This window comes from Runella zeae DSM 19591 (assembly GCF_000423565.1).
In the GTDB taxonomy this organism is placed as follows: domain Bacteria; phylum Bacteroidota; class Bacteroidia; order Cytophagales; family Spirosomataceae; genus Runella; species Runella zeae.
On sequence record NZ_AUIF01000035.1, the window covers coordinates 1 to 57,671 of the forward strand.

At 43.2% G+C, this 57,671-nt stretch carries 42 protein-coding genes and 1 tRNA gene (1 of these 43 running past the window's edge); 31 read left to right on the plus strand and 12 right to left on the minus strand.

The window, feature by feature from the left end; translation table 11 throughout:
* The 5 genes from G563_RS0110050 to G563_RS0110070 form a co-directional block, all read right to left on the minus strand.
* A partial coding sequence (locus G563_RS0110050; RefSeq protein ID WP_028665205.1) for a choice-of-anchor Q domain-containing protein occupies window positions 1-1,181 on the minus strand: 1,181 nt, incomplete at its 3' end.
* Window positions 1,182-1,218: 37 nt separating this feature from the next.
* Window positions 1,219-1,776, minus strand: a complete 558-nt coding sequence (locus G563_RS0110055; RefSeq protein WP_037326410.1) for a nuclear transport factor 2-like protein — start codon at window positions 1,774-1,776, stop codon at window positions 1,219-1,221.
* 158 nt (window positions 1,777-1,934) lie between these two features.
* Window positions 1,935-3,812 carry a helix-turn-helix domain-containing protein gene (locus G563_RS0110060; RefSeq protein WP_028665207.1) on the minus strand — a complete coding sequence of 626 codons (1,878 nt, stop codon included), beginning with the start codon at window positions 3,810-3,812 and terminating at the stop codon, window positions 1,935-1,937.
* Between the two features lie 87 nt (window positions 3,813-3,899).
* Window positions 3,900-5,405 (minus strand): porin family protein, encoded by a 1,506-nt coding sequence (locus G563_RS0110065; protein WP_028665208.1) that lies wholly within the window; start codon window positions 5,403-5,405, stop codon window positions 3,900-3,902.
* Window positions 5,380-5,961 carry an RNA polymerase sigma factor gene (locus G563_RS0110070; protein WP_028665209.1) on the minus strand — a complete coding sequence of 194 codons (582 nt, stop codon included), beginning with the start codon at window positions 5,959-5,961 and terminating at the stop codon, window positions 5,380-5,382. The genes G563_RS0110065 and G563_RS0110070 overlap by 26 nt, the downstream gene beginning before the upstream one ends.
* Window positions 5,962-6,142: 181 nt before the next feature.
* Here G563_RS0110070 and G563_RS0110075 point away from each other — a divergent pair, with 181 nt between their 5' ends.
* From G563_RS0110075 to G563_RS0110125, 10 genes are all read left to right on the plus strand, one after another.
* Window positions 6,143-7,201: a cellulase family glycosylhydrolase gene (locus G563_RS0110075; protein ID WP_028665210.1), complete on the plus strand. Its 1,059-nt coding sequence runs from the start codon at window positions 6,143-6,145 to the stop codon at window positions 7,199-7,201.
* A 32-nt stretch (window positions 7,202-7,233) separates the two neighbouring features.
* Window positions 7,234-9,726, plus strand: coding sequence for a glutaminase family protein (locus tag G563_RS0110080; protein ID WP_211235264.1), 2,493 nt, complete (start codon window positions 7,234-7,236; stop codon window positions 9,724-9,726).
* 30 nt (window positions 9,727-9,756) lie between these two features.
* Entirely contained in the window at window positions 9,757-10,470 is a 714-nt protein-coding gene (locus G563_RS0110085) for an SGNH/GDSL hydrolase family protein (protein WP_028665212.1), read from the plus strand.
* A gap of 553 nt (window positions 10,471-11,023) precedes the next feature.
* On the plus strand, window positions 11,024-14,092 hold the full coding sequence (locus G563_RS0110095; protein ID WP_028665214.1) for a SusC/RagA family TonB-linked outer membrane protein: 3,069 nt from the start codon (window positions 11,024-11,026) through the stop codon (window positions 14,090-14,092).
* Window positions 14,093-14,105: 13 nt separating this feature from the next.
* Window positions 14,106-15,605, plus strand: a complete 1,500-nt coding sequence (locus tag G563_RS0110100; RefSeq protein WP_028665215.1) for a RagB/SusD family nutrient uptake outer membrane protein — start codon at window positions 14,106-14,108, stop codon at window positions 15,603-15,605.
* Window positions 15,606-15,766: 161 nt separating this feature from the next.
* On the plus strand, window positions 15,767-18,124 hold the full coding sequence (locus G563_RS0110105) for a DUF1549 domain-containing protein (RefSeq protein ID WP_028665216.1): 2,358 nt from the start codon (window positions 15,767-15,769) through the stop codon (window positions 18,122-18,124).
* Between the two features lie 19 nt (window positions 18,125-18,143).
* Window positions 18,144-19,574: a DUF1501 domain-containing protein gene (locus G563_RS0110110; protein WP_028665217.1), complete on the plus strand. Its 1,431-nt coding sequence runs from the start codon at window positions 18,144-18,146 to the stop codon at window positions 19,572-19,574.
* 60 nt (window positions 19,575-19,634) lie between these two features.
* Window positions 19,635-21,962, plus strand: coding sequence for a PSD1 and planctomycete cytochrome C domain-containing protein (locus G563_RS0110115; protein WP_028665218.1), 2,328 nt, complete (start codon window positions 19,635-19,637; stop codon window positions 21,960-21,962).
* 81 nt (window positions 21,963-22,043) lie between these two features.
* Window positions 22,044-23,498 (plus strand): DUF1501 domain-containing protein, encoded by a 1,455-nt coding sequence (locus G563_RS0110120; RefSeq protein ID WP_028665219.1) that lies wholly within the window; start codon window positions 22,044-22,046, stop codon window positions 23,496-23,498.
* 47 nt (window positions 23,499-23,545) lie between these two features.
* The gene (locus G563_RS0110125) at window positions 23,546-25,714 is read left to right on the plus strand and encodes a c-type cytochrome domain-containing protein (protein WP_028665220.1); all 2,169 of its coding nucleotides are present in this window, start codon (window positions 23,546-23,548) and stop codon (window positions 25,712-25,714) included.
* A gap of 63 nt (window positions 25,715-25,777) precedes the next feature.
* On the opposite strand, the gene G563_RS0110130 is transcribed toward G563_RS0110125, so the two are convergent.
* From G563_RS0110130 to rsmI, 4 genes are read right to left on the minus strand one after another with little or no spacing between them, the layout of a single operon-like run.
* Complete coding sequence (locus G563_RS0110130; protein WP_028665221.1) at window positions 25,778-26,626, minus strand: inositol monophosphatase family protein; 849 nt, start codon at window positions 26,624-26,626, stop codon at window positions 25,778-25,780.
* Entirely contained in the window at window positions 26,623-26,883 is a 261-nt protein-coding gene (locus tag G563_RS34275) for a hypothetical protein (protein WP_051210882.1), read from the minus strand. The genes G563_RS0110130 and G563_RS34275 overlap by 4 nt, the downstream gene beginning before the upstream one ends.
* 2 nt (window positions 26,884-26,885) lie before the next feature.
* Complete coding sequence (locus G563_RS34280) at window positions 26,886-28,091, minus strand: lipoprotein N-acyltransferase Lnb domain-containing protein (RefSeq protein WP_157585219.1); 1,206 nt, start codon at window positions 28,089-28,091, stop codon at window positions 26,886-26,888.
* A gap of 43 nt (window positions 28,092-28,134) precedes the next feature.
* Window positions 28,135-28,806: a 16S rRNA (cytidine(1402)-2'-O)-methyltransferase gene (gene rsmI, locus G563_RS0110145; RefSeq protein ID WP_028665222.1), complete on the minus strand. Its 672-nt coding sequence runs from the start codon at window positions 28,804-28,806 to the stop codon at window positions 28,135-28,137.
* A 364-nt stretch (window positions 28,807-29,170) separates the two neighbouring features.
* Here rsmI and G563_RS0110150 point away from each other — a divergent pair, with 364 nt between their 5' ends.
* From G563_RS0110150 to G563_RS0110250, 17 genes are all read left to right on the plus strand, one after another.
* On the plus strand, window positions 29,171-32,491 hold the full coding sequence (locus tag G563_RS0110150; protein ID WP_037326442.1) for a TonB-dependent receptor: 3,321 nt from the start codon (window positions 29,171-29,173) through the stop codon (window positions 32,489-32,491).
* Between the two features lie 204 nt (window positions 32,492-32,695).
* Window positions 32,696-33,073, plus strand: a complete 378-nt coding sequence (locus G563_RS0110160) for a response regulator (protein WP_037326414.1) — start codon at window positions 32,696-32,698, stop codon at window positions 33,071-33,073.
* 79 nt (window positions 33,074-33,152) lie between these two features.
* Window positions 33,153-33,914, plus strand: a complete 762-nt coding sequence (locus G563_RS0110165; RefSeq protein ID WP_028665225.1) for an MBL fold metallo-hydrolase — start codon at window positions 33,153-33,155, stop codon at window positions 33,912-33,914.
* A gap of 383 nt (window positions 33,915-34,297) precedes the next feature.
* Window positions 34,298-34,371: transfer RNA gene (locus G563_RS0110180), tRNA-Arg, on the plus strand.
* 310 nt (window positions 34,372-34,681) lie between these two features.
* Complete coding sequence (locus G563_RS0110190) at window positions 34,682-35,833, plus strand: Fic family protein (RefSeq protein WP_028665227.1); 1,152 nt, start codon at window positions 34,682-34,684, stop codon at window positions 35,831-35,833.
* 261 nt (window positions 35,834-36,094) lie between these two features.
* Complete coding sequence (locus tag G563_RS0110195; protein WP_028665228.1) at window positions 36,095-38,581, plus strand: type I restriction-modification system subunit M; 2,487 nt, start codon at window positions 36,095-36,097, stop codon at window positions 38,579-38,581.
* A gap of 1 nt (window position 38,582) precedes the next feature.
* Window positions 38,583-39,593: a PDDEXK nuclease domain-containing protein gene (locus tag G563_RS0110200; protein ID WP_028665229.1), complete on the plus strand. Its 1,011-nt coding sequence runs from the start codon at window positions 38,583-38,585 to the stop codon at window positions 39,591-39,593.
* A 262-nt stretch (window positions 39,594-39,855) separates the two neighbouring features.
* Window positions 39,856-41,049 (plus strand): restriction endonuclease subunit S, encoded by a 1,194-nt coding sequence (locus G563_RS38420; RefSeq protein ID WP_051210884.1) that lies wholly within the window; start codon window positions 39,856-39,858, stop codon window positions 41,047-41,049.
* Window positions 41,050-41,274: 225 nt separating this feature from the next.
* Complete coding sequence (locus G563_RS0110210; RefSeq protein ID WP_028665230.1) at window positions 41,275-41,571, plus strand: type II toxin-antitoxin system HigB family toxin; 297 nt, start codon at window positions 41,275-41,277, stop codon at window positions 41,569-41,571.
* A 10-nt stretch (window positions 41,572-41,581) separates the two neighbouring features.
* On the plus strand, window positions 41,582-41,959 hold the full coding sequence (locus G563_RS0110215) for a helix-turn-helix domain-containing protein (RefSeq protein ID WP_063828401.1): 378 nt from the start codon (window positions 41,582-41,584) through the stop codon (window positions 41,957-41,959).
* 26 nt (window positions 41,960-41,985) lie between these two features.
* Window positions 41,986-42,159 carry a restriction endonuclease subunit S domain-containing protein gene (locus tag G563_RS37985; RefSeq protein ID WP_051210885.1) on the plus strand — a complete coding sequence of 58 codons (174 nt, stop codon included), beginning with the start codon at window positions 41,986-41,988 and terminating at the stop codon, window positions 42,157-42,159.
* A 48-nt stretch (window positions 42,160-42,207) separates the two neighbouring features.
* Window positions 42,208-42,411 carry a hypothetical protein gene (locus G563_RS0110225; protein WP_028665233.1) on the plus strand — a complete coding sequence of 68 codons (204 nt, stop codon included), beginning with the start codon at window positions 42,208-42,210 and terminating at the stop codon, window positions 42,409-42,411.
* Between the two features lie 82 nt (window positions 42,412-42,493).
* Window positions 42,494-42,742 (plus strand): type II toxin-antitoxin system RelE/ParE family toxin, encoded by a 249-nt coding sequence (locus G563_RS0110230; RefSeq protein ID WP_229598477.1) that lies wholly within the window; start codon window positions 42,494-42,496, stop codon window positions 42,740-42,742.
* Window positions 42,743-42,903: 161 nt separating this feature from the next.
* Window positions 42,904-43,905 carry a hypothetical protein gene (locus tag G563_RS0110235; RefSeq protein WP_028665235.1) on the plus strand — a complete coding sequence of 334 codons (1,002 nt, stop codon included), beginning with the start codon at window positions 42,904-42,906 and terminating at the stop codon, window positions 43,903-43,905.
* Window positions 43,886-44,176: a hypothetical protein gene (locus G563_RS0110240; protein WP_037326418.1), complete on the plus strand. Its 291-nt coding sequence runs from the start codon at window positions 43,886-43,888 to the stop codon at window positions 44,174-44,176. Before G563_RS0110235 ends, G563_RS0110240 begins: the two co-directional genes overlap by 20 nt.
* Window positions 44,177-44,230: 54 nt before the next feature.
* The gene (locus tag G563_RS0110245) at window positions 44,231-47,326 is read left to right on the plus strand and encodes a type I restriction endonuclease subunit R (RefSeq protein ID WP_028665237.1); all 3,096 of its coding nucleotides are present in this window, start codon (window positions 44,231-44,233) and stop codon (window positions 47,324-47,326) included.
* 31 nt (window positions 47,327-47,357) lie between these two features.
* A complete protein-coding gene (locus G563_RS0110250; protein WP_028665238.1) occupies window positions 47,358-48,089 on the plus strand; it encodes a M48 family metallopeptidase in 732 nt (243 codons plus the stop codon).
* A 28-nt stretch (window positions 48,090-48,117) separates the two neighbouring features.
* Here the strand turns inward: G563_RS0110250 and G563_RS0110255 are convergent, their stop codons facing one another.
* A complete protein-coding gene (locus G563_RS0110255; protein ID WP_037326421.1) occupies window positions 48,118-48,873 on the minus strand; it encodes a LytR/AlgR family response regulator transcription factor in 756 nt (251 codons plus the stop codon).
* Between the two features lie 7 nt (window positions 48,874-48,880).
* Window positions 48,881-50,857: a histidine kinase gene (locus tag G563_RS0110260; protein ID WP_051210886.1), complete on the minus strand. Its 1,977-nt coding sequence runs from the start codon at window positions 50,855-50,857 to the stop codon at window positions 48,881-48,883.
* A gap of 270 nt (window positions 50,858-51,127) precedes the next feature.
* Here G563_RS0110260 and G563_RS0110265 point away from each other — a divergent pair, with 270 nt between their 5' ends.
* The 4 genes from G563_RS0110265 (at window position 51,128) to G563_RS0110280 (ending at window position 54,847) form a co-directional block, all read left to right on the plus strand.
* Entirely contained in the window at window positions 51,128-52,501 is a 1,374-nt protein-coding gene (locus G563_RS0110265; RefSeq protein ID WP_028665241.1) for an OmpA family protein, read from the plus strand.
* A 26-nt stretch (window positions 52,502-52,527) separates the two neighbouring features.
* Window positions 52,528-53,274: a hypothetical protein gene (locus G563_RS0110270; RefSeq protein WP_028665242.1), complete on the plus strand. Its 747-nt coding sequence runs from the start codon at window positions 52,528-52,530 to the stop codon at window positions 53,272-53,274.
* Window positions 53,275-53,348: 74 nt separating this feature from the next.
* Window positions 53,349-54,041: a TapB family protein gene (locus tag G563_RS0110275; RefSeq protein ID WP_028665243.1), complete on the plus strand. Its 693-nt coding sequence runs from the start codon at window positions 53,349-53,351 to the stop codon at window positions 54,039-54,041.
* 389 nt (window positions 54,042-54,430) lie between these two features.
* Window positions 54,431-54,847, plus strand: a complete 417-nt coding sequence (locus G563_RS0110280; RefSeq protein WP_028665244.1) for a hypothetical protein — start codon at window positions 54,431-54,433, stop codon at window positions 54,845-54,847.
* Window positions 54,848-54,919: 72 nt separating this feature from the next.
* Here G563_RS0110280 and G563_RS0110285 read toward each other — a convergent pair whose 3' ends face one another.
* Window positions 54,920-57,671, minus strand: the 3' portion of a protein-coding gene (locus G563_RS0110285; RefSeq protein ID WP_028665245.1) for a PAS domain S-box protein. The gene runs 1,604 nt beyond the window's last position; 2,752 of the gene's 4,356 nt are visible here — the last part of the coding sequence; the start codon falls outside the window, past its right edge; the stop codon is at window positions 54,920-54,922.

Genomic DNA, 57,671 nt, shown 5'->3' on the forward strand with positions numbered 1-57,671 from the left:
TTGTCTTTTTTGAGTTGGTAATTGACGCCCGATTGTGAGCCGCTGAGGGTGATTTCTACTCCTGTCCCGCCTTGACACAAACTACCTCCGCCGCTGACGGTGTAGGCCGTGGGAATTTCTACCGTTGATTGATATTCATAAGCCCCCATATCAATGACTCCTACTTTGCGTGAATTTTTTTCTAAGTCAACGGTAGTGCTATTGGCGGCGTCTTCTCCCGCATTGACAGCCGGGGAGCATTTTTGTAAGCGGAAATTACCATTGGCAGCATCTACAAACAGAGGGTCTGCATTGATATTACCAGTGCCAGTGTAGGCAACTTGTATAAGAGAGTAAGTAGCGGTGGTAGTACCCCCTTGATTATTATAAATGATGCTATTATCCGAAGAAGTATTTCCCCAAACGATGCAATTTTTTAAAATGGTATTTGATTTTAAACGATTATTTCCCACTGCTCCGCCATACAATCCCGCTTTATTTCCCCAAAAAACACAATTAATAAAGGTAGGAGCACTTGGATTGTCAGCAACATCAATTTCACATCTACTACCCCCTCCAAAATAACCTACCTCATTTACAATAAACAAACAATGTGTATAAGTGGTAGTAGATGAAAAATCCAGCACTCCACCACCACTTTGTCCCACGTAATTGTTACGAAAAATACAGTTTGAAACAGTAGGAGAACTATATTCATTGCGCATACCTCCTCCTCCCGTACCATTAAAGGTGCTTGTGTTGTAGGCGTCACTGATCGTAAAACCATCGAGGATAGCTGTGCTATTAACGTTACTGTTAAAAATAATTCGGTTGCTATTGTCAGTCCGGTCGCCAACGGTACCGATGTCACCGCTTAGGATGCTTACATTGGTGCTCCAGTTGCGGTCATCGAAGGTGGGATTGCCCGTATTGGGAAAGCCGCCATAAATAGCAACCCCGTTTTTAAGAGAAAAACTGATGCCTCGGTCAGTGCCGGCGGTGGGTTTGTAAGTGCCCGCCGCTACCCATATTTGGGTACCAGTCGACGCATTGGTAATGGCAGTTTGTAAGCTTGTATAGGCATCTGTCCAAGAAGTACCATTGTTGGCACCGCTTGCGTTTTGCTTTACATAGATAATGCTCACCGGAGGGTAGGCATAGCTTTGAAAACAAAAGGCAATAAATCCTAACAGCAAAGTCAATTTTTTAAAATGATTTTTGGAAGAAGAGTAGAGTTTTTCATGCGTGTACAGAGAGTGGTAAGGTTTGATATTTGAAATGAGTGGGGATAAAAGCCATCGAAGCATCATTGTAATCATAAATTCGATCGATTCGTTTTTCAGGATTGAAATGACACCAAAGGCTGATGGTTTGTTCTAAAATTTGACCTGAAAGGAAGGTGATTTTCCGGGTAAACATAGCAAGTACATATACTCCCCCTAAGTCGCCAAAGGGCAGAGGTTCGGGGGTGTTGAGTGGTACAAAATGAAAATTGGTGAGCTGTATAGATTTAATATGGGCTTGGGGGCGTTGGTTTTTCCAATGAAATAATAGTTGTTTTTTGCCAGTGACTTTGGTCTGGGTTTGGCGATAAGGGAAAGTGTATTCAACATTAGGAGCTAACATTTCGCCCCATGCTTCAATGTCAAAATCGGCTTGATAGGAAAGAGCTTTTTGGGTAAGGGCGACATAGTCGGAAAAGGTATCAGAATCAACATGATGATGATTTTGTTCGGTAGGGTTGCACGAAGATACTCCTATCCAATAGGCGATAACCGATAGACAATACTGAAACATAAGCCGCCTCATTTGATGCTTTTTGAATCCTAATGATAAGCACAAATCTAGGGGGCAGAAGACCGAAAAGCCTTTGCTTATTGCGTCAAAAACTTAGAAATTTTGCTTAAAAACTTAGAAATTTTAAGAAAATAGGTAGAAAGTAGTGTGAAAATGTACTAAATCGGAAGATTCAACCCCAATTTTTCGAGCAAAGCCTGAAAGCGGGCATCGGAGTGTAGAAATTTAAAAAGCGGCGATACTTTCAGATAAATAGGGACCATTCCCTCTTCTACGCCTTTCTCTAAATACTTCAGACAATTGTCTTTGTCGCCAAGACCTGCGTAAATGACTGCAAGTTCAACATAATTTTTGGCTACCGGCGAAACGGTTTTGAGATGCTTCTTTACGATGTCCGTATTGCCAAGTTTGGCTTGACAATAAAGCAGGTTGTACTTAACTGATTTTACATTAGGGCTGATGGAATCACATTTTATAAATTCTTTTAAAGCACTTCTGTAATCAGATAAATTGATGTAATAATAGGCCTTTACAAAATAATAAGGATAAAAACCGTCGAGGGTTAGTTGGTAGTTGTCTAGCACTTGTTTGGCCTCTTTCATTTTACCTGCGTGTGAAAAATTGCCCGCATGACCCACAATAATGACAGGATAAAGTGGGTCAAGCGAAAGAGCTTTTGTACTGTACTCAATGGCTTCTTCCATTTTGCCTAAAGAGCGTAATGTAATGCTGTACCAATACAGGATTTGGGCGTCGTTAGGGCTGTATTTGAGTGCAATTTGGTAGGTAGTAACAGCTTGTTCCCATTTATTTTGTTGACGATAGCCATTGGCGAGGGTAGCATAGGCTAAGGCATTTTGGCCGTCGAGTCGAATTGCCGTTAGTGCATTTTGCTCGGACAATTTAAGCCCTTTTTTGAAATCTATAAAATCATCGCTGCTGAGTATGAAATAAGCAGAAGCCTTATGAGCGTACGCATCGGCAAAGGCGGGATCTAACTCAATCGCCTTGTCGAAGCGCTGAATACTTGCTTCTAGTTTTTCTTTGACCCTACTCAACATCAGCTGCTTACCTTGTAAAAATTCCCGATAGGCTTCTTCATTTTGGGTAGGGATACGATTCAGGTTTTTGGTTTGCGTATCGCTCAATTGCTGGTGCAATTCGAGCGTGATTTTTTTTGCAACCTCATTCATTGAACTTAGAGATTCTTGCAGATTACTCTCAAACGTTTTTGCCCAAAGCGATCTATTTTCTGATGCTTTGATAAGTTCAATGTTGATTCTAAATCGTTGGCCTTGTTTCTGTACCGACCCCACCACAATATAATTGACTGCTAGTTCGGTGGCAATCTGAGGAATGCTTTTGGCCGAAGTTCGAAACAGAGAAGAAGAGGTCTTAGAAATCACTTTGAGGTTTTCTAAAGACGCTAATGAAGCGTGCATTTGTCCCATGAGCCCTTCGGCCAATAAAACCTGACTCGTATCTTGTTGCGAAACTTTGAAAGGTAAAATGGCAATAGAAGGTTCGGCAGAGGTAGCATCTAGTGTTTTCCAAAAATAAAAAATACCTGCGATGATGACCAAACTGAGAATGCCTAATACCCCATAAAGTTTCATTTTACTACGACGAGGTACTTCTGTCGGAGAGGGTATAGGTGGCAAGTTAGGATCTGAAACATCCGTGCTAGCTTCGGCCTCTTGGCTAGAAAGGGTCTTGCGGTATTCGGAGGGACTAATGCCAAACTCTTGGGTAAAATATTTAGTGAAAGTTTGGGGGCTATCCACCCCAATTTTCTCAGAAATTTCTACTATTCTGAGGTCTGTGAGTCTTAATAATTCCTGCGCTTTTTGCAGGCGTCGCTGACGAATATAGATAGAAATAGAGGTATTTGCTTCTTCTTTCAGGGTTCTATTTAACTGCGAACGACTTAGACCAATTTCTTGACAGAGATAATCAATTGAAAAATGTGGATCTTCGAGATATTGGTCAATAAGGGTATCAAGCGTATTAAGATACTTTTTTGAGGTATTCTCCATAGGGCTTTTCTTCACGCATCGAGTAACTGCACCACAAATATCTCAAAAGTACGGAGATTCACCAACCTTAGAATTTCCTTTGTTTTTTCAAAACTTACCCAAGCGATAGCGCACCGACATGAGCAGCCCTGCCGAACGTAAGCGTATTTTGCCAAAACCTACATCGGCCATGGGAGTTTTGAGATAAGGCTCGGCTTGGAGGGTAAAATGCTTGCCTATCTGCCGCTCAAAACCAACTGAAATATTGAGTACGCCCAGCCAATAATTGCCTGTAGTGCCGTTCCATTTATACCATTTGATGTTGGTAGCACCAGGAGCATAATTGTAATCATACTTCTCGTTGAGCATCATATAGCTCGATAAACCCGACGACACAAACCACCGACTTTTGGTACCCTGCATAAAATCGTACCGAAGATTGAGGGGGATATCAAGTACTTTGCAATTGGCGTCAACGCTTGTTGGACGTACTTTTTGGCTGTTCCAATTGGATGGCCATTGATATTGCTTGCCAGTGGCTCCATAGAGCTTGACCGAGCGCATGGCTCCTACCTGGATACTGAGCCGCTTGTTGAAGCGATATTCGACCATTGCACCTACTACCGTGCCAGGATTGGTAAATTGATTGAAATCAATAAAACTAAAATCAGGGGCTAAGACTACTTTGGCGCTTAGTCCACGCTTAAATAAAGGGGTGGCTTCTTGCGGTAAAGACTTAACAGGACTAGAAGGAGCCTGATAGGAGATAGTCACCGGGGCGGTTTGGGAGGGAAGCCATTGCCAAGGTTTGGATTCTAGAGGTTCTATTTGTAAAGAAGAGGTTGTTGTCAAATTTGAGCCTCCTTCTACTGCTTCCAAAAGGGTAGGAGTGGATGGGGTTGAATCCTTCTCTTTGTTATTCAAAATAATTTTATCTTCAAAAAGAGGTTCCGAAGAAGATAAAGAAGTTTTACGGTTCTTCCTTTCATTAGATTTTTCTTGAATATTTGACGAAGGAAGTTGATTTCTATTAAAAGCCACTTCCTGAAGGCGATTCTTTAAAAGACGCTCCGATGGCGAAATCCGTTTTTTAACAATCTCACGCTTGGTAGTGGTTGGTTTTATAAAATTTGAAGAATTAGAAAGACGATTTTTTTGAGAACTCTCTTCTAAAATAGTTCTCGGATTGTTTTGTGGGGTTTGTGCAATATCAGCGGTGATTTCAGAAGTGCTAGTGGTTTTTTCTTCTCTATTAGCTTTAGGGGAAATGGTGGAGAGCGTTGAGGAGGTATTTTTTTCCTTAATACTTTTATCAACTGTTGAAGTTTTAGCTCCACTATTGGAGGAAGGATGCGCTGTGGAGGGGAGATTGGGGCGATTTACATTTTTGACAAAAGACCAGTTGGATAGATACCCACCTACCACAATGGATGCAAAAAACAATAACGCCAGTATCCAAGGCCACACGAGTGGTCGTTTGACAATATTTTCGGTATTGTCTAATTTTGTTCGCATGGCATCCCATGCTTGTGGCTCAAAGTTGGGTTCAAACTCCTCAGCAGACTTTCTGAAGAGTTTGTCCAGTTCGTCATCTGGTAACTCTTGCGTACTCATCTCTTCCTTTTTTTTGTAACATTGCTCTTAAATTTTCGCGAGCACGTGCCAAATTGGATTTGGATGTGCCCTCACTAATGCCCAATTTTTGGGCAATTTCTTCGTGTGAATAACCGTCAATGACGTATAAATTGAAAACCAACCGATAAGCTGGTGTTAGTTGCTGAATGAGTTCAATGAGATCTTCTTGTAGAAGGTTTTGATAACCGCTAGTAGCCTCAGAACTAGCCACGGTGTTTTCGACGACACTAAGATCTTCTTGATGTTGGTATTTTACATTCTGACGATAGTGGTCGAGAGCAGTGTTGATCATCACACGCCGAAGCCATATTTTAAAAGAGCGCTCGGCATCGTACATCTCTACTTTTTGGAAAATCTTTAAGAATCCATCATTGACTACTTCTAGTGCTTCTTCTCGGTTAGGAACATAACGCATACACACCCCCATGGCATACCCATAAAACTGCTTATAGAGCAATTCCTGACATTTGCGGTCTTTTTTTAGACAGCCTTCGAGTAGTTCCGGTAAGGTTTTCAACGCACGTGAAAATAACATTCGGCTATCAAGTACGGGAGTTTGTTGTGGGAGGTTGCGTCAAATTCTGAGAAAATATAACTTTTTTTTACCAATCCTCAAAAATGAAGGATGCCCCTATTTGGGGTATCTACGATTAGAAGTTTCGTTTAACTAGCTTTGATTAGTCGTAACCAACTATTTACTCTCACTTAATTAGTGTATGAAAAAATCAATATTTCTAGCAGCCGTTCTATTAGCTATGGTTTCTACCTTACAGGCACAGCCCCGATGGTCGGCTCAACAAGCCAACGATTGGTATAAAAAACAAGGCTGGATTAGAGGGTGCAACTTTCAACCAAGTACTGCTATCAATCAATTGGAGATGTTTCAGGCGGCTACTTTCGACCCTCAGACCATCGACCGCGAGCTAGGCTGGGCTGAAGGGCTAGGTATGAATGCCATGCGCGTATATCTACATCACGTAGCGTGGACGTCTGACCAAGCGGGTTTTAAAAAACGCTTAGACCAATACCTCCAAATTGCTAATAAACACGGTATCAAAACCATTTTGGTCTTCTTTGATGATTGTTGGAACGACGAATACCACGCCGGAAAGCAACCTGCGCCCAAACCAGGCATTCACAATAGCGGATGGGTACGCGACCCCGGTACCATGCTCCTAAATCACCCCGATAGCCTTGGGATGCTTGAGCGCTATGTAAAAGATGTAATGACTAATTTCAAAAATGATAATAGAATTTTGTTGTGGGATCTTTACAACGAACCTGGTAATAGTCAGTATTTTAACAAAAGTTTACCTCTGGTGAAAGCTGTTTTTAGCTGGGCCAAAGCCGTCAATCCTTCGCAGCCGCTTAGTGTAGGTGTATGGAGCTGGGGGGAGAAGTTTGATGAATTGAATAAGTTTCAGCTCGAAAATTCGGATGTTATTACCTATCATCATTATGGCTACATCGACAAGCACCAAGAGTTGATTCAAGAATATCGCAAATACAATCGCCCTTTGATATGTACCGAATACATGGCGCGCCGCAATGGAAGCTTGTTTCAGACGATTATGCCTATGCTCAAACAAGAAAACGTAGGTGCTATCAATTGGGGATTTGTCGCGGGCAAAACCAACACCATTTTTGCGTGGAGTTCGCCCGTACCTGATGGCAAAGAGCCTGAGCTGTGGTTTCATGATATTTATCGCAAAGATGGAACCCCTTTTAGCGAAAATGAAGTCAAAACGATCAAGTCGTTGACAGGAAAGAAATAAATAGCTAAACTTTCGTAAGTGTGAAGACTATCATGAAAAAAACACTTTCTTCTATTTTTTTTGGCATAGCCACGGTTTTGGGAATGGGTATTGTTCAAGCCCAAAATCTACGTCCGCCGGCGTACCCGCTTATCACTCACGACCCTTACTTTAGTATCTGGACCAATACCGACAAGCTTACCGACAGCCCCACGCGGCACTGGACAGGCAGGACACAGTCACTAGAAGGTATAGTGAGGGTGGACGGAAAAGTCTATCAGTTTTTAGGAGCGGTTCCGACGGCTTATGAGGCTCTCTTGCCAACCGGAGAAACAAAACCCTACTCGGCGCTCTATACCCTCGTCAAACCAGAAGCTGGCTGGGAACAACCCGACTACAAACCGCAAAATTGGAAATCAGGCTCAGGGCCTTTTGGGGATATTCCGGTGGCTCGTACCCCTTTTACCAACGCTCGCACAGATAAGGACGGGATTTTTATTCGTCGTGAGTTTAATTATGACGGAAAAATCGACCCTTCTAAGCTGCTTTTAGTAGTAAGTCATGACGACGATGTAGTGATTTATCTCAACGGCACAAAAATACTCAGCAAGACTTGTTGTGCGGGTGAGTATATTCATCTTCCTCTTTCGTCAGAAGGCCAAAAAGCCCTTCGCAAAGGCCGCAATGTATTGGCGGTGCATTGCATCAGCCAAGTAGGAGAGTCTTTGATTGATGTGGGTTTGGTAAGCCCTATTCCTCCATCCAACATCACTACGGCACTTCAGCAGAGCGTGGAGGTCACGGCCACGCAGACTACCTATGATTTTACGGCGGGGCCTGTGGCGTTGAAAGTGAATTTCTTATCGCCTTTGTTGCTCGACGATCTCGAAATCGTGGCACGTCCCGTAAGTTATGTGACCTTTGAGGCGCGCTCCACCGACGGAAAATCCCACGCCGTGCAAGTATATTTTGGCGAAGCAGGAACCGTAGCTGCTAATACTCCTGGACAAGAGGTAGAAACCAAAGTAGAAAAGCAAGGAGGGCTGAGTTTGGCATCAGTCGGAACAAAAGTTCAATCAATACTTGCTAAAAAAGGCGACAATGTACGCATTGACTGGGGCTATGCTTATTTGGCCGTTCCTGAATCGGCCACTAGACAAATGGCCGCAGGCACACCTGAAAGCTTGAAGAAAGTATTTTTTGCCAAAGGAGAATTACCCCAGAATGCTCAAAATTCGACAAGTTTGGCGGGAGAAGTGGCTATTGCGACGGCTCTTAATTTAGGCAACGTGGCATCAACCGCCGTGGCGCGTCATGTGTTGCTAGGCTATGATGATGTATATTCAGTGCAATATTTTGGTCAAAACTTACGCGGATGGTGGCGCCGCGACCCCAACATGACCATGCTCAAAACCCTCCAAATAGCCGAAACGGATTATGTACGTATTCGAGAAAAAAGTAGTCGTTTTGACAAAGAACTCTACGCCGAAGCCCAAAAAGTGGGAGGAAAAGCTTATGCCGATTTGTGTCAGTTAGCTTATCGACAGGCCATTGCCGCTCATAAAATAGTCCAAGGCCCCAAAGGAGAGGTATTTTTCTTTTCAAAAGAAAACTTCTCCAATGGCTCCATCGGTACGGTAGATGTGACATATCCATCAGCCCCTATGTTTTTGATGTACAACAACGAACTGGCGAAAGGGCTATTAAGGTTTATTTTTGATTATAGCGAATCGGGACGGTGGAAAAAAGACTTCCCTGCCCATGATGTTGGAACCTACCCACTAGCCAATGGCCAAACTTACGGGGAAGATATGCCCGTAGAGGAAGCCGGAAATATGGTGATTTTGACCGCAGCTGCCGTCAAAATGGACGGAAAGCCTGATTTTGCACGGGAACATTGGCCGATGCTGACCAAATGGGTTGGATTTTTGAAAAGAGACGGTTTTGACCCGGGCAATCAACTCTGTACCGACGATTTTGCGGGACACTTGGCGCGCAACACCAACTTATCGGCCAAGGCTATCATGGGCATTGCGTGTTATGGGCAAATGGCGGCTCAACTAGGCCACCAACAAGTAGCCGACGAACACCTCAAGCTGGCCCGTGAACTGGCCCAAAAGTGGGCTGCAATGGCTGCCGAGGGGGATCATTATGCGCTTACTTTCGACAAACCTACAGGAAGCTGGAGTCAGAAATACAATATCGTTTGGGATCAATTGCTCGACTTGAATGTGTTTCCTAAAGAAATCATCAAAAAAGAAATGGCTTTTTATTTGAAGACCCAAAGACCTTATGGCTTGCCGCTCGACAACCGCAAAACCTACACTAAATCAGATTGGATCATATGGACAGCTACTATGGCCGACTCAGAGCAGGATTTTAGGGCGTTGGTAGAGCCGATTTGGAAATTTGCCAACGAAACACCTAGCCGAGTGCCCTTGTCGGATTGGCACGAAACTACCAATGCCCGACAAGTAGGTTTTCAGGCGCGTTCGGTAGTAGGAGGGTATTTTATTAAAATGCTAGCGGAACGTTTGAAAAAATAATCATCATATCTTTCAAATCTCAGTTGAACTATGTCGCAACTAATTTTAATTATTACATGGCTGGTGATAGACCCCTTCTCTTACATGGTGAGAGGAGAAGGAGCCTCTCCCGCTTCTTACCTCAATGAAGTAAAAGAAGAACTAAAAAAAGAATGGCCCAAAAATCGTACGATCAATTTGGTATTTCATGGGCATTCGGTGCCAGCCGGATATTTTAAGACTCCCGTAGTCAATACCCTAGAGGCTTATCCTTACCAAGTTCTTAAACAATTGAAAGCCGAATACCCTCATGCGGTCGTAAATATTATTAATACTTCTATTGGTGGAGAGGATTCTAAAAAGGGAGCAGCTAGGTTTGAAACAGAAGTGTTGGTGCATCGACCAGATGTTCTCTTTATTGATTATGCCCTCAACGACCGACGCATTGGACTGGCAGAAGCCGAAAAATCTTGGCGAGAAATGATTGGAAAAGCTTTACAAAAATCCGTTAAAATTATTTTACTTACCCCTTCTCCCGACCAACGGGTCAATTTGGAAGATTCTAAGAATGAGCTTGAAGCTCATAGCCTTCAGATTAGACGACTTGCCGAGGAATTTGGAGTTGGATTAGTGGATAGTTATGCTGTTTTTTTGGAAAAACATAAAACGGGCGAAAAAATTTCAACGTATATGTCACAAGTGAATCATCCCAATGAAAAAGGGCATCAACTTATCGCTAATGAAATTATGAAGTATTTGCGTTAGGTTTGATCAAAAGAGGATTGAAAGATAGTGATAAGGTAAAAAGGGAGAAAACTTTTCAAGTTTCTCCCTTTTTTATTGGAGTTTTTTGTTGTTAAATGTCTGATTTTTAGGTATTTGATTTTGTTTGCGAAAGCTTGTTTGCAATAGGTGTAATAGAAGGAGGTAGATATATTAAATAATATTAAAATATCAAAAAGTGCAAAAAAATAACCATTTTGAGTAAAAGCATTCCTTTGCTTGTGGGTTAGATTTGTAAAATATAAACTTGGTATATTTATATAATCAAGCATGACTTCTTCTTTATCCACATTTAGTTACTTCTATGATAAACACTTATTGCATCGGTTTGGGCCGCAGACAAGAAAGCAGGTTAGTACAGGATAATTCCAAGTTTCTTTTTTGTGAAAATTAGATTCGAGAATAAGTAGTTCATAATGACATAACTATATAATAATTTCATTTTGTTTCTATTTAGGCTCTTCTTTATTCTGGTTTTAAACAGTGTAAACGGACGTATCACTAAAATACCTTTAACCTTTAATCAACTCATTCTATGAAACAAATTCGACTGTTTATGATTTGTATGTTACTAGCCTTGAAAGGGTTTGCACAAGGCGTGCAAGTTCAGGGGAAAGTAACCTCTGCAAATGGTGCCGCTGTTCCAGGGGCAACTATCCTCGAACAAGGAACTACCAATGGTGCTACTACCAATGCCGACGGTGTTTACCGAATTACTACTACCAAAGCCAATGCCTCTTTGGTATATTCGTATGTGGGCCTCATTAGTCAGACCATCAGTGTTCAAGGGCGTACTGTAATTGATGTGACGCTAGAAGAAGATTTGAAAGCTTTACAAGAAGTAGTCGTAGTAGGATATGGCTCGCAACGTAAACAAGACATTACGTCGGCGGTATCGGTGATAAATATGAAAGACATTGGTGAGCAACCCGCCAACAACATGAATCAACTCATCCAAGGACGAGCCGCAGGGGTAGTAGTCAAACAGAAAAGCGGTACACCTGGCGGAGCCTTTGAGGTACGTGTACGGGGGATAGGTTCATTGGGCGCAGGTAGTGATCCTTTGTATGTAATCGACGGGTTTGCGGTAGGTACCACCGTTGGTCAAAACCTCAACCCTAATGATATTGAGAGTATTTCTATTTTGAAAGATGCGGCTTCTACGGCTATCTATGGAGCACGGGGCTCTAATGGGGTAGTGCTTATTACCACCAAAAATGCTAAGGAAGGCAAAGTTGGAGTCAACTTATCGGTAGATTATGGTATTCAAAATGTGCCTTCTTCACGCCGCGTAAAAATGCTAAATGGCGTAGAGTTTGCTCAATTCAAAAAAGAGGTATTTGAGGATGGTATACGCTACTTCCAAAATAGAGAACCGACACTAGAGGAAGTACCCATTGGTTTTCGCTATCCTGAGCAAACCAAATACTCGACCGACTGGTTTGCCGAAATCATGAACAACAATGCCGCTTATACCGATGTAAACCTCACTATTTCGTCAGGTAAGGGGCCGTTGCGATCGCTTTTGTCAGTAGGTTATTTTAAAGAAGAAGGTTCTATCATCAAAACTGACTACGACCGTATATCTATTCGTAGCAATTTGGGCGGACAAGTCAATAAGTTTTTGAATGTAGGTCTTAACATCAATGGTAGCTATACCAAACAAAACCTTGCCAATACCGACGGTCGTAGTGCCTTGGTGGGAGGGGCTCTCTTAATGGATCCTCGTGAGCCTGTTTACAATCCTGACGGAACGCTCCGCCCTTACATTGGAGGATTAGATGGGGTTTTTGGTTTTCCAAATCCAGTGTATGTACTAAATAATGTGCTTCGTAGAAGAAACATCGCCGACATCCTTACCAATGGTTTTGTGGAAATCTCTTTCCTTAAAAATTTGAAGTTTAGATCTTCGGTCAATGCAAAACTGAATTATAATAGTTACAAGGACTATGTTCCTTCTACGATTGGGTTGTCGGTGGCGTCTGGTACGGCAGGTGCGCCTCCCCGTATTGCTACTTCTCAGGAGATTGTGGAGCAACTCCAAAACTATTCTTTTGATCAATTGCTCACCTATACGCCACAGATTGGAGCTCAGCATAGCCTTGATATGTTGGCTGGTTTTACTTCCCAAAAAGAAATCCTTAGAGGAGTATCTGGTAGTGCCAATACTTTCCCCGACGACTTGGTGCCGTACTTGGGCGCAGGGTCTATCAGAGCCTCAAACTCTTACGAAAATGGCTGGACTTTGTTGGCCTATTTAGCACGGGTCAACTATGCTTTCAAAGACAAATACTTGTTGTCGGCGTCGTATCGTCGTGAAGGAAGTTCGAGATTTGGTACGCAAAACAAATACGGAGATTTCCCAGCGGCCTCAGTAGGTTGGAGAGTAACAGAAGAGTCTTTTATGCCCAAGATGCCTTGGCTGACCGATTTGAAACTCCGTGCAAGTTGGGGGGTAACGGGTAACAACAACATCGGTAACTATCCAAGTTTGGCATTTGTAGGAGCCAACAATTATATACTTGGAAATGCTTTTGCTCCGGGTAAAGTGATTAGCTCTTTTGCCAACTCGGCGCTTAAATGGGAAAAATCAAACCAATTAGACATCGGTATCGACTTGGCTACTTTCAACAACAAATTGGTATTTACGTTTGAGTATTATAACAAACTCACCAACGATATGTTGTTGCCAGTGTCGATTCCAGCAGTATCAGGCTTTACCACGAGCTTAGACAATATCGGTAAAGTAAGAAACCGTGGGGTTGAAATTGGGGTAGATTACAAAACCAATATCGGGGCGGTCAATTTCAGAACCAACGGAAACTTGACTATTAATCGTAGTAAAATTCTGGCTATCAAAGGCGTCAACGATGCCTTATGGTATGGAAGTTTCTATGGTGGCTACAATGTACAAAAAGTGGGTCGCCCTATTGGGATGATTTATGGGTACAAGAAAATGGGTATTTTCAATACCCAAGCCGAAATCGATGCATGGCCTAAGCAAGATGGGGTGATTCCGGGCGGTATGAAGTTTGCGGATACCAACGGTGATGGTGTGGTCACTTACGATACCCAAGACATGGTGGAAATCGGAAACCCAAATCCAGCTTTTACGTGGGCATGGACGGGTGCGGCCGATTATCGCAGCTTCGACTTAAATATCTTATTTGTAGGAGCGCATGATTTTGATATCTACCGTAATATCGAAGCTTCTACGATGAACATGGACGGGGTATTCAACGTCCTCGACAAAGCCAAGGACCGCTGGAGATCACCTTCCAATCCAGGTTCTGACCCTAACGCTAAAAATTCTCAAGGTGGAACAAACTACTTCAAATGGTCACGCGAGAGTAGCGAAAGATATGTATATGACGGTAGCTACATATGGCTCAAAAGTGTAACTCTAGGATATACGTTGCCTAAATTTAAGTCGGTGTTGAGTGATGCACGCATATTTGTGACGGCCAACAATCTCTTCTTATTCACCAAATATCCGGGTAACAACCCCGATGCAGGGGTAAGAGGCGGTACTGAGCTCAACAACGACGATGAGTCTTATCCAGTACCAAGAACGTTTGCGGTAGGTGCTAAGTTTAACTTCTAATTTTTTGACAGAAATGAAAAAAATAACAGGCTTTTATATATTACTACTTTGTCTGGTGCAGTTTTCGTGCAAAGACGATTTTTTGACCACCACCGACCCTACGCGTCTTGGTACGGATGTGTTTTACAAAACCCAAGCACAGTTTGAGCAAGCGCTCAATGGAGTCTATGGTCAGCTTCAAGGCATCACCAACACGGCTTATCTAGGGCAAGAGTTTATGTCTGACAATACTACGCTTGATTTTAACCCACTCGACCGTGGGGGCGCGGCTGGTTGGGAAGCGTTTGAGTTTTCGACCGTAAACCCAGGCAATGGTGAAGTGAGTGCTCTTTGGAACAACCACTATTCGGCCTTATATAATATCAACTACACCCTCGAAAAACTAGAACCTTCCACCATCAATGACGCAGCTAAGAAAGAGATTGAAGGACAGTTGAAATTTATTCGGGCTTTTCATTTCTTCAATTTGGTACGGTATTTTGGTGATGTGGTTTTAACCACCAAAACCCTCTCTACTCCCAACGAAGCTTTTGATTTGGTACGCTCACCTCAGGCCGATGTTTACAAGCAAATTGAGGCAGATTTGAAAGATGCAAGTACTTTACTCCCTGCTACTTATCCCACTGCTGGAAGAGGCCGTGTAACAAAAGGTGCTGCGTTGAGCTTGCTTGGTAAAGTATATTTGACCTTGAAAAGGTATCCTGAAGCAGTGACTACCCTAAAACAAGTACTTCCGTTGGGGTATTCATTGAATGCCAACTACAAAGATAATTTTGACCCCGCCAAGAAAAATGGCCCTGAGTCGGTGTTTGAAGTACAGTACCAAGGAGGTAATGACTTGGGAGAGCAGAGCAATTTTGTGTATGTATTTGCTCCGCGTTTGTCGCAAGGGGCTGTAACGGGTTTTGCCAATACAGCGCCTAGTGGCCGTAATATTCCTACCAACGACATGATTGCTGCGTATGAGGCAGGTGACTTGCGCAAAGATATTTCGTTGCAAACAGGCTATACCCTCAATGGTACCTTTGTGGCCATTCCTTTTATTAACAAATACCGTTATCCTCATACTATTTCGGGGCGTTCGGACAACAATTGGCCCGTGCTGCGTTATTCGGATGTATTGTTGATGTTGGCCGAATCAATCAACGAAGCTACGGGGCCTGATGCCGAGGCATTGGGCTATCTCAACCAAGTACGCAAACGTGCGGGCTTGGCCGAATTGAGCGGTCTTACCAAAGATACTTTCCGCACGGCGGTAATGAAAGAAAGGCGCGTAGAGTTAGCTTTCGAAAATCACCGTTGGTTTGATTTGCAGCGCACCAAAACGCCTGCCGAATTGGCGGCCTTTATGAATGCATATGCGGCCAAAGAAAAAGCCTCTCCTACGGTATCAAGAGGGGGAATAGCCTTTAATGCTCTCGACTATGTATATAGCGATTTTGAGTACTTTTTGCCGATTCCTGCCCCTCAAATTCTGATTAATAGCAAACTGACCCAGAATCCGGGCTATTAGGAGAATTGAATAGAAGAATTGGTTAGATTTTATTGGCTAACTGTCTTTATAAATAGTACTTATAAAAGCACCTATCGTATTATGCCAGAGCTATCTCGTCATTATCGATAGGTGCTTTCTAAACTAATTTTTCCCACTCCTTTAACTACATTTTTAAAATCGTGCAAGAAACCACAGAAACCTTCTGGCTTTGGCAATTATTAGGGCGATTGCACCCGCTAATCGTCCACTTTCCTATCGGACTCCTTTGTGTTGCGTTGTTGTTAGAAATCGTGGATTGGCGGCGCAAGTCCACCGAACTTAGAGCAGGTATCAAGGCATTGGTATGGATTGGAGCAGGTAGCTCCGTACTTGCTGCTGTTTTGGGCTTGATTTTGGCCAATCAAGAAGAATATGGCGGAGATACGGTAGTGGTTCACCAATGGTCTGGAATTGCTACGATGGCTTTGGCGGGGGGAGCAGTGTGGGCTTTGCGTACAGAGCGCCAATCACTTTTTAGGAGTTTATTGTTTATGACCGTAGGCGGAGTGACGGTGGCAGGCCACTACGGGGCTTTGCTAACCCACGGCGAAGATTATATCAGTGGCGTTTTACCTTTCAATAAATCTTCCGAAGCTGAGCCTTCGGGCGGTACAAATTTTACGTTTGCTAGTACCAACCAACCCCTTACAGAAAAGCAAATTGAAGATTTGAATATCGAAGTACGGTCTATTTTTGCTCACAATTGTTATAGTTGTCATAGCGCTACCAAAACCAAAGGAGAGCTTCGGCTCGACCAAAAAGACCTCATTTTCAAAGGCGGAGAGCACGGCCCTATCATCGTGGCGGGCAATCCTGACAAAAGCGAATTGATTCGGCGCATTACTTTGCCTGTAGGTCATAAAGAAGCAATGCCCACCAAAGGCAAGCGACTTTCCGAAAAAGAAGTGGCTATTTTAGAATATTGGATTAAACAGGGCGCTCCTTGGCCCAGTGGAGCAGAAAAAAGCATTTATCGGGTGGCGGCATTGGAGCCTCGTATGCCAGAACTACCTGCTGCTACTGCCGAACTTACGCAGCCTATCGATCGTCTTACGAATGCGTATTTTCAGAAAAATAAAATCACTTGGAAAAAGCTAGTCGATGACCGTACCTACATTCGTCGGGTGTACTTGGATGTGATAGGACTCCTGCCTAAACCCGAAGAAATTCAGGCTTTTGAAGCCGACAATCGCCCCGACAAACGGGAGATTTTGGTGAGAAGTTTGCTCAATCGCAACGAAGATTATGCTCAGCATTGGCTTACTTTTTGGAATGATGCCCTCCGCAATGACTATTCCGGTACGGGCTACATCACCAAAGGGCGTTATGATATTACCAAATGGCTTTACACTTCTCTCAAAACCAACAAGCCTTATAATCTTTTTGTAAAAGAACTCATCAGTCCCACCAAAGAATCAGAAGGGTTTATCAAGGGAATCAAATGGCGTGGTACCATCAACGCTAGCCAGCGTACTGAGATGCAAGCGGCCCAAAATGTGGCGCAGGTATTTTTGGGCCTTAATCTTAAATGTGCTTCTTGTCATGATAGTTTTATCAGCGACTGGAAATTGGAAGATGCCTATGCTTTCGCTAATATTTTTGCCGACACTACCCTCGAAATTCACCGTTGCGACAAACCTACGGGCAAGCTGGCGGGGCGTAGAGTGCTTTTCAAGGAGCTAGGCGAAATCAAAGAAACCCCCGTTACGGAAGAGCGTTTGAAAGAGTTAGCGGAGTTTTTAGTACAACCCAAAGACGGGCGTCTGTATCGTACTTTGGTCAATCGAGTATGGGCGCAGCTAATGGGGCGTGGTATCGTAGAGCCGGTAGATATGATGGACAACGAACCTTGGAGCCAAGATTTGCTTGATTGGTTGGCGTCGGATTTTGCGGCCAATGGCTATGATATCAAAAAGCTGATGTATGTAATTTTGACTTCTAAGACCTATCAATTGCCCTCGATTGGTGTCAAAGACGCCGCTTTGCTTACTTCCTCAAACTTTGTTTTTGAAGGGATGGTAAGACGACGCCTTACGGCAGAGCAGTTTGCGGATGCGGTCAGTGTGGCCTTCAATCCTGTATATGGTGATTCGGCCTTGGAATTCAAAAGATTACCCGAAAATATCCAAAAAGAAGTACCTTTTTCAAGAGCATCATTGGTCAAAAACGACCCCTTCTTGACGGCCTTGGGGCGTCCTAACCGAGAGACGGTTACGACGAGTCGAAATTCTCAAGCTAATCTTCTTCAAGCCCTTGAACTTACCAACGGAACCAAGTTTAATGAGGCAATCAAAAAAGGTGCGAAAATATGGCAAGCCAAATATCCTTCTTCTGAACTGCTGGTGAAGGAGCTTTATAAAAAATCGTTGGGACGAGAGCCTTTGCCGAAGGAGTTGAATGTAGCTCAGAAAATGGTAGGACCTAAACCTACCGTAGAAGGTATCGAAGATTTGGTTTGGGCTATATCAATTCACCCAGAATTTCAGTTAATATATTGATAATAAAGCGATTTTGATAATGAAAAATAGATGGAATAGAAGAGAGTTTCTCCAGAAAACAAGCGCGGCTACTTTGGCCGCAATGGCGGCGAGTGCCCCTATCCCTAGCTTGCTTTCGGGCTGTACTAAAAAAATAGGTCAAACCAACGGTACCGCCGACACGGTCATTTTGCTTTGGATGGCGGGTGGTATGGCACATACCGAGACCTTTGACCCCAAAAGATATACGCCTTTCGAAACAGGAATGGAAGGCAATCGCGTATTGAGTACTTTCAAATCTGTACCGACGGTTTTAGACGGAATTCATTTTTCGGAAGGACTAGAGTCGATTGGTAAAGTAATGGACAAAGGAACGCTCATTCGCTCTTATGTAGCTGCCGACTTGGGGCATATCTTGCACTCTCGGCACCAATACCATTGGCATACCTGCTACGAACCGCCCCAAACGGTCGCAGCTCCACACATTGGGGCGTGGATTGCCAAAGAACTAGGTCCTAAAAATCCCGTGATTCCGGCTTTTATTGACATTGGGCAGCGGTTTACCGTAGGCGAGGCCGAAGAGCTGAAAGCATTTCATACGGCAGGTTTTTTGGGAAATGAATATGGACCTTTCTTCATTCCTGACCCCAGTCAAGGATTGGAAAGTGTGCGCCCGCCGGTAGGAATGGATGCCAAACGTTTTGAACGCCGCAACCAGCTATACAACGAACTTATCAGCAACGGCCCCATGGGTGAGTTTGGGAGCGATTACCAAAAAGAATCCCTCAAACGCTCGATGGAGCAAGCCTATATGTTGCTCAATTCACCCGAAGCTAAGGCTTTTAACCTCACTACTGAGCCAAAAGAAAGCTACGATATTTATAATACAGGACGCTTTGGGTTGGGGTGTCTGTTGGCCAAAAGGTTGACCCAACAAGGCGCACGTTTCATCAGTGTAACCACCGAATATGAACCATTTTTTGGTTGGGATACCCACGAAAACGGTCACACGCGCTTGGAAGGCATGAAAAAAATGATTGATGGGCCAGTGGCACAGTTGATTAAAGACTTAGACCAATCGGGTCACCTCGACCGCACGCTTATTATCTTAGCGAGTGAGTTTAGCCGCGATATGATGGTCGAAGGCCGACCCGACGCCAAGGTACAAGAGCAGGTAAATCAGCCCGAGATTTTGTCGGATATGAAATTTTATGGAATGCACCGCCACTTTACCGACGGCTGCTCTATCTTGATGTTTGGAGGGGGAATCAAACGGGGATTTGTGTATGGCAAAACCGCCGATGAGCGCCCATGTAAGACTATCGAAAATCCCGTAAAAATCGACGGAATTCACCAAACTATTTATCACGCATTAGGGATTGCACCTGATACACAGTATGAAATCGAAAAGCGACCTTTTTATACTACCCCCGATGGTAAGGGAAAAGCCGTAATGGATTTGTTGGCTTAGAATATAGCCAACAGCAGTGACATACCGCAATTCAAAGATGCTTTAGCACTTAATAATGTAATGACGAAAAATGCTTTTTATATATCGGTAATGGTCGTGGCACTTATCGGGTATTTGCAATCTTGCGGAAGTAGCTCAAGCACTTCTCAAGAAGAAATACCTGATAAAGTAAGTTACAATTTTGACATCCGTCCTATCCTTTCGGATAAGTGCTTGGCGTGTCATGGACCTGATGCCAACAAAAGAGAAGCGGGACTTCGGCTCGACGACCCCGAAAGTGCCTTCAAAGCACTGAAAGATAATCCCTCGGCGCACGCTATCATCGCGGGAGAGCCACAGCGGTCGGAGGTATTTTTGAGGATTTCGACCAAGGATACCAATAAGCTCATGCCGCCGCCTTCCTCTAATCTTAAACTTTCAGCCAGAGAGATAGGGCTGATTGAGAAGTGGATTAAACAAGGTGCCAAATATGAAAAGCATTGGGCCTTTGTGGCTCCTCAAAAACCAGCAGTGCCTGAAGTAAAAAATGAGGATTGGCCTAAAAATGAAATAGACTTTTTTGTTTTACAAAAACAAGAACAAAAAGGCTTTAGTCCCAACGAAGAAGCAGACAAAGAGCGACTACTCAAACGAGTAAGTCTCGACCTCGTAGGCTTGCCTCCTACGCTCAAAATGATGGATAGTTTTTTGGCCGATAAAAGCCCCAATGCTTACGAAAAAGTAGTGGACGAACTCCTCAAAAATCCAGCTTATGGTGAAAAAATGGCGGTTTATTGGCTTGATTTGGCACGTTATGCCGATTCGCATGGGTACCAAGATGATGGCTATCGTACACAGTGGCCGTGGCGTGATTGGGTGATACATGCCCTCAACAAAAACATGCCTTACGATAAGTTTGTGACATGGCAGTTGGCGGGAGATTTACTACCCAACCGCGATAAAAGCCCTACTTACAAAGAACAACTTTTGGCAACAGGCTTTAATCGAAACCATAAGATTACGGAAGAAGGCGGTGTGATACCCGAAGAGTATCGCATCAGCTACGTGACCGACCGCAACGATTTGTTTGGCAAGGCTTTTCTGGGGGTAACTCTCGAATGTGCTCATTGCCACGACCATAAGTATGACCCTTTTTCTCAAAAGGAATATTATCAACTCTTTGCATTTTTCAATAGCGTCAATGAAGTGGGGATTGAGTCGGTGATTGGGGGGCCTGAAACCTACGCCAAAAAACCGCTCATGGAAATCAGTAATGAGGATGTAAAAAATATCTTGACCTTTATCAACAAACCTGATACCAACCGCCTCATTGTGTCGGTAATGACCGACCTTGATACCATGCGCAAAACGCACATCTTGCGCAGAGGAGTATATGATGCGCCTGGTGAAGAAGTACAGCCCAATACTCCTTCCTTTATTTTGCCTTTTGATAAAAAATACCCCAAAAACCGCCTTGGATTGGCTAAGTGGCTTTTTGACCGCAAAAATCCTCTTACGGCACGGGTATTTGTCAACCAAATGTGGCAAGAGTTTTTTGGGAAAGGCATTGTCAAGACATCGGGCGATTTTGGGATGCAAGGAGAGCTTCCTTCCCACCCAGAGCTATTAGATTGGTTGGCGGTCGATTTTATGGAGCATGGCTGGAATCTTAAGCGATTAGTAAAACAGTTTGTAATGTCGGCTACGTATCGGCAGTCGGCAGTAGTAACACCCGAAAAACTCGCCACTGACCCCGACAATATTTACCTAGCACGGGCGCCGCGCTATCATATCAATGCGGAGTTTGTAAGAGATCTAGTGCTCTCAAGTAGTGGATTGCTGGTGCCCACTATTGGGGGGCCAAGCGTCAAACCTTATCAGCCACCGGGGCTTTGGGAAGGAGCTACTTCGGGTCGTGGGCTGCTCTCTATGTATGTGCAAGACCACGGTGCAAGCCTGTATCGTAGGGGAATGTATACGCTCATTAAGCGCACGGTGCCGCCGCCTTCTATGAGTATTTTTGATGCAAGCAATCGTGATTTGTGTGAAGTAAAACGCCTCAAAACCAATACGCCTTTACAAGCTTTAGTGATGTTAAATGACCCCACGGTGCTAGAAGCTTCACGGGTATTAGCGGCAAAATTGCTGCAAGAAAACAGTGGCGTTTCCGACAAAATTCAGAAAGCATTTCGCTTAGTGGTATGTCGCAAGCCTACTGATAAGGAGATGACTATTTTGAGTAATTTTTATGAAAAAGAACTCAAAAAACTCAATAAAACAAGTGCAGAAAAATTACTAGCAGTGGGGGAGTATCCTGTTCCTACCCAAATAGACAAAGTGTCGTTGGCGGCTTTGATGAAAGTGGTCAATACCATTTACAATCTAGAAGAAACTATTACAAAAACATAGAAGTACGGGCTTTATTGGAATCCTCGGGAGTTTAGGAGAAAGCGTTTGAAAAAGAGGTAGTTATCGCAATTTTTGATACCAATGGAAAAAGAAATATTAGAACATGGACTGAGTTTTAACCGTCGTCGGTTTTTATCGACGATGAGCCTGGGCTTAGGAAGCGTAGCATTGGGGTCGTTGATGATTCCCAATCTGCTCAATGGAGGCGATATGGACGAAGCCGGTTTTACGCCGGGTATCCCTCACTTTGCCCCCAAAGCCAAACGAGTCATTTATTTGTTTCAGAATGGAGCCCCTTCGCAGATGGAACTCTTTGATTATAAGCCCAAATTGCGCGAAATGATGGGGCAGGAAATCCCACCTTCTGTACGTGGCAACCAACGCCTCACGGGAATGACCGCCAATCAAGCTTCATTTCCTTTGGCGGGGTCATTTGTGGATTTCAAACAATACGGACAGGCGGGGGCTTGGGTGAGCGATTTGATGCCTTATACTGCCAAAATCGTGGATGACCTCTGTATCATCAAATCAATGTACACCGAGGCTATCAATCACGACCCTGCTCTTACCTTTTTACAAACAGGTTCGCAGCAAGGCAACCGCCCCAGTATGGGGGCGTGGCTTAGCTATGGTTTGGGTAATGAAAACAAAAACTTGCCTGATTTTACGGTGCTTCTATCGCGCGGAATCGGCAATGGGCAGGGGGTATATTCCAAACTTTGGTCCAATGGCTTTTTGGATTCTATTCATCAAGGAGTACAATTTAGCAAGGGAGAAGACCCTGTGCTGTATATACGAGACCCTGAGGGGATGAACCGTAAAGAGCGCCGTGAGATGTTGGATAATTTAGCCGAACTCAACCAGCTTTCGTATGAGCAGTTTGGCGACCCTGAGATTGCGGCTAAAATCAAACAGTACGAAATGGCCTATCGGATGCAGACTGCCGTGCCTGAAGTGATGGATTTGTCGAAAGAATCGGACGATATCGTAAAGCTTTATGGCCCTGATTGTTTGGTGCCGGGTACTTATGCGGCCAATTGCCTTTTGGCGCGTAAACTTTCCGAAAACGGAGTAAGATTTGTGCAATTATACCATCAAGGGTGGGATCAGCACGGCAACTTGCCTTTTGAGATACAAAGCCAAGCCAAAGACGTAGATCAAGCCTCCGCAGCATTGGTGACTGATTTGAAACAACGTGGACTTTTGGACGAAACATTGGTGATTTGGGGGGGAGAATTTGGTCGTACAAGTTATAGCCAAGGCAAACTTACTAAAGATAACTACGGTCGCGACCACCACCCGCGTTGCTTTACGATTTGGATGGCGGGCGGCGGCATCAAGCCGGGGCTAGTCTATGGCGATACCGACGAAGTGGGGTACAACATAGCCCGTAATCCTGTGCATGTGCATGATTTTCAGGCGACTGTGCTACACCTACTGGGGCTTAATCACGAAAAACTTATTTTCAAACATCTTGGTCGCCGTTATCGTCTTACAGATGTGTCGGGCAAGGTGGTGAGAGATATTATGAGTTAATCTTTTTTGTAACATAGGGAACAAAACCTAAAGTCCAATTTTCTCAAATGAGTAGAAAGGTTATTGATTATTTAGAGCAGTTATTGTTGGTTTTTGGAATATTTATTGCCTTTCTGTTATTGTTTGAGAGCAAATTGGTAGTACCCCTTTGGCTCCAACCTTTGGGACGGATGCACCCTTTGCTATTGCACTTCCCTATTGTGATGCTGCTTATTGCCTTTGGAATGGAGTTTTTTCGTTTCAATCCTCCTAATTCTTCCCATTCTTTTTACCTATTATTTCTGCGAAATCTGTGGCTTATTGGAGCCGTTTTGACCGGGACGACGGTGGTCATGGGGCTTTTCTTGGCTAAAGAGCAAGGATATGACGGTCAAACCTTACCTTGGCACAAATGGACAGGCGTAGTGGTTTTTTATGTAGCACTAGCGGGCTATTGGGTGCGTCAGCAAGCTTGGTATCAGGCTGCTATCGCCAAAGGATTTGTGTCGATTGCGGCCTTGATTTTGGTAATTACGGGACATTTTGGCGCGGTTTTGACGCATGGTGACAATTTTATTTCTGGTCCTTTGCAAACCCCTGAGTCAGTTCCTTTCGACGAAGCCGTTGTTTTTGACCATGTTATTCAACCTATTTTTGAACAAAAATGTGTTAGTTGTCACAATCCCGATAAGATAAAAGGTGAGCTGATGCTGACCGATCAGCAGTCGATTTTGAAGGGTGGCAAAACAGGCAAGTTGTTTGTGCCCGGACAGCCCCAAGTGAGTTTGCTTTTGCAGCGTATTCACTTACCGCTCGACGACAAAAAGCACATGCCTCCTGTGGGGAAAGTACAGCTCAATCCACAAGAAATTATGCTACTATCGCTGTGGATAAAAGCCAATGCTGATTTTAAGAAAAAAGTGGCAGACTTGCCTGTCAATGACTCATTGAGGCTGATTGCGGCTACTTTGTTGGCCCCTGTCAGTGCCCCACAAGAAACGTTTGATTTTGCGGCTGCTGACGAAGAAACCATCAAAAAACTAACGACTGAGTTTCGGAGTATTGTGCCATTGGCGCATGAATCGCCTGCTTTGTCGGTCAATTTTTTCAATAAAAACTTGTACAACCCCGAAAAAATCAAAGAGTTAGCAGAGATTAAGAAGCAGGTGGTATTTTTGAATCTTGCCAAAATGCCCGTCAAAGATGCTGATTTGGGGCAAGTGGTCGCTTTTGAAAATTTGCAAAAATTGAATCTGAATTTTACGGATATTACTGGCAAAGGGCTGAAAGAGCTTACTTCTTTGAAAAAACTCAAAAATCTCTCTTTGGCAGGAACACAAATATCTATCAAGGATCTTCAAGCCGTAATACCCAGTTTTCAGAATCTCAATACAGTGGCTATTTGGAACACGGGCCTAACGCCTTCGGAGATGCAGCAACTCAAAAAAGAGTTTAAGAATATTAATTTTATTGAAGGTTTCAAAGACGATGGTTCAAACCCTATCAAACTCAATCCGCCGCAAGTTAAAAACAGTGCAATGGTTTTTGAAAACTCATTGGCGGTATTGTTGAGCCACCCCGTCAAAGGTGTTCAAATTCGATATACCACCGACGGCACTGAGCCAGATAGTATTCATTCGCCGTTGTTTACTAATCAAACGGTCATTAATAATAGCACTCATATTCGGGCCAAGGCCTACAAAGATGGTTGGTATGGAAGTGATGTAATAAATTTTGACTTTTTGAAAAGAACCTACAAGCCTGATAGTGTGCGGCTTTTGCTTCCTCTCAACCGCGTGCATCAGGCCGAAGGAGAAAAATCGTTTTTTGATACAAAACTCGGTACCTTCAATGCCAATAGCCCTGCGTGGGCCAACAATTGGATTGGCGTCCGAAACAATGATATGGCGTTGATATCAGAATTTAAGAAACCTGCGCTTGTATCGTCGGTGGAGTTGCGTATCATGGAAGAAGTAGAAACGGGTATATTTCCTCCCGAAAAAATTGAAGTGTGGGGCGGTACAAACCCTAATCAATTGAGGCTGATTGCGACCTTCAAGCCTTCAATTCCGACCCAACAACGCCCGCATTTACTAACTATAGTAGGAGGGAAGTTCAAGCCTCAATCGGTGACTTTCTTGAAAATTGTCGCCAAACCTCTTCAGAAAATTCCCGACTGGCACAGCGCGAAGGGGAGGACTGCGTTGTTGCTAGTAGATGAGTTACTCATCAATTGAATTGTAGTGTGCCACAATCCACTTCTTTCAGGCTTGTAGCACACTACACAATAGATTTTTGGTTTAGGACCAGTGTTCTTGAATTACTTCTAGCAATTCTGATTGAGCAGCACAGCCAGCAATCACATCACCGCCAAAGAGCCAATCTTGTCCACCCGAAAAGTCGGTGATTTGTCCGCCTGCCTCCAAAATGAGAAGTGTACCCGCGGCCATATCCCAAGAGTTGAGGTTGTATTCGTAAAATGCCTCAAAACGCCCTGCCGCTACGTAGGCTAAATCGATGGCGGCGGCTCCCATGCGGCGGAGGCCGTGGCAGCGTTGCATGAGGGTTTCGAGGATTTTGAGGTATTTGTCTTGTTTTTCAAATTTATAATAAGGGAAGCCCGTTGCTAGTAAGCTATCGCCTATGGTGGTGGCCGTCGATACTTTGAGACGAGTCGCATTTTCGAGCAAAGAAACATCTAGCGGAAGCCCTCCCAGTGTGTACCTTAGACTGACACTCCACGCGCCGCCACCCTGCCATCCATAAAATAGCTCTTCGGTACCCAAATGGTAAATGACCCCTGCAATGGGGATTTTGTTTTTGACCAAACCTACGCTTACGCAATAAATGGGCAAAGCATGAATAAAATTGGCAGTTCCGTCAAGTGGGTCAATAATCCAGTACAACTCATCGGGGTTCGATTCTTCGCCCGCAGTACCCTCTTCAGTGATAAAACCCGCCTCGGGCAAGAGTTGGCGCAGACCTGTTACAAGAAGCTTTTCGGTTTCTTTGTCAACGTAAGATACTAAATTGTTGGCGGCTTTGTATTCGGTTTGAGTGCGGTCAAATTTCGCCGCTTCTTGTTTGATAAATGCCCCCGCTTGGCGAACAATTTCTATGGTCTGTAAGGTGAGATTTTCGAGATTCATTCTTCGATGTTTTTTAAATAAGATAAGTCTTGCATTGAAATGACATTGTACTTTCTTCGTTCAATAGGCGTACGAGATTTAAGTATTCTGCTTCCATTGTCTAGGGGTGGGTTATTGGGGTTTGCTTTGTAAATCGCCTTGGCATATAAACTAAGTTTCAACGCAGCCTCCAAACGTTGCTGGGGAGTTTTGCTGTGCCATAGCTCTTTATTATATTTAGGAATATCCTCAGGGTTTTGGGATTTAATGATAGCCATGATTAGAGTGCTTTTTTACGGAGAAAAAATAATCGATAAAAAAGACAAAAAATGAGCAGCCAAGCTTCCAAAGGCATTCCTACAAATACACCTTTGACCACACTCCCTATCGCGACCGATAGCACATAGACACCCATCAAGCTAAGGCTGATTAATACAAACTTTTGTACCCAAGTTTGTTGCTTAATTCGGCTTAGAAAAAACGCCAAAGGTAGATACAGCGGAATCGCCCAGAGTAGATGCAAGTTCCACTCCGTCACGCCGTGGTTGGTGGCAGTGGCTAGTCCCAACAAAATCCATCCTGCTAAACCGACAATGGTAAAAAATATTTTATCAAACAAAAACGAGATTTTCAATTGTTTCTGTTGGCGTTGCGTATACCAAATCACAAACACTACCAATACCCCAAACAGTACCATAGGACTTAACCACCAAGGTTGCGAAGGCTGCTCTCTGTGTGAAAAATTAGTAGTGACCAAGGGTTGTGTCCTACTTACGAGGGATTTGCCGCCTATGGTAGCCTTTTCAAAATGGTGCATCAAATTGTAAGGCAGGTACATTTCTTGCTGAGGCGTTGCAATTTCATCCGAAGGAAGCCCAAGTGCCAGATTCATCAGAAACTTTTCCCAAGGCTTATATTCCAAATATTGATTCATCCACTGCCTAAAACTTTTGGCTTCGCCGTCAATAGGTTTGTTGTAATAAACCAGACTATCGCCACAAGCTACTTGCAGGGCATCGCGAATACGGCTAGAACAGTTGTCAAAAAAGAAACGATACTGATATTCACGGTTTTGGGGAAGGGCATTGTTTTCCAGAAAATCAAACAGTTTTTGCTTTTGTGCTTGGGACAGATTCAAAATCTGCTCAGTCAAGTCGCGCCGCTCGGCCTCGTAATGTGGCACTACGTACTCCATGGGTACTACCGAAAGCGTGTAAGGTAGCGTACCTTGCACAAATTTTAGCAAGAAATTGCCCGTTTGAAAAGTAAAAGTACCATAGTTGTAGTTTCTGCTAATGCCGTTGAGCGGGTCATATACCCAGAGAGAGCTGTGCCCAAAACCACTCCCTTCAAATACACTATTGCCTGGCGCAATGGTAATCAGACTCACTTTGGCTTCATTGCTGAGGGTTTGAGCCATGAGCGACGAACTCAGCATAAGGCTATAAGCAATAAGCTGTAGGCTGTAAGCAATACGTCTAACCATACTCTCTTGGCCTTTGTTTTTTTGTGGCTCTACCTTTTTTTTACTATTTACCTGATACAACAATAACGATTTCACCCTTGATAGTTTTTTCGGCAAAATAAGCAATAATTTCGGTTAAAGTCCCACGAATAGTTTCTTCATAAACTTTTGTTAATTCGCGAGACACAGAAGCTTGTCGGTCGGCGCCAAAGTACTCCACAAATTGCTCTAGCGACTTCATGAGGCGATGCGGAGATTCATAAAAAATCATCGTTCTTTCTTCTTCTTTGAGTTCAGTAAGGCGAGTTTGGCGGCCTTTTTTGTGGGGCAAAAACCCCTCAAATGTAAAACGGTCGCTAGGAAGGCCAGAGTTTACCAAGGCAGGTACAAAAGCCGTAGGGCCGGGCAAACATTCCACTTCTATGTTGTTTTTGAGGCATTCTCTCACCAGCAAAAATCCCGGATCAGAGATAGCAGGTGTACCTGCGTCAGAGACCAAGGCCATGTTTTCGCCTTTGAGGAGACGAGCGATGAGTTTCTGTACAGTCTGATGCTCATTGTGGATATGGTAGCTCTGCAAGGGCTTCGTAATACCCAAATGCTTGAGTAAATGACCAGAGGTTCGGGTGTCTTCGGCCAAGATGACATCAGCGTTTTTGAGGGTATTGATAGCACGCAGGGTAATATCTTCTAGGTTGCCGATAGGAGTAGGAACTAAATAAAGTTTGGGAATCACAGTATATGTTTATTTAAAGGTCACAATTTCATTAAAAAGGGCAATTTGTACGATTTTAAGGAAATAGGCAATATGTTTAATTGGATTAATCTCATTTTTGGTTTAAAAGCATTTTCAAACAAATAAGCAAGAAGGGGAGTTTGATAAGCAAAACAATGTTAACAATTTTTTAAAATGTATATATTGAAAAATTGCGATAAAAAAATGTATTATTTTAATAATGCGGTCATTTACAGGTATTAAGGTATTGTTTTCTTTGGGAATAGCTTTTGTTTGTCCCATAAATTTCTTGTTTCTTTGTGCCGATTTTGACATCAACCAACTGTTTAAAACCAATTACAATTCTAACCAAAATTTTCAAATTATGAATCTTAAAGATTTACGAAAAATGCGGCTCATAATTGCACTTTTCGCAGTCGTTGCTGCTATTTGTGTGACTTTGCCCGAAGTGAAAGCGCAGGTTACTACTTCTACTTTGAGTGGTACTGTGAAGGATGACAAAAACTCAGAGCTACCCGGTGCTACCGTCCTAGCTGTACACGTCCCTTCTGGTACTCAATATGGAACTGTTACAAATGTAAGTGGTAACTACAGCATCCCTAACATGCGGATTGGTGGTCCTTACAAAGTTACGGTAAGTTTTGTGGGATTTGGAGCCAAAACATACGATGATATTTATCTGAAATTAGGAGAGCCTTATACCCTTAATTCACAGCTTTCGACTGGCGATGTGCAGCTTGCGGAAGTAGTGGTAATAAGTGCTCAAAACAAACTCCTTAGCAGCGAACGGTTGGGGGCAGTAACCAATATCGGTAGCGGTCAGATTCAAGCTTTGCCTTCTATCAGCCGCAGTATCAATGACTTGACTCGTCTTACTCCTCAAGCCAACGGAACCTCTGTGGGTGGAGGAAACTACCGCCAAAACAATATCACTATTGATGGTGCTGACTTTAACAACAACTTTGGGATTGGTACTAACCTCCCAGGTGGCAATGCTACTCCTATTTCATTGGATGCTATCGAAGAGATTTCAGTAAATGTAACTCCTTACGATATTCGCCAATCGGGTTTTATTGGTAGTGCTATTAATGCCGTTACACGTTCGGGAAATAATAACTTCTCTGGGTCAGCTTATACTTATTTCAGAAATCAAAATCAACAAGGAAATAAAGTAGGCGACAATACGTTTGCTCGTCAAAATTTGGATTACAAACAGTACGGTTTCCGTTTGGGTGGACCTCTTATTAAAAACAAACTTTTCTTCTTTGTAAATGCCGAGACAGAAAAGCAAATAACTCCCGGGCCTTCTCAAATTGCGGCAACGGCTCAGTTGCCTTTCTCACAAAACAACCCTCAAGTATCGCGCCCTACAGTAGACGAAATGAATACAATCAGCGCTTATTTGAGAGATACATACGGTTATGAAACGGGCCCTTACCAAGGGTATTCTTCAAATAGCTTCAGTACTAAGTTTTTGGTACGCTTAGATTGGAACATCAACAAAAATCACCGTATCAACGTCCGTTATAACCAACTCAAGAGCGAGTCTTCACGGATTCAACCAAGTACATCTGTTTCGCCGTTTACAAATATTTACCCCCAAAACCGTCAAAGCACTCAAGCTTTGCAGTACGAAAACTCCGGGTATTTTCAAGCAGCTAACTTTACTTCTTTTGCGGCCGAGCTTAACTCTACTTTCGGTGGTAAATTTGCCAATACATTGCGTGCTACTTACACACACCAAAACGACCCCCGTACAACCAAAGGCGGGCAGTTTCCTTTTGTTGATATCTTGAAAGATGGTAACCCACTTACCTCTTTTGGAACAGAATTGTTTTCGTACGGAAACTTGCGCGACGTAGAAATGCTCTCTTTTGTAGATAACCTAACTTGGACTTCGGGTAAGCATAACTGGACTGTAGGGGCGCAAGCCGACTTCAACACTACCAAAAATGGTTTCCAACGCTTTGGTACAGGTTTTTATGTATTCCAATCTTGGGATGACTTTACATCGGGCAAATTGCCAAGCCATTATGGTTTGACTTACTCGTTGGCTCCTAATTTTGAACAAGTATTCCCTAGTTTTAAATTTTCACAATATTCGGTGTATGGGCAAGACGAAATCAACGTCAACAGCAAGCTCAAAATTACGGCTGGATTGCGTATCGATTTGCCAACTTATCCCGAACCTTTGAAAGAGCATCCATTGATTTCACAGTTGACTTTTGCTAATGGACAAAAAGTAAATACGGGCGCTCTTCCTAAGTCTAGTTTGTTGTGGTCGCCACGTGTAGGATTTAACTATGATGTAAAGGGTGACCGTTCGCTTCAAGTTCGTGGTGGTAGTGGTATTTTCTCGGGACGTGTGCCGTTTGTATGGATTGTGTCACAAGCCGGTGATGCAGGTATGCTACAAGTAACTCAAACTTGGACAGGCGCCAATGTCCCTGGTCCTTTCAGATTGGAGCCTTACTATCCAACTACTGTCCCTGTAGCGGGTACATCTATCCCTACAGGTGGAACGACTGCTATCTCGCCTGATTTCAGAATGCCACAAACTTGGAAAAGTAGCTTGGCTATGGATATGCAATTGCCTTGGGGTATCGTAGGTACGGTAGAAGGGATTTACAACAAAGACATTAATACTGCTTATTTCAGTAATATCAACCTTGTTCAACCTGCGGCACTTGGCGTGTCGGGGTATCCAGACAATCGTTTGATGTATCCCACCACAAACACCCAAAGATACATCAACCCTCTTACGTCTGCGGGTCAGTATAGCCCTACCGGAACGACTGCCTACAACGTAACAATGCTAGGAAATGCTTCACAAGGTTACTACTGGTCTGTGACTGCTAAATTAGAAAAACAATTTAGCAAAGGAATTTCGGCTTCATTGGCATATGTACGTAGTGGTGCCAAAAACTTGTTTGACGGTGGAGGAGACCAGCCGGCTTCGGCTTTCCAAGGAACAGCTACTGTCAATGGCTCAAACTTTGCGACCCTTAGCTATGCCAACTATGTAGTTCCGACGCGTTTAGTTGGGTCATTTTCTTACCGTAAAGAGTATGCTAAATTCTTGGCGACAAGTATTTCATTGGTATATCAAGGTTCAGCCGATGGTCGATTCTCTTATATCTATTCTACTGATTTCAACCGGGATGGTGCCAACGCTGACTTGATTTATATTCCTAAAGATCCTTCTGAAATTACGTTTGTATCACAAACAGTAGGTTCAGGAGCTAATGCCGTTACTTATACTCCACAACAGCAGAGTGATGCATTTTTCCAATATATCGAACAAGATGCTTATTTGAGCAAGCGCAAAGGTCAATATGCTGAGCGTAACGGCGCTGCATTGCCTTGGAGAAACCAATTTGATTTCCGTATCCTTCAAGATTTCTTTGTCAATGTTCAGGGCAAACGTAATACTATTCAGTTGAGTGTTGATATTTTCAATCTTGGCAACCTTCTTAATAGCAGCTGGGGCTTGACTAAGCTTATTAACAACAACGCTATTTTGATACCTGCCAACAACTCTTCGGTAGTATCCGGAGGAACAGTGAAACCTACTTATCGTTTAGGCTTGGATCGTGGAGGACTTATCAAAGATACTTTCCGCGACAACGTAGGGTTTTCATCTACCTACTACATGCAATTTGGGGTTCGTTATATCTTCAACTAAGCATTGTTTTATTGCTTTTCAAAAAATCCCGGGCGCAGGCACGGGATTTTTTGATGGTATCTGGGCTACCTTAAAAGGAGTTAAGAATGATTTTTGGGTTTTTCTTGAAAAGAGTTTTTTAGTTTATAATTTTTCTGTTTCTTAATATCGCTTTTCTTTGTTCTTTTGCAATAGAAAGCATTAAACCACCAAAATTCATATATCATGTCGCAAAAGCGCGTTCTCATTGCCGAAGATAGTTCCGTGATTCAAAATCTAGCCCGCAAGATTTTGGAGTTTCAGAATTATGAAATCACCGCCGTCAAAAACGGAGAACAGGTGATGCAAATCGTGGACAAAGAAGATTTTGACATTGTTTTGCTCGATATCAACATGCCTATTATGGATGGTATGGAGTGTGTAAAAGCTATTCGAGCCCTCAACGATAAGAAAAAATCTAATTTGCCAGTGGTGGCTATCACTGGTAATGCCAAAAATTATTCTGAAGAAGAGTTCAAATCAGCGGGCTTTAATGATGTGCTCGTAAAACCCCTCAATTTCGACCGCCTTGTAGAAATCGTAAATGAATTGACGGAAGAATAAAATAATACTTTTGGTGCGTGTATTGGAAACTAGATTTAGCTGAAAACTTCTTCCACTACACGCATCTTCCTTATCCACAATGGTTGTTACTCTTCTTGGTACTGGAACCTCATCCGGTGTGCCGCTCATTGGCTGCTCCTGCGAAGTCTGTCGCTCGCTCGACTATCGCGATAAGCGGTTGCGTGTATCAGTACACATTTTGATAGAAGAAAAAAGCTTTGTGATTGATACCGGTCCCGATTTTCGTCAGCACATGTTACGAGAGGGAATCAATCAGCTCGATGCGGTCTTGTTTACCCATCAACACAAAGATCATACGGCGGGTTTGGATGACGTAAGAGCCTTCAATTTTCTTCAACAACGCGACATGCCTGTATACGGGCGAGCGCAAGTCCTGGAGCAATTACAGCGCGAATTTGAGTATGCTTTTGCAGAGTTTCGCTATCCTGGCATTCCCCGACTGCGACTTCACGAAATCCACAATGAGCCTTTTAGCATCGAAGGTGTCGAATTTGTCCCTATTGATGTGCTCCATCACAAACTCCCCGTTTTTGGGTTTAGAGTAGGGGATTTTGCCTACCTAACCGATGTCAACCACATTCCCGAAAGTGAATACGCTAAACTTCAAAATCTGGATACTTTGGTATTGGGAGCATTGCAGCATGAGCCACATATCTCGCATTTTAACTTGCGCGAAGCCCTAGAAGTGGTCGAGCTTCTAAAACCACAGCGTGCGTATTTTACGCACATCAGCCACAAAATGGGGCGTCATTCCCTTGTCGAGCCTACCTTACCAAGCCACGTAAAATTGGGCTACGACGGCCTAAAGCTTTATATTTAGTATACCAATTGCAAAATGCAAATGCTTGATAATGAATCGAAAGATATTTTTTTTGAATATTTGTGTTAAAAATTTTTGCATAAAAAAAACAAACTGCTACCTTTGCAGTCCCAAAACAATGGGGAAACAAATAACGGTTTCGTAGCTCACGGTGCGACGCCTCGCTTGGATAGAGTATCTAAGTCGAACGCTACTCCGATACGAATCAAAAGTTTTGGGATTGAATCCCTAGAAGTAAAGAGTAATTTATACGGTTTCGTAGCTCACGGTGCGACGCCTCGCTTGGATAGAGCATCTGAGTTGAACGCGATCCGGTCGAACGCGACTCCGGTCGAATCAAAAGTTTTGGGATTGAATCCCTAGAAGTAAAGAGTAATTTATACGGTTTCGTAGCTCAATTGGATAGAGCATCTGACTACGGATCAGAAGGTTTGGGGTTCGAATCCCTACGAGACCACAAAAAGCCCCTCAAGCAATTGTTTGAGGGGCTTTTTTATGCTTTACTGCTATCGTCAGTTTTGCGTTTTGTAAAAAAACGTTGGGTAAGTGTTGGTGAAAAACCTTGAAGGTAATCAAGAATTATCCTATGCTAAACTTATCCATCCCCCTTTATTAAACAAAGAATATTATTGTAAATGAAGAATTTTAAAGAAAAAGCTGACCTGATTTAGAGACAGGCAGATTTATAATTGCAGAAGTGCAAATAAGAAAATTTATATTTGCAGAAAACGCATTAAGTGCAAATAAGGAAATTTATATTTGCACTTATGAAAGCTACCGATGTCAAGAACTTTAAAGCAGGTACTTGGATACCACAGTACCAATACAAGAGTTTTTTACCCGAAAGAATAAACCTTCCTTGGATAGTGACCAACTCGGCCATTATCAGTAAATTAGGAGAAGCAGACCGCTATTTGGGTAAATTAGATGCCTTCTCGGAATTGATTCCTGATATTGACTTCTTTATCAAAATGCACGTAACCAAAGAAGCTACTGTCAGTAGTAAGATTGAAGGTACTCAAACTTCTTTTGAAGAAGCACTTATCAAAGAAGAAGACATCAACCCCGAAAAAAGAGACGACTGGAAAGAAGTCCACAACTACATAGACGCATTGAATCAGGCGATTGATGAAATGGAAACACTTCCTATTTCAAGTCGCTTAATCAAGCAAACCCACAGAACACTTTTAAGAGGGGTAAGAGGTAAAGAAAAGCTACCCGGCGAATACAGAGCAAGTCAAAACTGGATAGGAAGTAGCTTAAAAGATGCGGTGTTTGTACCTCCTGCTCATCACGAAATCCCAAACTTGATGCAGGACTTAGAGAATTTTATTCATTCGGAATTGGCAGCGCAACCGATTCAAGTTCCTCACCTGATCAAGATTGCTATCATTCATTATCAGTTTGAAACCATCCACCCTTTTTTAGACGGGAATGGTCGTATTGGACGGCTAATGATTACTCTTTACCTTTTGGATAAGAAGCTTTTACAAAAACCTATTTTGTATCTATCAGATTTTTTTGAACGTAATCGCAGAGATTATTACGACAATCTAACCTTAGTACGCAAACGCAATGATTTGGAGAATTGGCTACTTTTCTTCTTGACAGGAGTCATAGAAACTGCACAGAAAAGCATAGAGACCTTCCAACAAATCATTAAACTGAGAGATGATATTGAGCTTAATCAATTAATCAGTTTAGGAAAAAAGCAAACAGATGCAAAGAGGCTTATCAATGAACTCTATAAACAACCCATCATGGATGGTTTACAGATAGCTGAGGTGTTGGACATTCATCCTTCTACTGCTAACCGTCTTATTGCAGATTTTCAAAAATTAGGAATTTTAGAAGAACTGACAGGATACAAGAGAAATCGAATCTACGCATTTGCGAAGTATATAAAACTATTTAGATAATGCAGGAATCTGAACTTCAAGATAAGCCTCTAATCCAGTTTTTTGGTCATCCTATTGATGGTTAGAAGGTTGGGGGTTTGACTTTCGCCGAGACCACAAAAAACCCTCAAAACAGCCTGTTTTGAGGGTTTTTTCTTTAAGACGTAACTGTAAAACGTAACCGCTTACAAAAATCCGTAACTTCTTATTTGATTGCCTTCTCCCATATAATCCCGATATTTACCGCCTCGAAAATCATCCATTTAGGCGTATCATAAATCAATGGCCATTAAAAAATCAGAATTGTATAGCTCCCTTTGGGCAAGTTGCGACGAGCTGCGGGGAGGAATGGACGCAAGCCAATACAAAGACTATGTATTGGTTTTGTTGTTTGTAAAATATGTGTCCGACAAATACGCCGACGACCCCAATGCCCTCATTACCATTCCCGAAGGAGGGAGTTTTCAGGACATGGTTGCTCTCAAAGGTGATAAAGAAATAGGCGATAAAATGAATACCATAATCGGGGCATTGGCCATCGAAAACGACCTCAAAGGAGTGATTGATGTGGCCGATTTCAACGACGACGACAAGCTCGGTAAAGGCAAAGAAATGGTGGACAAACTCTCCAACCTCATCACAATCTTTGAAAACCCCGCGCTCGATTTCAGTAAAAACCGCGCCGAAGGCGATGATATTTTGGGCGATGCCTACGAATACCTCATGCGGCACTTTGCCACCGAAAGCGGCAAAAGCAAGGGACAATTTTATACGCCTGGCGAGGTAAGCCGCGTGATGGCCAAAGTACTCAACATCAAACAAGCTTCCAACCAAACCACCTTCTATGACCCTACCTGCGGATCGGGGTCGCTGCTGCTCAAAGCCGTGGATGAAGCCGACGGCAAAGGCAGTGTCTATGGACAAGAAAAAGACGTGACTACCGCCGCTTTGGCGCGGATGAACATGATTTTGCATGGCCAAGCGGCCATCGAAATTCACCGTGGACAAAGCACACTGTCGGATCCTTTCTTTAGAGATGCAAGCACGGGCTATCTCAAAACATTTGATTTTATCGTGGCCAATCCGCCCTTTTCGCTCAAAAACTGGACGAGTGGTTTTAATCCCCAAGATGACCTCTATGGGCGCTTTGATGGGTTTGGCGTACCGCCCGACAAAAACGGCGACTACGCTTTTTTGCTGCACATCATTAAGTCGCTCAAAAGTACGGGCAAGGCGGCCTGTATCCTCCCGCATGGCGTGCTTTTTAGGGGAAATGCCGAGGCCGAAATTCGCAAAAACCTCCTTCAACACGGCTACATCAAGGGCATCATTGGCTTGCCTGCCAACTTGTTTTACGGCACGGGTATTCCTGCCTGTATCATCGTCATCGACAAAGAAACCGCCGACGCACGCAAAGCCATTTTTATGGTGGATGCCAGCAAGGGTTTTATCAAAGACGGCAACAAAAATCGCCTCCGCGAGCAAGACATTCACAAAATAGTGGATGTGTTTAACAAACAAATCGAGCTGCCCCATTACAGTCGCCTCGTGCCGATGGAGGAAATTGCCGACCCCAAAAACGAGTATAACCTCAACATCCCGCGCTACATCGACAGCCAAGAAACGGAAGATATTCAGGACATTATGGGGCATTTGGTGGGTGATATCCCCCGTGCCGACCTCGATGCCCTCAACGACTATTGGGCGGTGTATCCTACGCTCAAAACCACCCTCTTCGACAGCAGCCCCCGTGCGGGCTACTATCGCCCCAAAGTGACCAAAGACAACCTCAAAACCAGCATCTTTCATCATCCTGAGTTTGTGACTTTTAGCGCCGAAATGGACGCCGTTTTTACCCAATGGAAAACCCGCACCACCGCCTACCTCAAAGCCCTCAATACTGAATCCAAGCCCAAGCACATCATTACTACCATCGCCGAAGACATCCTGAGTAGCTATGCCGACAAGGCCCTGCTCGACAAGTACGATGTGTATCAGCACCTGATGAACTACTGGAACGAAACCATGCAAGACGACTGCTACCTCATTGCCGCCGACGGCTGGAAGGCTGAGCCCGTGATTCAGAAAAAAACCAAAACCGCTACCCTGTGGGAGTGCGATTTGGTCCCCAAAGCACTGGTGGTGGAGCGTTATTTTGCCCACGAAAAAAATACCCTCGTCGCCCTCGAAGCTCAAAAAGAAGCCCTCTTTGCCCAGCTGCAAGAACTGGAAGAGGAACACAGCGGCGAAGACGGTTTTTTTGCCGATTATGACAAGGTAAACAAAGGCAGCGTCCAAAAACGCCTCAAAGAAATCGCGCCCAAAAAAGAAAATACGAAGGAACTTGCCTTGGATTTTGGCCTAGTGGCCGAGCCGCAAGTGGCGTACCTCAAAACCAACGAAGAAGCCCAAGAACGCGCCCTGTTGACGCTTTATTTGCAGCTCATCGACGACCAAGCCAAACTTACCACCCAACTCAAAGAAGCCGCCGCCGACTTGGACCAAAAGACCCTCCAACGCTACCAAACGCTGACTGAGGACGAAATCAAACAGCTCGTGGTGGACGACAAATGGATGGCCGCGCTCGAACGCAACGTAAAAACCGAAATGGAGCGTATCAGCCAACGCCTCACGCAGCGCCTCAAAGAACTCACCGAGCGCTACGAAACCCCACTCCCCGCCCTGACCAAAGAAATGGAAGCACTGGAGCAAAAAGTGAACGAACATTTAAAAGCAATGGGGTTTGTAATAAATATTAGTAACTTGTAAAATGGACATAGAGCAATCAAAATATAACGATTTAATCAATCAAATTGGTGGATTATTACAGAAAGGTCGAGAGCAGGCTGCCCAAACCGTGAACACTATTTTAGTGAAAACCTATTGGCTGATCGGCAGATACATTGTAGAATACGAACAAGGCGGTAAAGAAAAAGCTGAATATGGAAGCTTTCTTTTTGAGCAACTTTCAAAAGACTTGACAAGACGCTATGGAAAAGGTTTTAGTAGAGCTAATTTGCTGTATATGAGGAAACTTTACCTCGCTTTTCCAAAAAGTGAGACACTGTCTAACGTTTTGAGTTGGAGCCATTATTTTGAGATTTTACGCTCTGACAACGAACTTGAAATTAGCTTTTACGCCAGACAAACCGAGAAAGAAAATTGGAGTGTTCGAGAACTGAAACGACAAATGAAGAGTATGCTGTTTCACCGTTTGGCACTAAGCAAAGACAAAAAAGGTGTCTTAGAACTTTCTCAACAGGGACAAGAAATTCAGAAAGCTGAAGATATTTTGAAAGACCCTTACGTTTTAGAGTTTTTGAACATTCCCGAAACCCACCAATACCTTGAAAGTGAACTAGAGCAGAAACTCATTTCAAATCTACAGAACTTTTTGCTGGAATTAGGTAAAGGCTTTACATTTGAAAAACGCCAGTACAGAATTTCAATAAGCGGAAAACACTTTTATGTTGACTTAGTTTTTTATCATCGAATTTTGAAATGTTTTGTACTAATTGACCTTAAACGTGGCGAAGTAACACACCAAGACGTGGGACAAATGAATTTGTACCTAAATTATTTTAAAAAAGAGATAAGCACAGAAGGAGACAACGAACCTATAGGAATAGTTTTGGGAGCAGACAAAGATAATATTTTAATAGAATATGCAACCGAAAGTATCAGCAATCAACTTTTCGTAAGTAAATATCAGCTTTATCTACCAGACAAAAAACAACTCGCAAACGAGCTGAATAAGCTACTGAACAACGAAGATTATTGACCATTGGCGGAAAGAAGTAGTGTTTTAGTGGCGCACAATGACCAAATCATAGAAGTATTTCCTGATAGTAAAAATAATCAGCATCCGATGAGCTTACTAGAACAAACTCCGAGACTATTTTAGATGTTTGTTTGCAAGTTTCTTTGCAGAAAATAAAACCCCAATCACACCTTTGCAAACAAAATAACATTGATAATCAGGAAGTTATACTATTTTCATTTGCAAGTTTGTTTGCAAAAAATTGACACTTTAGTAAAAAAACATGAACACTACCCCCCAAAATACCCCCTTCAAACAAACCGAAATCGGCCCCATTCCCCAAGATTGGGAAGTGAAAAAGTTGGGTGAAACAGTAGATTTTCTTGATGGTAAAAGAAAACCAATTAAAGATAGTGAACGAGCAAAAATGAGAGGACAATACCCATATTATGGTGCTTCTGGAATTATTGATTATGTAAATGCTTATCTTTTTGATGAAGATTTAATATTACTTGGAGAAGATGGTGAAAATATTTTAAGTCGAAGTGTTAGATTAGCTTTTAGAATTTCAGGCAAAGTATGGGTAAATAATCACGCACATGTCTTAAAACCTAAAAATGAATTCGATATTGGGTATTTAACTGAAATATTAGAAAGTATTAATTATGAACAATATAATACGGGTACAGCGCAACCTAAGTTGAATCAGAAAGTATGTTCGCAAATACTAATCCCCTTCCCACCCACCAAAGCCGAACAAACCGCCATTGCCACGGCCTTGAGCGATGCCGATGCGCTGATTGGGAGCTTGGAGAAACTCATCCACAAAAAACGCCTCCTCAAACAAGCCACTATGCAGCACCTGCTTACGCCTAAAGAAGATTGGGAAGTGAAGAAGTTGGGGGAGGTATGCGAAATAACCTCAAGTAAAAGAATATTTGAAGACGATTATGTTACCGTCGGAATCCCTTTTTATCGTGGGAAAGAAATATCTCTTTTAAATGAAAATAAAAGACTTGATGATGAATTTTTTATTTCAGAGGAGAAATATGAAGAAATTAAGAGGATGTTTGGTGTTCCAGTAAAAGATGATATTTTAATAACAGCAGTAGGTACATTAGGAAATGTATATTTAATACCAAACAATAATAAATTTTACTTCAAGGATGGTAATCTCATTTGGTTAAAAAATATAAAGAATATTAACCCCAATTATTTATCAATTCAAATCAGTTGGGTGAAAAATGAGATAATAAATAATGCTATTGGTAGTTCTCAAAAAGCTCTTACTATTGTAGTCTTAAAAAAACAATTAATTCCTCTACCTACAAATAAAGCCGAACAAATTCGTATAGTTAATATACTTTCGGACATGGATGCGGAGCTGTCGGGCTTGGAGGGTAAGCTAGAAAAGTACCGTCAACTCAAGCAGGGCATGATGCAGCAATTACTGACGGGGAAAATACGGTTGGTGTAAGGTGCTGAAATTCAGGGCTGCTTTAACCCCACGTCGCATCGGCGCTCCGACTTTAGGCTGGGGCTTGTGAACAACAAAAAATACTAAAGGCACGGGGTTTGAGCAGATTTACGTAATTGAGCAGCATTAAAGCAAAGCATGATGCAGCCGCATCGGCGTTTTGCTAAAAATTCTTATATTTGTATATAAATATACTGAAATGGGAATTTAACTTTTGTTTTTTAGATGCGAATAATTACGAAAGGAACCCTAAAGGAGTTTTGGGAAAAGTATCCAGACTCAGAGCAAGAACTTAAATATTGGTATGCCAAAATGAAACAGGCCAATTACCAGTCGCCTAATGAAGTCATTGAAGATACCCCCAAAACCGATATTGTAGGCAACAATAGAGTTGTATTTAACATTTGCCGCAATAAGTACCGACTCATTGTTTTGTTTAGATACAAACTTCAAAGGGTTTATATCCGTTTTATCGGAACGCACAAAGAGTATGACAAAATTGAGGATATAAAAAACATTTAATTGCTTGATTATGAAAGAGATTGAAGCATTCAGGCTGAATTTAAAACCCATCAAAACCAAGGAGCAATATCAGCACTATTTAGGCATAATTGACTCCTTGGTGGACTGTGCCGAAGGTAGCTCCGAAGAGGAGTTGTTAGAGCTTATTTCCATTTTGGTCGAAGACTACGAGGCCACCCATTTTCCCATTGAAGCCCCCGACCCCATAGATGCCATCAAGCTCAAAATGGAAGAAGAAGGGCTCAAAAGAAAAGACTTAGCCCCTTATTTTGGAAGTATCAGCAGGGTATCGGAAGTATTAAACCGAAAAAGGCCGCTTACGCTCGATATGATACGTAAGCTTCACCGAGGCTTGGGGATTTCGGCCGAAACGTTATTAGCAGGGTAGATTTTACCTAAACTCAACCTCATGAAATGAACCCACACCAAGCTGTCGCTTCCGAACGTGCGACCCAAAACCGCATTGCGACGATACTTTCGGACATGGATGCGGAGCTGTCGGGCTTGGAGGACAAGCTAGAAAAGTACCGCCAACTCAAGCAAGGCATGATGCAGCAATTACTGACGGGGAAGATACGGTTGGTGTGATAATTGGGTTATTTTTGTGGTGACATACAATCTAAATAAACAAAAGGCATGAGTACGGCACAGAGTTTTTACGAGGTTTTCAAAGCACTACCTAAAAAGGTACAGATAGAGGTGCTAAGGTTGTTGGAAAATGAAAAAGTCCCGCTACATACTCAAATAGAGCAGGGCTTGAAAGATGTAAAGAAAATGCAGGAAGGCACATCGCCCAAACGTAATGTGCGGGATTTAGTCAAAGAATTACGGAACGAATAACGTAATCTACTCCGATTATTTTGCGTCTCGATTAAGGCGGTTTGCCAAAAAATTCCCTTCCCTGTTAGACGAAATAGAAACCTTGGCCACGCTGTTGGAAGAAAATGCACATACAGGTATTGCATTAGGAGCAGGACTTTATAAGATTCGTTTGGCTTCTGAAAGTAAAGGCGGTGGCAAAAGTGGTGGCTTTAGAGTAGTCACTTATGTGTTGTATCAGGAACCAGAAAGCTCCGATGTTTATCTTCTGACGATGTATGACAAATCAGAAGATGCTACGATTAAGAAAGAAAGCCTGCTGAAACTCGTTCAAAAAACCATTCAAAAATAGTATTTCTCCAACTCAAGCAAGGCATGATGCAGCCACGTCAGCGGGGCGAAATTGCTAACAGGCAAGAGACGGTTGGTGTGATAAATAGGATTTAACAATCAGGTATATGGCACACAATTTGTACTTTTGCTATTGATAAATACAAAATAGGCAAACGGACAATGCTTGATGAACTTAGAGATATAGCTTTCAGATTTCAAATTGACCCCAATAAAACGGTGGGACATGCGGCTCGGATATCGTCTGTTATAAGCGTTCTATCTAACATAAATCAGTCTTTTCAGAACTTTTTGGAAGTTGAGTTTTTTAAAAATGAAGAGTTTGTAAAAGCGTTTGAACAAAATAGTAAAGTTTTAGAGTCATTGAAAGAAGATTTAGAACTTCTTTTGGTAGATGTAAAATTTGGAAGTTTTGAGGCAGCAGCAGTCCCTAACTTAATATCACTGCCCTCTCTTTTTAACGATAAAGTAAGCGTTTGGAAAAAAGAAACTTACCAAGATTACAAAGAAAATATCTTATACGGTGAATACGAAAATCCTGATTTTCTTAAAAAAGTAATGGGTAGGTACAGTGAAACTGAAAGAAATCAAATTTTCAAACCTCTGTTTTCGGCAGTTTCACCAGAACGGCCCTACAAACTAAATTTCATAAGAGCAAACAAGAAAAAGATTGTCTTTAATCAACCTGCAAAAGGCTTATATGATTTATATGTTCCAAAATTAGAAAAACGAGCCTCAGTAGATTCTTCTGAATACAAAACCGTACAATTTTATGCCCAAGTTCGTAAAAGCGAAGACGGATATAACCTCGCAAAAAAGAACATAAAACAGGTGTATTTTCTCGAAGAGTTGGAGCATGAAACCTACCCTTACAAGCCCAGCAGCATTGTATTTGAAGATACCGCCTACGACCTGAATAAACGCCTTGATTGTCAGGTTGATTTTGAAGAGGGTATGTATATCATTCAAAATCAAGAATTTGACATTACAGTTTGGGGCGAATCAAGAGAAGAAGCCGAATATTCTTTTGCTTTTACATTCCACTCATTATATCAAAATTTTGCCGTAGAAAGCGATAACAAGCTCTCGCAAAAAGCGAAGATTTTGAAAGATAGCCTTTTAAAAACCGTAAAAAAAGTAATTGATGAAAGCCCGAAAAACTAAGGATTTGCAGAAAGTCCTTACAAAAAAGGGCTTTGTTTTTTACCCCGAAAAAGACCATCACCAATTCTATTACCTCGAAATTGAGGGCATAAAACAACCTATTTACACCTATTTTAGTCATGGTCTTAAAGAGTATAGTCTCTCTCTTATGGGTAGAATAAAGAAGCAGTTAAAATTTATCGAAACCGACAAAGCGGAAGATTTTTTTGATTGCCCAATGAGCGGCGAACAATACGTTGAAATGTTAAAAGACAATGGTGAAGTAAGTTAATTTTTTGCTCATCGTTTTTTTGAGTCGAGAATTTCCTAAACTCAACTTCATGAAATGACCACACACCAAGCTGTCGCTTCCGAACGTGCAACCCAAAACCGCGTCGTAAAACTCCTGCGCGATGCCCTGCACTATCGGTACTTGGGCAATTTGGAAACCCAAGAAAACACCAACATCCGCGAAGACGACCTCCGCCAGTACCTCCTCCGTACGGGTCGCTACACCCCCGCCCTTATCCAAAAAGCCTTGTTTGAGCTTCAAAAAGCGGCACTCATCAACCGCAACGACGAGCTATACCCCGCCAACAAAGCCGTGTATTCGCTGCTGCGCTACGGCATCCCCGTCAAAGAGGACATCGGCCAAAACAAAGTAACGGTGCAGCTCATTGATTGGGAACAACCCGAAAACAACGACTTAGCCGTGGCCGAAGAAGTGACCGTGAGGGGTGAAAAAATAAAACGCCCCGACGTGGTGCTGTACGTCAATGGCATAGCGCTAGTGGTGTTGGAGCTAAAAAAAACGAGCGTATCCGTCAGCGAAGGCATCCGTCAGAGCATTGGCAACCAGCAACATATCTTTATCAAACCCTTTTTTACGACCATTCAGCTCGTTTTGGCCGCCAACGACTCGCAGGGGCTGCACTACGGCACGACGGGCACGGAGGAGAAGTTTTTTTTGAAGTGGAAAGAAGACGGTGACACCTACCAACCCGACGAGTCTTTGCTCGACAAGCACATTCGGCAGTTTTGTGCGCCCCAACGGCTGCTCGACATCCTCCACAACTTCGTCATTTTTGACAAAGGCACCAAAAAACTGTGTCGTCCCAATCAGTACTTTGGTATCAAAGAAGCCCAGCGGTATTTGGCCCGCCGCGAGGGTGGTATCATCTGGCACACCCAAGGCAGCGGCAAAAGCCTCACCATGGTATGGCTGGCGAAGTGGATTTTGGAGAACAATCCCCGCGCCCGCCTGCTCATCGTCACCGACCGCACCGAACTTGACGACCAAATCGAAGGCGTCTTTATGGGCGTAGAAGAAGACATCAAACGCACCCGCAGCGGTCAAGAGCTCATCGCGTGGCTCAACGGTACCGAGCACCGCCTGCTGTGCAGTCTCATTCACAAGTTTGGGAGCAGCACCCAAGCCGACAGCGGCGCCACCAAGGAATTTATCGAACAACTCAAAATTCCGCTCGATTTTCGGGCCAAAGGCGAGTTTGTAGTGTTTATCGACGAGTGCCACCGCACCCAAAGCGGCGATTTGCACAAAGCCATGAAAACCCTACTGCCCGAGGCTGTTTTTATTGGTTTTACGGGAACGCCCCTGCTCAAAAAAGACAAACAAAAAAGCATCGAGGTATTTGGCCGCTACATTCATACCTACAAGTTTGACGAGGCCGTCAAAGACGGTGTCGTGCTTGATTTGCTCTACGAAGCCCGCGACGTGGACCAGCACGTCCACGACCAAAAGAGCATCGACGAGTGGTTTGAGACCATTACCTACGGCATGAACGACCTGCCCAAGGCCGAACTCAAACAAAAATGGGGAACGATGCAAAAAGTACTCAGTACCAAAAGCAGGTTGGAAAAGATTGTGTTTGACATCAAAAAGGATTTTTTGATGAAACCCCGCCTGCGCGACGGGCGCGGCAACGCCATGCTCGTGGCGCGGAGCATCTACGAAGCCTGTCGGTACTACGAAATTTTTCAGCATTTTGGTTTCAAAAAATGCGCCATCATCACCAGTTTTGAGCCCACCGCCAAGAGCGTCAAGCTCGAACACGTAGGCGAAGGCGAAACCGAAAAAGTGGAGCAATTTGAGATATACCAACGAATGCTCCGCGACTATGGCTTCAAAGATACCGAGACGTTTGAGGATTTTGCCAAAGGCAAATTCAAAAACGAACCCGCCCAAATGCAATTGCTGATTGTAGTCGATAAACTCCTGACGGGCTTCGACGCCCCCAGTTGCACCTATTTGTACATCGACAAGCAAATGCAAGACCACGGGCTGTTTCAGGCAATATGCCGTACCAATCGGCTGGGCAAAGAAACCGAAACCGACCCCTATTTTAAAGAGTTTGGGTACATTGTCGATTACAAAAACCTGTTTAATAGCCTCAACAAATCCATTTCTGACTACACCTCCGATGCTTTTGATGCCTACGAAGAAGAAGACGTCAAAGGCTTGTTGACCAATCGGTTAGAAAAATTCAAAGAACGACTCGAAGATGCCTTGGAGGCCGTTCATCAAATGTGCGAGCCCGTAGCACCGCCCAAAGGAGAAACGCAGTTTTTTCATTATTTCTGCGGTGACACTTCCCAGCCCCAACAACTCAAGGCCAACGAAGAGAAGCGGTTTACGTTTTACAAATTGGTGGTAGAGCTGATTCGGGCTTACAACAACATCGCCGCCGAAATCTTGCAAGCAGGCTACACCGAAAAGCAAGCCGAAGCCCTCAAACAAAAGGTAAATTACTACACCGAACGCCGCAACAGCGTCAAACTCCACAGCGGCGACTACATCGACATGAAGCAGTTTGAGCCCGAGATGCGCCAAATGCTCGACATGTACCTCACCGCCGACCCCAGTCGGGTATTGTCCAACTTCGGCGACGCTACGCTGTTGCAGCTGATTGTCGAAAATGGCATCAACGAGGGTTTGGCGCTCTTGCCCGAAGGCATCAAAGAAAGTCAAGAATCAATGGCCGAGGTGGTAGAAAACAACCTCACCAAGACCATAATCCAACAAATGCCCGTCAATCCCGCCTACTATGAGCGCATGAGTGTGTTGTTGGTAGAGCTAATCCGAATGCGCAAAGAAGGCGCAATCGCCTACGAAGCTTTGCTGAAAGAGTACGAAGAACTAGCCAAACAGGTGCAGCCATCAACCCCAAAAAATAATTACCCAACGGCCATCAACACGGCAGCACGACAGGCATTGTACGACAATTTGGACGAAGAAGAAGAGCTATCGGTCGTGATGGACAGTGCTATTTTGTACGGCAAGCACGACGATTGGCAGGGAAATTTTATCAAAGAAAAGCACCTCAAAAATCAAGTATTAAAACCCATCTTGACCAAGTATCAAAAAACGGCCAAATTGGAGCAGATTTTTGAGATTATTAAAGAACAGAAGGAGTATAAGTGAGGAGAGATGAGTGGGATTAATTAAAAACGAAATGCAGGAAGAAGAATATATCCTTACGCTTGGGGCGCAGCTGTCGATTGACGTGGTTCGGAAAAACATCAAAAATATTCACTTGTCGGTTTATCCTCCCACGGGGCGCGTCCGCGTGGCCGTACCGCTCACCGTCGATGATGAGTCAGTGCGTTTGTTTGCCCTCTCCAAACTAAGTTGGATTCGTCGGCACCAACGCAACTTTGTAGCCCAAGAACGCCAATCTCCGCGCCAATACGTGCATCGGGAGAGCCATTATTTTCAGGGAAAAAGGTATTTATTACGCGTTTTTGAACACGATGCTCCCCCTAAAGTAGAACTCCGAACAAAAAAATACCTCGACGTATATTTGCGTCCTGGCACCTCTACCAAGCAGCGACATGCGCTCGTGCACGCATGGTACCGCGCCGAGCTAAAACAACAACTCGCTCCGCTGCTGACACATTGGTGCGAGCGCTTGGGCGTTTCGATCAATGACTGGAGTATCAAACAAATGAAAACCAAATGGGGCGCGTGCAACATCGAAGCGCGTCGGATATGGTTCAATTTAGAACTGGCCAAAAAGCCCCTGCCCTGTTTGGAGTACATTGTAGTACACGAGTTGGTGCACTTGCTCGAACGCCACCACAACGCCGTTTTTCTTTCTTACATGGATAAATTCTTACCTCAATGGCCGCAACTGAAAAGAGAACTAAACGCGCTACCCGTCAGTCACTCTGATTGGAAGTACTGAGGTGAGGGCATCACATCTCTAGTTTTGCTCAAATTCTCCCCAAAGTTGTGAATTGTTCTACCAGCCAATCGCGCTTTTGCTTGGTGACGGGTACTTGGCTGCCGTCGGTCATGAGCAAATAGCCCCCTTCTTGCTTTATTATTTTTTTGATGTACTCAGGATTGACCAAATGCGAATGATGAACTCTTACAAATCCGTTGGGTTCGAGGGCTTGCTCTACTTCTTTGAGCGTGCGACAAATGACTATTTTTTGCCCGTCTGACATCTGAAAATGTGTGTAGCTAGTGTCGGCCATACATCTCACAATCTGCGCAATTTCGATGATTTCGTGGCCCTCATTGGTAGGTAGTGCAATACGATGAGGGGGCGTTTTGGGAGCCAGATGTTCATAAAAAGTTTGGATTTGGGGGCCTTGTAGCTGCTTTATTTTTTTTTGTTGCCATAGTCCAAGGGCTTCTCTCAAGTCATTTTCTTCGATGGGCTTGAGCAGATAGCTTAAGGCACTTACTTTAAAAGCCCTTATGGCATAATGGTCGTATGCGGTGGTGAATATGACATCAAAATGAAAATCAGAAAAGTGATGCAACAAATCAAAACCATTGAGACGGGGCATCTCAATGTCAAGAAACAAAATATCGAAGGCTGTCACTTTGATAAACTCTATGGCGGCCTCGGGTTGGTTAAACTTGGCTAGTACTTGTACGCCCATATTGAGGCGTTTTAGTTTCATGTCGAGCACCTCAGTAGCGGGTTTCTCATCGTCGATTAAAATAGCTCGTATCATGTTTTTTTTAGTTGTCGATTTGATAGATGATTCTTACTAATGTGCCTGTTTGCCCTTCTTTTTGCAAATCAAAAACTTCGATAGTAAGTTGGTTAGGATAGTTACGATTAAAGAGATCGATGCGTTGCTGTGTAATATCCATCCCATAAGATTTGCGCTTTACAGTGGAGCGATTGCGAAGTTCAGAGGCTTTTTTGCGCCCTATACCGTTGTCTTCAATCTCAAATTCCACTTTTTTATCATCTTTTGAGCGGATTCTGATGGCCAATTTTTTGGAAGACAAATGGCTGGGCATTAGCCCATGCCAAATGGCATTTTCGACAAAAGGCTGTAGTAGGAGCGGAGGAATGATGAGGCTTTCGACGTCCACATTTCGCTGCACTTCAATCTGGTACTCAAAATCGTCTCCTAGCCGCATAGCTTCGATGTCAAGATAATACCGCAAAGCCGTCAGTTCTTCTTCCAAAGAAATAGATTCTTCGCGCGAATGGTTGAGAATCATGCGCAAAAGTTTAGAGAACTTCGCCAAATAACTTGACGCTTTTTTCTCATCATTCGACATGATGAGGTATTCGAGAGAATTGAGGCTATTAAACAAAAAATGAGGATTCATCTGACTCCGCAAGGCTAGCATTTCGGTTTCGGCCATGCGTTTTTCATAAAAAGATTTGTTTTGTAGTTCCTCAAAATACGCCAGTTGACTTTGTGTTTTTTCTTTTTCGAGCAACCGCACCCGGTGGGCAATGGCCAACGAAAGTACGATGATTTCGGCTACTACGGCAAAAGACAAGGTAAGCAAATCGTCGAGGTTGGCGGGGAGTTTTACGCCTTTCAAAATCACTTCTCCCGCTCTGAGCCAAGCCAGCATTCCGAAAAATCCCAAGACGGCATTGGCCAAAATAATATAAGGTACCATCGGCGATTTGACGCTCCGCCGTATCCAAATGAGGGTAAACAAATACAAAGGGAAAGCCACAAAACGCCCTCCCCAAAAGGAAAGTTTTTGTAGACCACCATCGTTTGTGAGAAGCATCACCGTAAGATACACCGCTCCATATCCCCAAAGTAGTACAGCCAATCTTCTAAACCATGTTCGAATGTGAGGGTTGGTTTTTTTGAGATCAAGAAGCTCAATCATAAAAAAAAGATAAGCTCCAATTCCCCACCATAGGAGGGTTTCCATGAGATGGTTTTTGAGCAGAGGCCATTCGCCTAAGCTGTGCCCTAGCGGCGTATAAGCGCGGGTTTTGAGGAGCGAAAACACAAAACTACAAACAATATACACCCAGTAGTAGGCATAGATTGGCTGGCGATATTTGACGTACAAAAGGCCCACAAACAACATCGCCAAAGCCAAAGCTCCTTGTATCCAGCTTCGGTACTGAAACTCGGGCATGTTGGACCGATACTCGCGCAGGACGCGCTTTTGATAATAATCTTCACTTTCGATTTGGAGATTCAACGACGGTTTTGGCGTTTTGAAATCGGTCAAAGAAGGTAAAATACCGGTCTGATGCGAGATGCGTCCAAACACCCTGATGGTTTGATTTGCACCAATTGGGAGGGGAATATAAGTGTCATTTTCGTTAGTAGCCCATTGAGAGGTGGGCGTCATCGTGCCACTTTGGAGGATTTGGCAGCTATCTCCCCGAAACACACTGAACCTAACACTCTGGTTGACTGAACTGGTATAAACATAAACGACCCTTGGCAAATCGGTATCATTGTGTATCACAAAATGTACCCAATAGGCTTGCTGCGGCTGAGTGGTGAGAGACTTTTCAAGGATTTTCCAATCTGGAAGGGCTCGTAAAGAGTCCAAGTTAGTGGCATTGATATGTCTTCTAATGGGGGTAAAAGTATAGGTCGCTTTTTGGAAAAGCGTTTGATGTCCATTCAGCTGACCTAAATATAGTGTATCCGGTACTGCCCAAGAGGTCAACACCATCAGCATCATTCCCCCCCAAAGAAGGTAGCGTGTCATGTTTTGGTAGATACTTTGTAATTTTTTCAAAGAAAAGAAAATAATCTAGCATCTCTCATTTTAAACTTATTCAACGGGCATTTGAGTTGCTAGAAAAGGTTTCTGACTGAATACTCAAAGAAATATAACGACAAGCGGGGGTTGTTGACTCAAACACACGTTTCATTGACCCATACAGATGCTCTATGAAATCTAACACAAGATTCTAGGGCTTTTGGCGCAAATTTGGGTAGTTATTTTATCTATCCATTTCATAAAGCATTTACAAAAATGAAAGAAAAATCTGTTTGGCGTTTTTGTGGGTCTTTGTTTTTTATTGCCTTGATGCTGATAGTGGAGACACGAGCACAGATACGCGTCGACAACCCCAAGCGCACCGCTGAAAGAAGCGTAGAAGGACGCGTCAATAGTAAAATAGATCAAGGTATCAACAGAGGTCTTGATAAAGTAGAGGAAGGAATTGGTAATATTTTCAAAAAGAAAGATAAGAGCAAAAAAGAAAATAAGAACCAAGAGCAGGAAGAACAATCTACCGAAGATGAAAACCAGAATGAGGAGGTCGCTGCACAAAAGCAGAGTACTGGCAAAAAAGGACAATCTGAATCTACAGGTTCAGCGGCATCTCCTTCCAAAGGCTTAAAGTCATACTCAAAATTTGATTTTATTGCAGGCGAAAAAGTAGTAGCCCTCGAAGATTTTACGCAAGATGCGGTGGGGGATTTTCCGGCCAAGTGGAATACAAACGCGAGTGGGGAAGTGGTAAAATTGGAAGGGGATGCCGCCAAATGGCTGCAGTTTGGCAACAAAGGGATTTTTTATCCTGAATTTGTGAACGACCTCCCCGAAAACTTCACTATGGAGTTTGACATGGCGATCTCAGAAGAAATGAGCAACAATCAGTCGGGACTCAAAATCATTTTTCCCGAAAATAAAGAACGAAAACTTACCTACGACCAGCATTTTAGCAACGTTTTGCAGGTAGGAGTGGATATTCATCCCGTGCTGGGAGATGGAAGTTCTACGGATATATGGGTGTTCAACAAAAGCAATGAAAAAATCTTAGAAAACAGCAGTAAAATGGTTTGGAATGACAACCAGCCCAATCGGGTCTCGATTTGGAAGCAGAAAACCCGCTTGCGAGTGTATGTCAACGAAACTAAAATATGGGATATTCCAAAAGCTTTTGATGCCACCGCTAAGTATTCTATGCTTTTTGCCACTAACGTCTGGAGTGGAAGTGTTTTTCTTGCCAATCTGCGGGTAGCGGTAGGTGCGCCTGATACGCGCAGCAAACTCATCACAGAAGGGAAATTTAGCACGACGGGCATTTTGTTTGATGTCAATTCTGATAAAATCAAACCCGAATCTTATGGTATTTTGAAAGAATTGGGAGGGGTCTTGAAAGAAAATCCAACCGTAAAAGTTAAAATTGTGGGGCATACCGATTCTGACGGCGATGATTCCAAAAACCTAGACCTCTCGAAGCGTCGGGCACAATCAGTCAAAACTACACTGGCTAGCGAATTTGGGATTGAGGCCGCGCGCATGGAAATAGACGGAAAAGGCGAAACCCAACCAGTAGCACCTAATACTACGGTAGAAGGAAAAGCCAACAATCGGCGTGTAGAATTCATAAAATTGTAAACCCTTTTTAGACCATACAAAACGTAATGAAAGTCTCAATCAAAGACATACTGCTAGGTAGTTTGTTGCTTATAAGCTGTGGACAAAAAAACACCTCTGAAGCCACCGCAAGTGAAATAATGGAGACCTCATCTGCCTCCGTTTCTAATTCTAATGGAGGATGCCTACTATCCTATCAAGACAAGTATGACCAGCTGCTGCCTTTAGAAAACATCCAAAAGCACTTTACGACGGATTGGAAAAGTACCAAAAAGACGTATATTCTAAACAAAAATCCCAAGTATCGCAATCACGATACCTACACTTATAGTTGGCCTAGCGAGCGCACGCGCACCATGGAGATTGCGGGTCGAAAACTGACAGTGCCTATCGACAATAGAGTAGGGCTTACATGGGTAGGAGATGATTTGTACAAAATGTCTAAGAAAAAGTCGGATCTTGAAAACTTCCAATCTTTTTATAGAACCCCCACCAAAGAAGAGCTAGAACGGGCTTTTGAGGAAGCAGATAAACGGGTAGGGGAGCAAAAAGACGTATCGAAAGACCAAAAAAATGCAGCCATGGGGCTGGCAAAAGGAATGGCCGCCCAAGCTAAATTTGAGCAAGTGTCGGGGATAGGTGATGCGGCTGCTTGGAAACCCAACGACAATGAACTTGTGGTACTAGTAGGTGGTTTGACTTTTCAGGTCATTGCCGATGTGAGTAGTGATGCCAATACCAATCTAGAGCTTGCAAAAAAACTCGCCCTTGAGGTCTTGAAGAAGTGTAATTAATTGATTTAGTGGTGTTTTTGACAGCGTTTAAGACGCTGAAAGGGAAATCTATGTTCAAAAAACGTTTTTAACTCATGAAAACCAAGATTTTTATAGGATGTATGGTGCTACTTTGGAGCTTCGGAGCGGCTGCCCAAGAATGTAGTGGCTATTTTGCCCTCCAAAAAGGATTGAAAATGGAACTAGTAAGTTATGACAAAAAAGACAAACCTGCGGCAACCTTAAAGTACGAAGTGGTGGACTATAAACCCGTCAATGGAGGAATAGCGCTGTCTTTTTCAAACCAAACCTACGACGGCAAAGGGAAGTTGCTCGCTAAAGGGGATGTAAGTGGAAAGTGCGTAAATGGGGAGTTTTATTCGGATGTACGTAATATCGGCTCAGAAATGCTTCCCAAATCAGCGGATATTGAAGTCAATGTGACGGGTGATCAGCTTATTTATCCCAATGACCTTAAAGTAGGTCAAAAACTGAAAGATGCAGTGGTGACCGTAAAATCTGGCATGAAAGGAGGCATGACCCTTCTAAACATGACCGTCACAATCACAGACCGTACCGTACAAGGTTTTGAAACAGTCGAAACACCCGCAGGAAAATTTGAGTGTGCTAAAATCACTTTTAACACGCTAGCCAAATTGATGGGCAAACATAGTACCAAAACAACTGAGTATATGGCCAAAGGCATAGGTGTAGTAAAGTCGGAGCAATATGACGAAAAAGGGAAAAAAATATCCTCTTTGGTACTAACAAAACTGGAAAAACCATGATACGCCTGCTCGTATTTTTGCTGGCTTGCAGCCCATTATAATTTTTTGATAGGAATAGAATACTACTTACCTCTTTTTACAGATATTGACCTGCCTAGTTATCTGCCTAAAAATCAGTTAGTTTTAAAGCAGAAAAATAATGTCCTACACACTTTACCCCCCTGAATACTCCATTGATTTAGGACAATACAAGGTCGTGAAATAGTCGCCCTACATGGGTGATTATTTCATATAAAAAGCGACAAAAAGCGCCGAACTTATTATTTTTGAGGATTCTAATTAGTCAAAATTGGTTTACAGAACTTGCCGAGTAAAAACATAATCAGCGGGAAATGTTGAGAATAGGAAAGTTCAGAACCCACCAAGATTAAACATAAGTAACCTCATCTATGAAAAAAGATATTTCATTTTCGCCCGTTTCGGGTGTATATGTCACTATTGCTCGTCGCCTCAATGAAGTCAATCAAACCGAATGGCACGTATACCTTATCAACCGTAACGATGCTCCTATCACAAACGTATTTGTGACTTCGCGGGGGTACTCGGGCGATGATGCCAAAACCAGAGACGAACAAGAACGTACCTCTACTTTGCGTCATTTTTTTGCGGAAGTTCTCCCTTCTCAATCCGTAATTATAGAGCCTATCATGTCAGGGGTATTTCACTTAAACAACGAATACTGGGTTAGCTATTTTGTTGGAAATCAGGTTTTTGATAAAAAGTTTGTTTTTGTTCCAGACAGCATAGTTGAGCAAAATCTCGTAGATATTGAAGAATTAGGCCTCCAAGGAATCCTCCACGAATAGCTCCGAAGGTATATTAATTGCTAAAGCGGAATTAACCGTTATCTGCGGTTAACTCCGCTTTAGCAATTTCATTTAATTTTTTTGGTAGCTCAAACGTTTGTTAACTATATTCGTTACCACGGTGATTTCGTCTAGGGCTTGTTGAATGAACTTGTCAAGACTTTTTGATTCAGACTCTTTCCAAGATTCAATTTGCTTGGCAAGTTCGGCCAATTTGAGAAAACCTGCGGTAGAACAAGTGCCGTACAGTTTGTGGCCAACGGCGTTGGCGGTGGTTGTATCTTGGGTATCAATGATTGTTTGTAGTTTAGCGGTCGCTAACTCAAGTTCATGGAGGGTGAGGGTCAAAAACTCACTCATCAAATCTTCGTCTTCTCCCACTAGCATTGTCAGTTGAGAGGGATTGAAATGCTGCGATTCGTCGATTGATTGTTCCCCTTCACTCGGAATTTCTTTCTGAAACCATTTGCCAAAAAGCTTTACAATCGTCTCCTCAACAAAGGGCTTGGTGATGAAATCATCCATGCCTGCCTCCATACATTTTTCTTTTTCTCCTTTGAGATTTCCGGCCGTAAGAGCGATGATCGGAATATGAACGCCAGGCGTGAGGGTACGAATCTTGGCAGTAGCCTCGTAGCCATTCATTTGGGGCATTTGGATATCCATGAAAATAATGTCGGGTAGTTTTGTCTCGCAAACTTGCACTGCTTGGTGTCCATTAATTGCCTCAAAGATAGTGGATTGGGGAGATACTCGCTTGATGATGGTTTTGGCCAGAAGCATATTGACAGGGTTGTCTTCTGCAATCAATACACGCAGGGCACTTGATTCTTCAGGGGTAGTTTGGGGAGGAAGAGTAAGTTGAGCCTCTTTTGTTTTTTTGAACAAACGTGAAAGGGTATTATACATTTCTTGCATTTTGATGGGTTTCACCAGTCGTTGGTTCACCATCAGTTCTTCACAGCCTTTGATGATAGTGCCATCATCGGAGGAGCTATGCAGCAAAATGATAGGCTGCTCTTCGTGGGTTTCAAAAAAACTGTCTCTGATTTTTTTGATAGTCTCAAGCCCATCCATATAGGGCATATGATAATCCATCATAATCACGTCATAGCGGCGGCCTTGGGCGAGTAATTGTAGAGCCTCAAAGCCGTTTCGTGCTTCTTCGGAGACTATTTGTTTGAGCAGGAGCATTTGTCTCAAAATCACTCGGTTGTTGTCGTTGTCGTCAACAATTAACACATTCTTGATGAGATCAATATTTTCCCAATTGATAGAGCCGCCTTTTTCGGCTTTGAGAGTCAAATCAAAAAAGAAGGTGCTACCTTGACCAGGAGTGCTACGTAGCTGGAGTTTACTATTCATAAGTCCCAACAATTTGTTGGAAATCGTCAGTCCAAGCCCCGTGCCTCCGTAGCGTTTGGTAGTAGATACATCTTCTTGTGAAAAGGCTTCAAATATTTTGTCTTGTTTTTCGGGCTTGATACCAATCCCCGTATCTCGTACTTCAAAACGGAAAGTGACTTCATCTTGAAGGATGTCTGAAAGTGCTTCAATTTTGAGTTCGATTTCACCCGTTTCGGTAAATTTGACCGCGTTGCCGAGGAGGTTGACCAGCACTTGTTTGAGGCGTACGGTATCGGTCCAGACAAACCGGGGCAAATCCAACGAAATATTGAGAAGCATCTCAAGTCCTTTGCTTTGGGCTTGGTAGGTGATGATGTCGGCTGTTTGGCTTCCTAGCTCAAATAAGTCACATTTGGCAATATCTAGCTCAAGCTTACCAGCTTCTATTTTTGAGAAATCCAAAATATCGTTGATAATTGTCAAGAGAGCGTTGGCCGATTGATTGACGATATTGAGGTATTGTTGTTGAGTCTCGTTGAGAGTGGTTTTTAGTACCAAATCCGTAAATCCAATAACACCATTAAGAGGTGTTCGAATTTCGTGGCTCATATTTGCCAAAAATTCTGATTTGGCCACACTTGCTTGTTCGGCTTGAAGTTTGGCTTTTTTTAATTCTTCACGTTGGAGACAAATTTCAGTAATGTCTTGTGTAAACATCATAATCCCCCCAATACTTCCATCAAACTGATACCACGGTCTCACCTCCCACTTAAGGAATTGGTCATGTGGCCAGCCATCGGGGCGCCACCTATCTTCTTCATTTTTTTCGATGGCTCCTTGCAAACAGCGCGCATGGATATCTTTCCACTCTTGTGAAAGATTGGGAAATACCTCATAATGAGACAATCCAATGATGTTTTGATTGCCCAGTCGGTATTCTTCCATCCAGCGGTGGCTGACAGCGATATAGCGGATGTTTTGATCAAACATAGCCACGGCGGCGGGGGCGTGCTCCACAAACGCCATCAAACGGGCTTTTTCAATGGTGAGCGCTTGCTGTGTTTTTTTCTGTTCCGAAATGTCGGTGGCAATGCCCAAAAACCCAATGATTTTGTTTTCGGTGTCTCGTATAGGAGTCACTACCATCGATACCGTTATTTGAGAACCATCTTTTCGGATATAAGTCCATTCTCGTTGTTCGGAACCGTCGATGAAAGCTTTGTGAATAAAAGTTTTGAAGCCTCCGATAGGAGTATGGTATTGTTGCGAAAGTTCGTCGGCTCTTTGAGACAACTCTACCACATTCGGCATGAGAATAGAAGTAGTTTTGCCAATTAATTCTTCAGCGGAGTAGCCGAGCATTCGTTCGGCACCACTATTGAAAACCGTAATAATGCCGTGTGCGTCGGTGGCGATGATAGCTACTTCCGAAGCAGACTGTAATACGTCGTTTAGAAGTTTTCGGGAGCGTTCGGTT

Coding starts and splice junctions, on each gene's coding strand:
- G563_RS0110055 (WP_037326410.1), bottom strand. CDS start 1,776: ATGTTTCAGTATTGTCTATCGGTTATCGCCTATTGGATAGGAGTATCT.
- G563_RS0110060 (WP_028665207.1), bottom strand. CDS start 3,812: ATGGAGAATACCTCAAAAAAGTATCTTAATACGCTTGATACCCTTATT.
- G563_RS0110065 (WP_028665208.1), bottom strand. CDS start 5,405: ATGAGTACGCAAGAGTTACCAGATGACGAACTGGACAAACTCTTCAGA.
- G563_RS0110070 (WP_028665209.1), bottom strand. CDS start 5,961: ATGTTATTTTCACGTGCGTTGAAAACCTTACCGGAACTACTCGAAGGC.
- G563_RS0110075 (WP_028665210.1), top strand. CDS start 6,143: ATGAAAAAATCAATATTTCTAGCAGCCGTTCTATTAGCTATGGTTTCT.
- G563_RS0110080 (WP_211235264.1), top strand. CDS start 7,234: ATGAAAAAAACACTTTCTTCTATTTTTTTTGGCATAGCCACGGTTTTG.
- G563_RS0110085 (WP_028665212.1), top strand. CDS start 9,757: ATGTCGCAACTAATTTTAATTATTACATGGCTGGTGATAGACCCCTTC.
- G563_RS0110095 (WP_028665214.1), top strand. CDS start 11,024: ATGAAACAAATTCGACTGTTTATGATTTGTATGTTACTAGCCTTGAAA.
- G563_RS0110100 (WP_028665215.1), top strand. CDS start 14,106: ATGAAAAAAATAACAGGCTTTTATATATTACTACTTTGTCTGGTGCAG.
- G563_RS0110110 (WP_028665217.1), top strand. CDS start 18,144: ATGAAAAATAGATGGAATAGAAGAGAGTTTCTCCAGAAAACAAGCGCG.
- G563_RS0110115 (WP_028665218.1), top strand. CDS start 19,635: ATGACGAAAAATGCTTTTTATATATCGGTAATGGTCGTGGCACTTATC.
- G563_RS0110120 (WP_028665219.1), top strand. CDS start 22,044: ATGGAAAAAGAAATATTAGAACATGGACTGAGTTTTAACCGTCGTCGG.
- G563_RS0110125 (WP_028665220.1), top strand. CDS start 23,546: ATGAGTAGAAAGGTTATTGATTATTTAGAGCAGTTATTGTTGGTTTTT.
- G563_RS0110130 (WP_028665221.1), bottom strand. CDS start 26,626: ATGAATCTCGAAAATCTCACCTTACAGACCATAGAAATTGTTCGCCAA.
- G563_RS34275 (WP_051210882.1), bottom strand. CDS start 26,883: ATGGCTATCATTAAATCCCAAAACCCTGAGGATATTCCTAAATATAAT.
- G563_RS34280 (WP_157585219.1), bottom strand. CDS start 28,091: ATGGTTAGACGTATTGCTTACAGCCTACAGCTTATTGCTTATAGCCTT.
- G563_RS0110150 (WP_037326442.1), top strand. CDS start 29,171: ATGAATCTTAAAGATTTACGAAAAATGCGGCTCATAATTGCACTTTTC.
- G563_RS0110160 (WP_037326414.1), top strand. CDS start 32,696: ATGTCGCAAAAGCGCGTTCTCATTGCCGAAGATAGTTCCGTGATTCAA.
- G563_RS0110165 (WP_028665225.1), top strand. CDS start 33,153: ATGGTTGTTACTCTTCTTGGTACTGGAACCTCATCCGGTGTGCCGCTC.
- G563_RS0110190 (WP_028665227.1), top strand. CDS start 34,682: ATGAAAGCTACCGATGTCAAGAACTTTAAAGCAGGTACTTGGATACCA.
- G563_RS0110195 (WP_028665228.1), top strand. CDS start 36,095: ATGGCCATTAAAAAATCAGAATTGTATAGCTCCCTTTGGGCAAGTTGC.
- G563_RS0110200 (WP_028665229.1), top strand. CDS start 38,583: ATGGACATAGAGCAATCAAAATATAACGATTTAATCAATCAAATTGGT.
- G563_RS38420 (WP_051210884.1), top strand. CDS start 39,856: ATGAACACTACCCCCCAAAATACCCCCTTCAAACAAACCGAAATCGGC.
- G563_RS0110210 (WP_028665230.1), top strand. CDS start 41,275: ATGCGAATAATTACGAAAGGAACCCTAAAGGAGTTTTGGGAAAAGTAT.
- G563_RS0110215 (WP_063828401.1), top strand. CDS start 41,582: ATGAAAGAGATTGAAGCATTCAGGCTGAATTTAAAACCCATCAAAACC.
- G563_RS37985 (WP_051210885.1), top strand. CDS start 41,986: ATGAACCCACACCAAGCTGTCGCTTCCGAACGTGCGACCCAAAACCGC.
- G563_RS0110225 (WP_028665233.1), top strand. CDS start 42,208: ATGAGTACGGCACAGAGTTTTTACGAGGTTTTCAAAGCACTACCTAAA.
- G563_RS0110235 (WP_028665235.1), top strand. CDS start 42,904: ATGCTTGATGAACTTAGAGATATAGCTTTCAGATTTCAAATTGACCCC.
- G563_RS0110240 (WP_037326418.1), top strand. CDS start 43,886: ATGAAAGCCCGAAAAACTAAGGATTTGCAGAAAGTCCTTACAAAAAAG.
- G563_RS0110245 (WP_028665237.1), top strand. CDS start 44,231: ATGACCACACACCAAGCTGTCGCTTCCGAACGTGCAACCCAAAACCGC.
- G563_RS0110250 (WP_028665238.1), top strand. CDS start 47,358: ATGCAGGAAGAAGAATATATCCTTACGCTTGGGGCGCAGCTGTCGATT.
- G563_RS0110255 (WP_037326421.1), bottom strand. CDS start 48,873: ATGATACGAGCTATTTTAATCGACGATGAGAAACCCGCTACTGAGGTG.
- G563_RS0110260 (WP_051210886.1), bottom strand. CDS start 50,857: ATGACACGCTACCTTCTTTGGGGGGGAATGATGCTGATGGTGTTGACC.
- G563_RS0110265 (WP_028665241.1), top strand. CDS start 51,128: ATGAAAGAAAAATCTGTTTGGCGTTTTTGTGGGTCTTTGTTTTTTATT.
- G563_RS0110270 (WP_028665242.1), top strand. CDS start 52,528: ATGAAAGTCTCAATCAAAGACATACTGCTAGGTAGTTTGTTGCTTATA.
- G563_RS0110275 (WP_028665243.1), top strand. CDS start 53,349: ATGAAAACCAAGATTTTTATAGGATGTATGGTGCTACTTTGGAGCTTC.
- G563_RS0110280 (WP_028665244.1), top strand. CDS start 54,431: ATGAAAAAAGATATTTCATTTTCGCCCGTTTCGGGTGTATATGTCACT.